Genomic DNA, 55,173 nt, shown 5'->3' with positions numbered 1-55,173 from the left:
GCTGCAAGTCCGACAGGCCCTGCGATTCGGGGCCGCTCTGTACGCTGAGGAATGCGCCGGTGCGCTCGCCGCGATGGATGTACAGGCCGGAGATGCTGCCGATCCCGTAGGGCCTCAGGAATTCCTGGTAGAACACGCTGTGCGCGCGCTGCGGGCTGGACAGTTGCTTGATGTCCTCGAACCAGCGCCCTGCAGGCCAGTTGCCGGCGACCGGTACGACCGGGTCGTACAAATAGAACTCGGTGTTGTATGTGCGGTGGCATTCGGCAACCCACGGCTCGTCGTCGCCGGCAGCCCGCTCGATGGCCGGCACTCTCGCCACATCGTCGAACGACAGCAGCGTGGCCATGCGCACGCCGACCGACGATCTCAATCCGTCGAGCACGGTTTCCCATCTCTGATCGCCCAGTGCTGCAGCGTAGATGTCATCGATCAATGTCGATGGAATCAATTCGTTCCGTTGCATCTGGCTACCCCGCGTTACGCGTTCTTGTCGACCGCCTTTCACGCATCTTACTCATTCCCGCTCGAGGTTCAACATGCGTGCGAGTTTTCGGCCCGGAACGTGTGGCTTTTGGGGTGTTTCTCATCAGCCGTAATGGCAATTCTCAACATTCTTGCGGCGTTTTCCGCATATCGGACAAAGACGGCGGCATCGCGGGCCAGCAAGGATACGGAGAGTACGTTGACGATCGACGATGTCGTCGCGAGTGCGGAGCGGGCCGATAGCCGACTACAAGCCGGGACTGTTGATGGTCGCTTGCGACCTGTACTTGAAGCTTGCTCGGCGTGTCGTCGGCCACGATCTGGTTGCCACCGTGCTCGCCAGATCGCATGAACGCAGCCCAGAAAGGGCCTGGTTATCCGGCAGCTTCCACTGTACAAAGTTGGCGCCGTTCGGTACCCGGCCTGTAACGAGAGGGCGACGCGACACGCAGGGTGGCTGGCTGGATTGCAGAGGCGAGCTCTAATTATTTCATGAAAATTACAATAAGCCTTCTATGCGACTAAGTTAGTCAGAAAACAGAAGGATTGACTGCACCAACCCGACGCCCCGCATCGGTGCGCGCCAACGTAATCATCAGCTTATTGATTTAAATAGATCGAACCCTATAAAACAAGAACACCGCACGCCGCCCACCCGAAAATCGCCGTAGGCCTTATACGTCAAGCAACCATCCCGCCAATCCACCAAAAATAGCAACCTGATTGCACCCACCGCAAACGTCACCACCCCCGACAAGTTGCTCCCTAAGCGCCACCGAGCCACCGGTGAGTTTCTCCGTGTTTTCCCTCATACCCCCGCCATTTTTGACAGACGTTTTAAAAACCCCCATATAATTTCGGCTGCCTTGCCAACAGCTGTCGGACCATCCCTCCGACCAAGCGGTTGGCAAGCGGGGCAGGCGAAACGCTTGCGCAATGCAAGACGCATCACGATGTCTTTCCGAACCAGACGTCCCCTTTTGGGGACTGCAAGAGCCGGGCCCCGCTACGCAACATCTATCCGCAGGTCCGTCTTCATGTGTCTCGGGCGTGTCCTATGTCCTCGCCCCGGGTGCTGTTCGATTGCGCAAGTCATGCCGCCTTTGCCCGTATGACTAACAACATCGAGGAGCTCCTGATGACGCTTTCCCGTCTTACGTCCATTTCCGTCGCCGCCGTGCTGTTCGCCGCCGGCGCCGCCGCCGCGCAAGCGGAAACCGTGAAGATCGCCATCGCCGGTCCGATGAGCGGCTCGGTCGCCCAATACGGCGACATGGTGAAGGCCGGCGCGCTGACCGCGATCGAACAGATCAACGCGGCAGGCGGTGCGGGCGGCAACAAGTTTGAAGTCGTGCTGATGGACGACGCGTGCGAACCGAAGCAGGCCGTCGCCGTCGCCAACAAGATCGTCAGCCAGAAGATCAAGTACGTGATCGGCCATGTGTGCTCGGGTTCGACGATCCCCGCCTCCGACATCTACGAGAACGAAGGCATCGTGATGGTCACGCCGTCGGCCACCGCGCCGCAGCTGACGGAAGGCAAGAAGCGCCACTTCATCTTCCGCACGATCGGTCGTGACGACCAGCAAGGCCCGGCCGCCGCGCACTACATCATCAACAACGTGAAGCCGAAGAAGGTCGCGATCCTGCACGACAAGCAGTCGTACGGCCAGGGCATCGCGTCGTCGGTGAAGAAGGACCTCGAAGCCGCGAAGATCCCGGTCGTGCTGTTCGAAGGCATCAACGCCGGCGATTCGGACTACTCCGCGATCATCACGAAGCTGAAGTCGCAAGGCGTCGATTTCGTGTACTTCGGCGGCTACCACCCGGAAATGGGCCTGCTGATGCGCCAGGCGCGCGAGCAGGGCGTGAAGGCCACGTTCATGGGGCCTGAAGGCGTGGGCAACAAGGACGTGACGGCGATCGCCGGCCCGGCTTCGGAAGGCATGCTGGTCACGCTGCCGGCCGACTTCTCGGCCGACCCGGCCAACGCAGGCCTCGTGAAGGCCTTCGCGGACAAGAAGCGCGACCCGAACGGCCCGTTCCAGATGCCGTCGTACGCAGCGGTGAAGATCATCGCCGACGCGATCTCGGGCGCGAAGACGACCGATCCGACGAAGGTCGCCGCGTACATGCACAAGACGACGTTCGACACGCCGATCGGCAGGGTCGCGTATGACGCACAGGGCGACCTGAAGGCGTTCAAGTTCGTCGTCTACACGTGGCACAAGGACGCGACGAAGACCGCCGCCCGGTAATACGGAGTACCCGCCCCGCGCACCCGCTCTGCCCGTCACCCGGGCAGGGCGCGTGCGCATTTGGCCGTTGCGCGGCCAAGGGGCGGCCCGAGACGACACCGTGCGTTGCGCGCGGCCGAACGCCGTGATCCGGCGACGGCATGCGACCCAGCGCCAACGGGAGCTTCCCGCACATGACTGACTTCTTTCCGCAATTCGCCCAGCAGCTGGTCAACGGCCTGACGCTGGGTGCGATCTATGCGCTGATCGCCATCGGCTATTCGATGGTCTACGGCATCATCGGCATGATCAACTTCGCCCACGGCGAGATCTACATGATCGGCGCGTACGTGGGCCTCGTGACCCTGACTGCCATCGGCATCTCCGCCGGCTATCCGCTGCCGCTCGTGCTCGGCGCCGCACTGATCGTGTCGGTGATCGTCACCGGCCTGTACGGCTTCGCGGTCGAGCGCGTCGCGTATCGCCCGCTGCGCGGCGGCCCGCGCCTGGTGCCGCTGATCTCCGCGATCGGCATGTCGATCTTCCTGCAGAACTACGTGCAGATCGGCCAGGGCGCGCGCGACGTGTCCGTGCCGGTGCTGATCTCCGGCGCGTTCGACATCCATCTCGGCGGCGATTTCGACGTGACGGTTCCGTATGCGCGTCTGTTGATCGTCTGCGTGACGATCGTGCTGATGATCGCGCTCACGCTGTTCATCTCGCATTCGCGGATGGGCCGTGCGTGCCGCGCGTGCGCCGAGGACATGAAGATGGCGAACCTGCTCGGCATCGACACGAACCGCGTGATCTCGTTCACGTTCGTGCTCGGCGCGATGCTGGCGGCCGTCGGCGGCGTGCTGATCGGGCTGACGATCGGCAAGCTGAATCCGTATATCGGCTTCGTCGCGGGCATCAAGGCGTTCACCGCCGCGGTGCTGGGCGGGATCGGCAGCATTCCGGGCGCGATGCTCGGCGGCGTGCTGCTGGGCCTCGCCGAAACCTTCGCCGCAGGCTACATGCCGGCCGAGTACAAGGACGTCGTTGCGTTCGGCCTGCTCGTGCTGATCCTGCTCTTCCGCCCGACCGGCCTGCTCGGCAAGTCGGACATCGAAAAGGTCTGAGGGAGACGCAGATGAGTCAAGTCATTTCCGTTCGCCGCCCGGTCGCCGACGCATCGGTCGGCCAGGCGCTGAAGAACGCCGTGGCCGCCGCGCTCCTGACGGCGATTCTCACGATTCCGGTGCTCGGCCTGCAGCTGAAGCTCGACGGCTATCAGGTCGTGCTCACGCCGCACTGGCGCCCGGTGTGGATCGCGGTCGCGGCCGTGTTCCTGTTCCAGCTGTTCAAGCCGTGGCTCGTGCGCGCGAAATCGGCGGTGAAGCTGCCGGCGATGCCCGCGATGGGCGCGCAGCAGCAGCGCGCGATCATCTGGGTGCTGCTCGCGGTCGGGCTGGTGTGGCCGTTCTTCGGCTCGCGCGGCGCCGTCGACGTCGCGACGCTGGCGCTGATCTACGTGATCCTCGGCCTCGGGCTGAACATCGTGGTCGGTTTCGCGGGGCTGCTGGATCTCGGCTATGTCGGGTTCTACGCGGTCGGCGGCTATACGTACGCGATGCTGAACCAGTATTTCGGGCTGTCGTTCTGGGAGTGCCTGCCGATCGCGGCGATCGCGGCGGCGACGTTCGGCTTCCTGCTCGGCTTCCCGGTGCTGCGCCTGCGCGGCGACTATCTCGCGATCGTCACGCTCGGCTTCGGCGAAATCATCCGCCTGCTCGCAAACAACCTGACGAGCCTCACCGGCGGCCCGGACGGCATCTCGAGCATTCCGAAACCGACGGTGTTCGGCTTCGAGATGGCGCGCTCGGCGAGCGTCGAAGGCGCGAAGACCTTCCATGAGCTGATCGGGCTGGAATACAGCGGCGAGCACATGGTGATCTTCCTGTACCTGATCGCACTGGTGCTGGTCGGCTTCACGCTGTTCGTCACGAGCCGCCTGATCCGCATGCCGATGGGCCGCGCGTGGGAAGCGCTGCGCGACGACGAGATCGCGTGCCGTTCGCTCGGTCTGAACCCGACGCGCATCAAGCTGTCGGCGTTCACGCTCGGCGCGGCGTTCGCGGGCATCGGCGGCGCGTTCTTCGCGGCGCGTCAGGGCCTCGTGAATCCTGAATCGTTCACCTTCATCGAATCGGCGCTGATCCTCGCGATCGTCGTGCTCGGCGGGATGGGCTCGCAGCTCGGCGTGATTCTCGCGGCGATCCTGCTGACCGTGCTGCCGGAAGTCGCGCGCGGGTTCGCCGAGTACCGGATGCTGATCTTCGGTCTGGTGATGGTGTTGATGATGATGTGGCGTCCGCAGGGCCTGCTGCCCGCGAGCCGTCCCCACGTGGAGCTGCCGCAATGAGCGCGAATGCAGAACTGTTGAAGGTCGCCGGGCTGCAGATGCGCTTCGGCGGGTTGCTCGCGGTGGACGGCATCGATTTCGACGTGCGCCGCAACGAGGTGTTCGCGATCATCGGGCCGAACGGCGCGGGCAAGACCACGGTGTTCAACTGCGTCGGCGGCTTCTACAAGCCGAGCGGTGGCGACGTCGTGCTCGACGGCCACGCGATCGGCGGGCTGCCGAGCCACAAGATCGCATTGAAGGGCCTCGTGCGGACGTTCCAGAACATCCGCCTGTTCAAGTCGCTGACGGTCGTCGAGAACCTGCTCGTCGCGCAGCATCGCAAGGTGAAGTCCGGGCTGCTGCCGGGCCTCTTCTCGACGCCTGCGTATCGCCGCGCCGAGCAGGAAGCGCTCGAACGCGCGGCGGTGTGGCTCGACCGGATGGGGCTGACGTCGGTCGCCAACCGGCCGGCCGGCACGCTGTCGTACGGGCACCAGCGGCGTCTGGAGATCGCGCGCTGCATGATCACCGAGCCGCGTCTCTTGATGCTCGACGAGCCGGCGGCCGGTCTCAACCCGCAGGAAAAGATCGAGCTGCAGCACCTGATCGACAAGCTGCGCCGCGAGTTCGGCGTATCGGTGTTGCTGATCGAACACGACATGAGCCTCGTGATGGGCGTGTCGGACCGCATCCTCGTGATGGAGCACGGCCGGCCGATCGTGATCGGCACGCCGGAAGCGGTGCGCAACGACCCGCGCGTGATCAAGGCGTATCTGGGGGAAGAGTGATGCTGAAGCTGGAACAGGTCCATACGCACTACGGCGCGGTCGAGGCGCTCGCGGGCGTGTCGATCGAGGTGAACAAGGGCGAGATCGTCACGCTGATCGGCAGCAACGGCGCCGGCAAGACGACGCTGATGATGACCGTGTGCGGCACGCCGCGCGCGTCGTCGGGCCGCGTGCTGTTCGAGGGCAAGGACATCACCGCGATGTCGACGCACCAGATCATGCGGCAGGGGATGGCGATCTCGCCGGAAGGGCGGCGCGTGTTTCCGAGTCTGACGGTGCTCGAGAACCTGAAGATGGGCGGCTTCTTCGCGAGCCGTCACGAGATCGACGACGGCATCGAGCACGTGTTCAAGCTGTTTCCGCGCCTGAAGGAGCGCGCGTCGCAGCGGGCCGGCACGATGTCGGGCGGCGAGCAGCAGATGCTGGCGATCGGCCGCGCGCTGATGAGCAAGCCGCGTCTGTTGCTGCTCGACGAACCGACGCTCGGTCTCGCGCCGCTCGTGATCGCGCAGATCTTCGACATCATCCGGACGATTCGCGACGAAGGCGTCACGGTGTTCCTGGTCGAGCAGAACGCGAACAAGGCGCTGGGCGTGGCCGATCGCGGCTACGTGCTCGAAACGGGACGCGTGGTGCTCGCCGATACGGGCGCGAACCTGCTCGCGAACGACCGGATCAAGCAGGCGTATCTCGGCGGTTGACCGTTGCTCGCGCGCAGGCACGCACGTTGACGGGCACCACGGACCGATGCGGCATGAGCGTTTCAGTATGTCGCGCTCGGCACGGAAAAACGCCGGGTGGGCTGCTGCTCGACGTCTTCCCGTCGGCCGTGCATGGTCGCACCATCACGACCCCCACCCGATACACGGGCGACCATGCCGAGCCGGACCCCCACTGCTACTGGCCGCCGCCGTACAGCTCGTTGATACGCTGGAGTTCCCCAGACTTCTGCATACGCAGGAGTTCCTCCTTGACTTGCGCGCGCGTGATTCCGATCCGCGCCCCCGCCTGCGAACCTGCGCTGGGCATGCTGCCCATCGATGTCGCGCTGATCGCCGAGTCGGACGGCTTGTTCGACGCCGCCGCGGTGCCTTCGTCCTGTGCTTGGGCGAGACTCGACGCACCCAGCACACAGATGACGGCCAGTGCCGCCTTGTACATGCTCTTCATCGTGGCACCTCACATGAAAAAGCGCTGCAACAACAGCGCGACCGACGCGGATTCCGCATCGTCCGCATATTTCGACACTCCGCATGCGTGAGGCTGCTTCCGGCGTGCTCACCTGCATCGTGATGCGCGACGTGCCAGCATCCACGGTCGACAGACCTGCGTCTGTCCACGCCCACATTCGTAACGTCGATTCCCCCGGCGATTCCCCAAGGTTTTCCCGTGACTGGCGCATCGGCATGCGCGGCTTCGCGCCGCGGCCTGGTCGTGCGTGTCGAGTCGTCTTGCTCAGGCGTTATGTCGTATCGCGAATCGGATACTTCAGCCGCAATTGCATTGCGTCGGACAAATTCCGGATGCCGAACGCGGCAATGGGTTCGTCACGCACCTGCAACCGGAATGGCGGAATGATAGAACCCGCGTGCCGGATTGACGCCCTCTTGAAAGGGGGTAATTGCCGTAGTTGTCATGTGGAATGTCTAAGCTGGATGGATATCGCGGAACGTGTGAATGAATCCGGCGTACGCGCGAGGAGCGCATTCATGTCTGACAAGCACGTCGCGCTGACCAGTCATATTCGTCGGCTCTGTTCGCTCACCGTCGAGCCGCATCTCGTCATTCCTCATGTGATTGAGGCGGCCCGGCACATCGTCGGTGCCGATTGGGGCATGTTCTTCTATGCCGACGAGCACTACGCAGTGTCGGACGTGTGCAGCGAAAACGATACGGTCTACACGTTATTGCCGACGTATTTCGCGAATATCCACAACACCTCCCGGCAGGAGGTGCTGGGCGTCACGTTTTCCGATGCCATGCGCCGTGGGCGCGGTTTCGAGAACAGCGCGCACTACGACGATAAACTGCTGTCGAGCGAGATGTATGCGGATCTGTGGCGGCCGGTTTCGATGCGTCATTGTCTCGAGCTGACCGCGACAGACGGCACACGCGGCTGGGGCAGCCTGCTGCTGTCTCGCGCATCAGGCTGTCGTCCGTTCTCGGAACAGAATCACCGCGACATCGAACCCGTGGCGCGGCATCTCGCTCACGCGCTATCGCGGCCCGTGCAGCCGTCGCTGCACGAATCGGAATGCAGCCTGTCCGCGATCGTGGTGGTCGACGACGATGGCCGGCTCCTGCTGTACAACGCAGACAGCATCCGGATGCTGTCGCTCGCGGCCGGCGAGCCGCTCGCGTTCTACCGTCACGAACGCTTGCCGGACTGGCTCACGCCGCTTCGGTCGAACATCAACCGGATCTGGCGCGGCTATCCGGCGCAGCCCCCGACGTTCGAGCGTCGCAACAATGCGGGCCGCTTCCGGTTCATGGCCTATCGATGTACCGACACGGCCGTGTTGCAACGCGATTTCGCGATCGTGATCTATATCGAGCACTTTCCGCCGCTCAAGCTGACGATCGAACGGCTCGGCTTCGCGTTCGGCCTGACCGAACGGCAGCGCGAACTCTGCGAGCAACTCGTGCTGGGCCGATCGCACAGCGAGATTGCGCGTGGCTTCGCGCTGCGCGACAGCACGGTCGTCGATCATGTTCGCAAGATCTATCGCAGGCTCAACGTACACAATCACGACGAGTTGCGCAGCGTGTTTCGGATCGGAAGGCATGGCTAGGTTACGAGGCGTGCGGCGCGGCACGCCTCGTCCTGCTCGAATCTTCCCGCCCGCTGTTTGCGTGCGGCGTTGCGCTTGTCGTTCTGTTACAGCGCGCGTGTGATCGCCTGTTCCAGCAGCGACAGCCCGAGATCGATTTCCGCTTCGCTGACGGTCAGCGGCGGCGCGATCCGGAACACGCCGCCCATGCCGGGCACCTGCACGATGTTCATGCTGAGCCCGAGGTTCATGCATTCGCGCGTGATCTTCGCGCCGAGGCCGTCCGCCGGTTCCTTCGTCCGGCGATCCTTGACGATCTCGACGCCGAGCAACAGTCCGCGCCCGCGCACGTCGCCGATGCAGTCGAAGCGCTCCATCAGGTCGAGCAGCCCGCGCCGCAGCCGGTCGCCCATCACGTTCGCGCGCTGGACGAGGCCGTCGCGCTGCACCACGTCGAGCACGCGCAGGCCGACCGCGGCCGGCAGCGGGTCCGACACGTGCGTCGTATAGAACAGGTAGCCGAGTTCGTGCGCGCGCTCCTCGATCTGCGCCGACGTGACGACGGCCGCAAGCGGCAGCCCGGCGCCGAGCGTCTTCGACAGCGTGAGGATGTCGGGCGTCACGCCGTCGTGCTGGCACGCGAACATCGTGCCCGTGCGTCCGATGCCGGTTTGCGCTTCGTCGAGGATCAGCAGCATCCCGCGTTCCTCGCACTTGCGCTTGAGCGCCGCCATGTAGCCGTCCGGCAGTTCGATGATGCCGCCCGAGCTGAGGATCGGCTCCGCGATGAACGCCGCGAGGTTGCCGCTCGACTGGCGATCGATCAGGTCGAATGCGTAGTCGAGTTCGGCGAGGGTGTCGTAGGTGCCGTTGCGCTCGAAGCGCGGCCGGTACGTGAACGGCGCCGGAATCGCGAACGAGCCGACGGCGGCCGGGCCGACGCCCTTGCGGCCGGCGCTATACGTGGCGGACGCCGCCGCGCCCGTCATGCCATGCCACGACTGCGCGAAGCCGACGATCTCGTACTTGCCGGTGACGAGCTTCGCCATCCGGATCGCCGCTTCGTTCGATTCCGCGCCGGTGCTCAGCAGCAGCGCGCGATCGAGCCCCGGCGGCGTGATGTCGGCGAGGCGCGTCGCGAGATCGACGACCGGGCGCGACAGCATTCCGCTGAACAGGTGATCGAGCCTGCCCGCGTATTCGGTGATGACGGAGACGATTTCCGGGTGGCTGTGTCCGAGCACCGCGCTCATCTGCCCCGACGTGAAATCGAGGATCGCGCGGCCGTTGGCGTCGTAGACGAAGCTGCCTTGCGCGCGCTCGATGATCATCGGCTCGAACGTGCCGCCGTAGCGGATCAGGTGCTGCCTGGCGTTGTGCCAGAAGGTTGCGTCGTCGTTCAGGGACATCGGGCTTCTCCGGACAAGGGCAGGGATCGCTTGCAGTCTAGGCGGCGGTCTGGTTTTATGGAAACGAATAGTTCTTATGCAAGGTAGAAAAGGAGCTAATACCTTGGGACGCTCGCTTGAAATCGACCTGCTGCGCTCGTTCGTCGTCATCGCCGAAGTGCGTTCGTTGAGCCGTGCGGCGGCGCGGGTCGGCCGCACGCAGTCCGCGCTCAGCCAGCAGATGCGGCGGCTCGAGGAGAGCGTCGACCAGCCGCTGTTCCAGCGCACCGGCCGCGGCGTGCTGCTGACGCATCCCGGTGAGCGGTTGCTCCTGCATGCGCAGCGCATCCTGCGGCAGCACGACGAGGCGATGGCCGATCTGTGCGGCACCGGGTTGTCGGGCACCATCCGGTTCGGCTGCCCGGACGATTACGCGGCGGTGTTCCTGCCGTCGCTGCTGCGGCAGTTCTCGAGCCAGCATCCGCAGGCGATCGTCGAGGTCGTGTGCGGGCCGACGCCGCGGTTGCTTGAGCAACTCGACAAGCGGGCGGTCGATCTCGCGATGATTTCATTGCCGGACGATGGGGCGACCGACGATTTCATCCGCCGCGAGCAACTGGTCTGGATCGGCTATCCGGGGCTGGACGCCGCGCAGTTCGATCCGTTGCCGCTCGCGCTGTCCGATCCCGATACGCTCGATCACATCGCGGCCTGCGATGCGTTGCAGCGTGCGGGCCGCGATTATCGCGTTGCGTATGCGAGCAGCAGCCTGGCGGGGCTGACCGCGCTGGTGCGTTCAGGGCAGGCGTTCGCGGTGATGACGCAGACGGCGGTGCCTGCGGATCTGGCGATTCTCGCCGGCGATCGCGGGCTGCCGCCGCTGCCGGCGGTGGGTATTACGCTGAGGTTCGACCGGAAGCGGCCGTCGCATCTGACGGCGGCGTTTGCGGAGCATATTCGGGCGGTGTTGCCGGTGCTGTGAAGACGGGGGAGGGCTATTGCGTGATCGCTGGAGAAGCCGGCAACTCGGTAGTCCAACCTGATCAGCGGACAGTCTCTCGTGTCGAGATACCCTGTGTATTCCCGAATTCGAATGACATCGCGGTGAACACTGCACAAACAAAAAAACCGCGAAGCGTTGCGCTGTCGCGGTTTTTTGCACTTGCACGAAACACGAAGAAACCGTGTCTGGTGCCGACGGCGAGACTCGAACTCGCACAGCTTTCGCCACTACCCCCTCAAGATAGCGTGTCTACCAATTTCACCACGTCGGCACTGCAGGGCCGCAATTCTAGCGTCACCTTGCGCGTTTGTGAAGGGGGCGTGACACGGTGGTGAGGGAGGCGGAAGCGATCCCGGTAAAATTCGTCGGATCGATCCGACGATCATCGCAACCGCAACCCGTTTTCTCCCCGTGACGACGACCCTCGAACAACTGCAGTCCGGCCAGCTGTCGGGCGCCCGGCAACTCAAGCTCGCGTGCGGGCTGACCGAATTTCCGCGCGAGATCTTCGATCTGGCGGACACGCTCGAAGTACTCGACCTGTCCGGCAATGCGCTGTCCGCGCTGCCGGACGACCTGTCGCGGCTGCAGCGCCTGCGCATCCTGTTCGCGTCCGGCAATCGCTTTACCGAATTCCCGGAAGTCCTCGGCACGTGTGAGCAGCTCGACATGATCGGCTTCAAGGCGAACCGGATTCGTACCGTGCCACGCCATTCGCTGCCGCGCGCGCTGCGCTGGCTGATCCTCACCGACAACGACATCGACGCACTGCCGGCCGAGATCGGCGACTGTTCGCGCTTGCAGAAGCTGATGCTCGCGGGCAACCGGCTGCGTGCGCTGCCCGCCGAAATGGCAGCCTGCGGTGCACTCGAACTGGTCCGGCTGTCGGCGAACCGGCTCGACGCGCTGCCGGAGTGGCTGCTGCGCCTGCCGCGCCTCGCGTGGCTCGCGTCCGCCGGCAATCCGTTCGGCGCCGCGCCGGAGGCAGCGGCTTCGGCCGAGCCGGGCGTTGCCGACATCGACTGGACGTCGCTCACCTGCGACCAGAAGCTCGGCGAAGGCGCATCGGGCGTCATCTACCGCGCGCAGTGGCGCACGGACGGCCCCGCGCCGCGAGCGGTCGCGGTCAAGTTGTTCAAGGGCGCGGTCACGAGCGACGGCCTGCCCGATTGCGAAATGGCCGCTTGCCTGCACGCCGGGCGCCACCCGAACATGATTCCGGTGATCGGCAAGGTGCGCGGTCATCCGGACGGCACGCACGGCCTCGTGATGGAACTGGTCGATCCGGCGCTGACGAACCTCGCCGGGCCGCCGAGCTTCGCGTCCTGTACGCGCGACGTGTATGCGGCCGACGCGCGATTCGAGCCGGCCGCGGCATCGCGAATCGCGCTCGGCATCGCGTCGGTCGCGGCGCATCTGCACGCGCGCGGCATCATGCATGGCGACCTGTACGCGCACAACATCCTGCACGACGGCGAGGGCGGTGCGCTGCTCGGCGATTTCGGCGCGGCGTCGGTCTACGACGTGAACGACCACGTGCGCGCAGCGCGGCTCGAACGGCTCGAAGTCAGGGCGTTCGGTTATCTGCTCGGCGAATTGCTGGCGCGATGCGAGCCGCGTGCGCGGGAAGGTTCGCACGCACTCGATGCGCTGGCGGCTGCGTGTCTGAACGAGGATGTCGACGCGCGGCCGTCGTTCGGCGAGGTATCGGCCGTATTGGCGGCGTCGAAGGCGTGACGGCGTTCCGTCGCGGCGCGGGCGCTCGCCGTGCGGACCGTTACGCTTGCCGCGCGGTCAGCAGCCTGATCCCGAGCCCGACGAACAGCAGCCCGCTGGCGCGCTTGGCCGCACGAACCCACGGGCTGACGCCGAAGCCGCGATGAAGCCGGCGCACGCCGAACGAATAGACGCTGTGCACGACGATGACGGTGCATGCGATCGTCGCGTACATCACGACGAACTGCATCGCGAGCGGGCGATCGTGCGCGATGAACTGCGGCATGAACGCCGACAGAAAGATCATCGTCTTCGGATTGCTGCCCGACACGAACAGCGCTTCGCGGAACAGCTTCCTGCGATCGGGCACGGCGATCTGCGCTGCGCCGGTCGACGTAGCGGCCTTCCGGTCGCCGCGCAGTTGCCGGATGCCCAGAAAGATCAGATACGCGGCGCCGACGATCTTCATCGCGATGAACAGCGGCGGCATCGCGGCGAGCACCGCGCCGACGCCGAGCGCGACGAGCATCACGACCACGGCCTGCGCGACGAGATTGCCCGCGATCGTCGCGGCGGTGCCGTGCGTGCCGTAGCGCACGGTGTTGCGAATCACGAGCAATACGTTGGGCCCGGGCGACAGCGTCGTCGCGAGATAGGCTGCGGCAAACAGCATCCAGGTCTGAATGGCCATGCGTCGCTCCGAGAGGCGGTTCCGGCGGTCGGGATGAAGTGATGATGCCACGCCAAAACGGCGCAGGCATCCGCCGGAACCGTGGCGGCGCGTCAGTTCGCGTCGCGCACGCAGTAGGTCGCGATCGACGACGGCGTATCGATCGCGGCCGGCCGCGTCATCCAGGCGATCCACGCCGCCCATAACCCGCAGACGATCAACGCGGCGACATTCAGCGGCGTCCGGTAGCGGACGATCAGATCGGCCAGCGGCAGGCGTTCCTTGTTCATGTTCGTCTCCATCGGTCGGTGCGGTTGCGGCATTACAGGCCGGTATGGGAAGGCGCCTTCGCGTCGCAGCTCACGGACACCGTCGAGCCGTCGGCGAAATGCAGCCGGAACGGCACCTTCGCGCCGGGCGCGACCGGCTGGCGCGGCTCCTCCAGCATCACGTGATAGCGCTTCGGCTTGAACGTCAACGTGCCGTGCGCAGGCACGGTGACCGCATCGACGTGAACCATCTTCGCAGTGCTGCCGGCCGTCTGCGTTTCGTGGATCATCGCCATCCCGAACGCGGGCGTATCGATGCCCGTGAGCGTGGCAGGCTTGTCGCCGTCGTTCTTCAGCGTGAAGTAGCCGGACGACGGCACCGTCGCCGGCATCGCGCGGATCCAGCACGCATTGGCCTGTACGGTCGACGCGGCGAACGTGACCGGTGCCTGCAGCGCGAGCAGGGCAAACAGCAGGCTGGTTGGAATCGAGCGTTTCATCGAGTGTGTTCCTGGTCGGAAGGAAGATTGCCGCGTGGGTATCGTGCGGGTTACTTCAGCGTGAACGTATAGCGGCCTTGCGTGCGATGGCCGTCGCTCGCCACTGCAACCCATGTGACCGTGTACGCACCGGGTGCCAGGTTCGCCAGCGCGACGTGCATCCGTTTCCGGTTGCCGGCGTCGACGACGGATTTCGCGTCGACGACCGACTGGCCGTTGCTGTCGGTGACGGCAATGGAACTGAATGCAGGTTCGAGCGTTTCGCTGAAGTCGATCGTGACCGCGTGCGGTGCGCTCGACAACGTGGCGTTGGCGGCGGGTTCGAGGGTTTTCGGATGCGCGTGTGCGTGAGCGGCCTGTGCGACGACGAAGCCGAGTGCGACGAGTGCGCCGCGGAGGAAAGCAGTGGTTTTCATGACGGGATGATCCGGTTGTGAATGACAAGGAGCACGATGCATTCGACACGCGGCCATGCATTCGCGTGCGCGCGATTGCCTGAAGCGGGCGAGCACACGCACGGCATGGAGCCGCGAGCAATACGGTCGAACATGATCGTCCTTCGAAACGTGACACGGCATGCACGCGCAGCGCGCATGCGGACGGCGCGATGCGCTACGGCATCACGCACAGTGACGACGAATCAGGACGCGAACGGCGGGGCGCGCGGTTGCGCGGCCGTGAGCGGCAGCGTGCGGCGCAGGCTTTCGAAACGGGTTGCTTCGCGATGCTGGAGGGGATGAATGTTGGCCGCGAACGTGAGTTCGGGCGCGGGCAGGGCAGGTGTATGGGCAAGCAGGCTGCAATAACCGCAAGCCTGCAGATGGGCCTGCAGGCTCTTCGACGACGAATCGCCGGCATGGTCGCTGCCAGCCGGCGCAGCCGTGCAGTAACCGGCAAGCAGCGCGTCGACGCGGTCTTGCGTCGTCAGCGCCTGCGAGATCGTCGGCGCGAGCGCCGTCATCAGGATGGCAAGCATCCCGATCAGACTGACGATCTTCCGGAGGCGGCGACTCAGCATGCGATACGCGGCGGCGTGTGGACGGCAATGGGGCGGATTATGCCATGCGCGTCAATGCGCATGTCGGCTGGGGCGTGCGGCGTTGCAGCGCGCTATGCGTGCTTCGCCAGATATTTCGTGATCAACATCATCTGCGCGGCCCAGCCCTGATCGTTCATCTCGCGCGCCTTCGCGCGGCGTGCTTCGATCAACTGGTCGAAACCCGTCTCGGTGACCGTCAGCAGCGTGCCGCCGTTGGTTTCCGCAAGCGTGAAGGTGACGAGCGTCATCGGCTCGGACGCGTAATCGAAGTTCGGATCGATCGCGAACGGGTGCCAGCGAAAGGAGAACAGTTGCTTCGGCTCGACGCGATCGACGACGATTTCGAACACAGTGCCCGCATACGGCTCCTGTGCCTTGGCGACGTCGTCGTCGACGCGCGTCGGCGTGATGCGGCCGAACAGCGGCTGGTCGGCCACGAACGGCCCGTCGAACGTCACGCCGAACCAGGTGCCGAATTCCCCGGCATTGCTGACGGCTTCCCAGACGCGCGCGAGCGGCGCGGCGAGCAAGGCTTGTTTCTCGATGGGATCGGTTGGCTGGGTCATGACGTTCTCCAGGCAGGCATCATCGTTGCAGGACGGCGCGCGGTCGCACGCCGCGATCAGTCTTCAGTCGATCATCTCCGCGTCGGGCACGTCGAGCACGATATCCGAGGTCGCGACGGCCACGCACGGCAGCGTGTAGCCGTCGGCCTTTTCCTCGCGGCTCAGCCCCGGCCATTCGATCGTGTAGCGTACGCTTCCGCTGACGATCCTGCACAGACAGCTTCGGCACGTGCCGTTGCGGCACGAGCGCGGCAGCCTGACGTGCGCGAACGCGGCGGCCTCGAGCAGTGTCAGCGAATCGGGGGCGTCGAACGTCGCGCCGAGCGGCTCGATGCGCACGAGGGGCGGGTGGTCGGAATCGGTCATGGGTCGAAACGGGCGGCGAAACGGGCGGCGAAGCGGCGGCAAGGCGAGCGCCAAGCATACCCGAAGCCGCCTGCGGCCGGCGCCCGCCGGGCGGCCGGCCCGGCGGTCAGTGTCGCCGCAGGTAGCGGTACACGGTGTTGCGCGCGAGCCCGAGCTCACGCGCGGCGGCCGATACGTTGCCGCCGTGCCGCGCGAGCACCGCATCGATCACCGCGGCCTGGTGACTCTGCAGCGTCGTCGCTTCGCGCGTGTCGGCCGGTGCGGCTTGCGCTGAAGTCGCGTCGTCGCAGTCGAGCCAGAAATCGTCGGGCAGGTGCGCGAGCGTGATCTCGGCTTCGTCTTCGGCGAGCATGCCGGCCGTACGCAGCATGTTGGTCATTTGCCGCAGGTTGCCGGGCCAGCGGTGTCGCATGAACGCGTCGAGCACGTCGGCCGCGAGGCGGGTCGGCATCGGTTCGCTGCGCGCGAGCCGCGCGAGGATCCGCTCGACGAGCGCGGGCAGGTCGGTACGCGCGGCGAGCGCCGGCAGCGTGACCGCGAGTCCGTTGATCCGGTAGAACAGGTCTTCGCGGAACGTGCCTTCGGCGATCATCGCGCGCAGGTCGCGATGGGTCGCGCAGACCACGCGCACGTCGACCGGCACCGCGCGCGCGCCGCCGAGCGGCATCACCGCGCGCTCCTGCAGCACGCGCATCAGTCGGACCTGCTGCGCGAGCGGCATGTCGCCGATTTCGTCGAGAAACAGCGTACCGCCGTCGGCCTGCGCGATCTTGCCGGGGCTGCCGCGCTTGCGTGCGCCGGTGAAGGCGCCGTCTTCATAGCCGAACAGTTCGGCTTCGATCAGCGAATCCGGCAGCGCCGCGCAGTTGACCGCGACGAACGGGCCGTCCGCGCGCGGCGAAGCCTGGTGGAGCGCACGCGCGAGCCATTCCTTGCCGGTGCCGGTCTGGCCGAGGATCAGCAGCGGCAGGTCGCGTCCACGGATCTTCGCGACGCGTTCGAGCACGGCGGCCATTCGCGCATCGCCGGTATCGAGCGTTGCGAACGTGATCGCGTCGGGGTCCGGCGCCCGCGTGTGCACGGCAGGGGCAGGCGGCGTGACGGCGACGGCCGTCTTGTGCGTTTCCGCGAATTCGCAGCGCGCGAGCACGCGCACGCCAGTCGACAGCGTGAGGCGAAACGGTGCGCCGGGCGCGCGGGCCGCCTGCTGTGCGAGTTGGCCGAAGTGCATCCCGAACAGCGCATCGCAGCCTTGATGCTGCAATGCATCGAACGTCGCGCCGAGCTGGAATTGCGCGCTGCGGTTCGCGGCGATCAGCCCGCCGTCGGGGCCGAACGCGACGAGCCCCGCGAACAGCGAGTCGACGCAATCCTCGTGTGCGTGAAAGCGCAGCCGCAGCGCTTCCGCGCACTGGTTCGCGAACAGATGATTCTCGATCAGCTGCGCGGACATCCGCACGAGCGCGAGCGTATGGGGGCTGAAGCCGCGCGGGTCGCCGCTCACGTCGAGCGTGCCGAGCGTGCGGCCGAACGGGTCGATGATCGGCGCGCACGAGCAGGTGAGGATATGGTTCGCGCGCAGGAAATGTTCGGACCCGTGCACGGCGACCGCCTGGCCCGATGCGAGGGCGGTGCCGATCGCGTTCGTGCCGCGTGCGCCTTCGGCCCACGATACGCCGGTGCACAGTGCGACGCGGTTGGCTTTCTCGATGAAGTCCGCGTCGCCGATGCTGTGCAGGATCACGCCATCGGCATCGGTGAGCAGCACGAGGCTTTGCGTGTCGGCGATCTGCGCGTGGAGGTTCTCCATCACGGGGCGTGCGTGCGCGAACAGTGCGTGGTTCGTGTCGAGCAGTTCGCGCAGCGCGAGTCGCGATAGCGGCGAGAAATCGGGGCGCTCGTTTGCGCGCAGGCCGACCGCGGTCGAACGGGCATGCGCCTGCGCGAGCAGGTCGTTGCGGCCCGCGGTGGCGGGCAGCACGAAAGATTGAGGCATGTCTTGTCTCCTGTCGGCCCCAGTTAGCGCTTTAGCGCTTACTGGGGCCCCATGCTTCGCGGTCGGCCCGAGTTGGCGCTTTAGCGCTTACTGGGACCCCATGCTTCGCGGCCGGTTCAATTAGCGCTTTAGCACTAGGTTGGACCCCATGCACCGCGGTCGCCCCACCTAAACGCCTTGCACCGCACCATCCGCCACCCGAGCCGCCACGATCGATATCGCCTCATCATACAAGCGCGGCGCGCGTTGTGCGACCGCGTACAAAAACCCCTTGCTTTTAAGCGCCCGCCTGCAATGATGGAAATGGAGCACGCACGCGCCGTGTTCCGCATCGCAACATGCATGCGACGTGACATGCATCCGTTCGGGAGAAGCATCATGGTTCGGACGGAACTGAGAGTCGTGCTGGCGGCCATCGCCACCTTCATCATGCTGGGCGGCATTGCCGTGGCGATCCACGGTCTGCTGTTCGACCTGACCGACGCGGTGCAATACGGGGCAGCCGCGATTGCGGTGGGCGCCACGACCGCCGCGATCTCGCTGAATATCTGGCCCACCGATCCTCATTGACGCCATTCGCCAAACGGTGCCGGATGTCGTTCTGGTCAGAGGAAATGCGCGTCGGAACGACGCACATCGCAAATTTTGCCTCCTGCGCGAAACCGTCTAAAGTGGAATGCAACCGGCATGCATTGTCCGCGCCATACCCCCGTGGATCGTGCCTCTGCCGGCGAGCCCGCGTACACATTCGTTCGGCCGGTAGCGGACGACGAACGCGGTCATTTGCTTTCTACCGGACGATAGGCGGCTCCCATGCAGATCCATTTCACGAACGAGAAGCCTGAATATTCGGGGCGCGACTTGATGCTTGGATTCACGGCGCTGGTCAATGGCGAGCGCGTCCAATGTCAGATTACCGCCGAGGCGCTGGAGGACCATTTCGGTGCGGCGTCGCCGCGCTTCGAGGACATGGTCGGTGCGTACGATCAGCACCGCGAGCGCATCGAGGCGGCCGCGCGGCGGCTGTTGTCCGAGACTCGCGCGCAATGCGTGACGCTGCGCAGCGGCTACGTGCGCTTCTACGAGGCGAACTGGCGCTGAGCCGGACGACCGGGCAGCGACGGAGCGGGCGCCGAATACCGGCGCCCGTGTCGTGTCGGCGCATGCTCGTCCGGTGCTCCGCTCGCGCGGGGGATGATGCGCGGCACGATTCGAGCATCGTGCGGCGCGATGGCGTGCCGGTGTTCCGTTTCCCTTAATCTGCCCCGATGAGTGCATAGGCGCCGCCGGTTACGCCGTTCGCGCGCGCGATGCGGGCGAAACCCGTGTCGGCGAGGTGCATGCCCGCAATCAACACGTTGTCCGAAGCGACTTCGGCGAGCGTGGCCGTGCGTGTCGCACACGCTTGCGACGGATCGTGGTCGAACGCGATCGACACGTCGGGGCGGGCGACCTGGATCGGCGCGAAATGCACGAGATCGCCCCAGATCAGCAGGCGCTCGCCCTGCGATTCGACGCGATAGCCGGTGTGTCCTGGCGTGTGCCCCGGCAGCGGCACCGCGACGATGCCGGGCAGCACGTTGCCTGCCTCAATGGTTCGCAGTTGTGCCTGATAAACGTCGAAGGTGCGCCGTGCGATCCGGAAATTGGCACGGGCTCGTTCGGTCGCTCGTGCGTACGCGTCGTCGTCCAGCCAGAACGCGCGTTCCCGTTCATGAATGAGCACCTGCGCTTGCGGAAAGACCGGCTGCCCGTCCGTGTCGAGCAGGCCGCCGATGTGGTCGGGATGCGCGTGCGTCAGCAGGATCGTGTCGATGTCGCGCGTATCGATGCCGGCGTGCGCCAGCGACGGACGCAGCCGGCCGCCCCAGTTCCGGATGCCGCCGGCCCCGGTGTCGACGAGCACGATGCGGCCGTTCCCGCGAATCACGTAGCAGTTGATGTTGACGTCCGACGGTGCATGTACGCCGGCGCGGCGCATGATGCCGGTCGCGTCGTCGATCTCGATGTTCGACAGGAGGTCGAGGCCGGCGGTCAGCGTGCCGTCGCTGACCGCGGTCACCGAGAAATCGCCGATCTGACGGTGTGGAAACGAAAGGCTGGGAATGGGGGCGTTCATGGGTCAATGTCGGGCGTGAAGGTGTGCGGTGTCGTAGCCGAAGCAGCGGATGCGTGCGACGCATCCGGTGTGGCGGAGAATCTCTCGATCCAGCGCGGCCATGAACCGATCCATCAATTCAGTCATGCGAAATGATGCGATGCGAAAGCGGATTTCCGCGCTGACCGGATGTCCGCAGCCGTGCCGGACCGGAACGTAAATGACGTGAACCGTGCCGGGTGCGGCTCTCAGCACATCGGTGCAGAGCGTCTCGCAGGCCGACGACAGCGCATCGAGCGCCGCGTTCGCCGGCATGCTCGCCTCGGGGATGAAAATCGTGACGCTGGGCATGACCGGGCTCCTGTCAGCGTGCGGCCGCCGCTGCCGGCGTGCTGACGAGTTGGGCGCCCATCGGCGCGTAGAGCCGGATGGCGGCGCCGGACGCGAGCCGCGCCTGAGCCCGATCCAGGACGGCCAGCCAGCGAGCCGCGGGCAGGCAATCCAGCGCGATCGCATACATGGCCGTGGCAGCGATTCCCGCTCGCGCGAACGGGGCAGCGTCGTCGCAAACGGCCAGCCATTGATCGCCGGAGACAGCCGGCGCCGGTGCGGCGCTGTCGTACACGTTGCGGCGCCACTCGACGATATGCGGCTGCCAGCGCGCGAAATTGCCGCCGCCCTTGTCGCGGTACTTGGCCGACGTCAGCACGTCGGGACTGTCGATCGTATGCAGCGCAAGGTAGACGGGGCCGTCGCCACCGACGGCGCGAAAGCGTTGCGACGTGCGGAAGCCGGACACGGAGATCAGCGCCGGCAGTTTGACGCGGCTGTAGAAGTCGTTCCACTCGGCTTCGGCGGCGGGCTCGGCGATGCTGCATTCAACGGCATAGATCATCACATCTCCACGGGATGGCAAGCGGCCTTCGGGATTGATCGCCGCTCGACGGGTTGAGTTTTTGTCATGATAATTAGCCGTTGAATGCGTGAAAAACGACGATTCGTCACCGTTCATTGATGTTTGATCAAGCTATGACCGACGCCGGTCGAACCGGGAGCAATCGTGACGCGACGCAGGATTCCGAGCAATTCGGCCTTGATGGCATTCGAGGCCGCGGCGCGCCATGGGAGCTTCGCGCGCGCCGCCGACGAACTGGCGTTGACCGAAGGCGCGATCAGCCGGCAGATCGGCCGGCTGGAGGCGTTCCTGGGCGTACCGTTGTTCGAGCGGGTCGGCAACCGCGTTCGGGTTGCGCCGAACGGCGCGCGCTACGCCGCGCAGGTTCGCGAAGTGCTGGACCGGCTCGAGCGCGACAGCCAGTACATGATGGGGCAGCCCGGCGACGGCGGCAGCGTCGATATCGCCGTGACGCCGACCTTTGCGACGCGCTGGCTGATTCCACGGCTCAAGGGTTTCCAGGCGCAGCATCCGAACATCACCGTGCATTTCGCCGATCGCGCCGAGCCGTTCGTGCTGGCCGGCAGCGGATTCGATGCGGCGATTCACTTCGAGCATCCGGCCTGGGCCGGCATGCATACGTACCGGTTGTGCGAGGAGGTGCTGGTGCCGGTCTGCCATCCGTCGCTGCTCGCGGGCGGGCATCCGGATGCGCTGCTGGGCACGCTGCCGCGCCTGCACAAGCGCCAGACGCCCGATGCGTGGTCGGCGTACGTGCAGGAAACGGGGTTGCCGGTGAGCAATCCGGCCGCCGGCGCGCGCTACGATCTTTACTCGATGCTGATCGCGGCGGCCCTGACCGGGCTGGGCGTCGCGCTGGTGCCGCGGCTCTACGTCGACGCCGAGATCGCGCAAGGGTTGCTCGCCGCGCCCTGGCCCGACGGTCGAGGCGTGGTCAAGCGCTTCTGCCTGGTGTTGCCCGAAGCGCTGGAACTAGGCGACGGCCCGCTGCAGACCTTCGCACGCTGGGTGCTTCGGCAGGCGCAGACGTGACCGAACGCTGCCCGCACCACGCGCCTGCATCAACAAAAACGCCACCCGAAGGTGGCGTTTCATCATCGTGCATCGCACCGGGGCGCGTGCGTCACTCGCTGCCGAGATAGAAGAAGCGGAACAGGAACACGGCCGCGATGACCCACACGATCGGCTTGACCGTGCGGCCCTGGCCCGTCAGCAGCTTCAGGCCGCCGTATGCGATGAAGCCGAACGCGACGCCGTTCGCGATCGAGTACGTGAACGGCATCAGCAGCGCGGTCAGCGCGGCCGGCACGGCTTCGGTCGCATCGTCCCACGGCACGTCGACCATCTCGCGCAGCATCAGGCACGACACGTACAGCAGCGCGGGGGCGGTCGCGTAGGCCGGCACGACGCCGGCGAGCGGCGCGATGAACAGGCACGCGAGGAACAGCACCGCGACGGTGATCGCCGTCACGCCCGTGCGGCCGCCGGCCTGCACGCCCGACGCGCTTTCGATATACGCGGTGGTCGACGACGTGCCGAGCACCGAGCCCGCGACGATCGCGGTGCTGTCGGCGAGCAGCGCCTTGTTCAGGCGGTTCATCTTGCCTTCGACGAGCAGGCCCGCGCGGTTCGCGACGCCCATCAGCGTGCCGGTTGCATCGAACAGCTCGACGAGGAAGAACACGAGGATCACGTTGATGATGCCGGTCGACAGCGCGGCGCCGATGTCGAGCTTGAACAGCGTCGCATCGATCGACGGCGGCGCGGAGAACACGCCGTGGAACTGGTTGTCGCCGAAGAAGAACGACAGGATCGTGACGCCGATGATGCCGATCAGGATCGCGCCGCGCACGCGCAGGTGGTCGAGCGTGACGATCGTGAAGAAGCCGATGATCGCGAGGATCGTGTCGTGCTTGTGCAGGTCGCCGAGCGTGACGAGCGTGGCCGGGTTGCCGACGATCACGCCCGACGTCTTCAGCGAGATGATGCCGAGGAACAGGCCGATGCCTGCGGTGATCGAGATGCGCAGCGATTTCGGAATGCCGTTGACGATCGCCTCGCGCACGCGGAACAGCGTGACGATCAGGAACAGGCAGCCGGAAATGAACACGGCGCCGAGCGCGGCCTGCCACGTGAAGCCCATCCCCTTGACGACCGTATAGGCGAAATACGCGTTCAGGCCCATGCCGGGCGCGCAGGCGATCGGGTAGTTCGCGTACAGCCCCATGATGATCGACGCGAGCGCCGCGACGAGGCAGGTCGCGACGAACACGGATTCCTTCGGCATGCCGGCGTCGCCGAGGATCGCGGGGTTGACGAAGATGATGTAGGCCATCGTCAGGAAGGTGGTGACGCCCGCGAGTATTTCGGTGCGGAAGTCGGTGCCGGCTTCAGCGAAGCCGAAATACCGCTTGATGGATTCCATGTAGGCGTTTCTCCGGTCGGGTTGTCGTGTTGCTTGTTGTTTGGGCCGAATTGTTGTAAAGGCAGCGCGCGGCCGGCCTACTGTAACCAGCCACTATTGCCACGCTATCGGCGGATTGTAATAGCGCGGATAGCGCCGACGATATAGTTGCGGGGCACGATCGGCTGCGTTCGCGCGAACGGTCGGACAGGCCGGCCGCGCGAGGAAGGCGCGCATTTTACCGGTTCGGACGAAGCGGGCAGGTAGAAACGATGGAAACGATTCGACGACGGGCGGGCCGTGCCGGCCGATGCGGGCGCAACGGCATGCCGGACGCGCAGCGCGCGGGCGCCACGCACGATGACATATGAATGCCGTGACGCACCCGCATGCTGGACGGGCGCCGGGCGGTTGCAGCGCGTGCGCGCATGACCGACGCCGGTGCGCAGCGGCGTGCAGCGGCCATTCGTCAGTCCAGCCGGTTGCGGATAACGGGCTATCCTGCGCCGAAGCCGTCCCGTCCGCAACTGTCATATCGCGATGCGGGCCCGACTGTGGTTTCTGTGTAAAAGATTGCAAGACGTCATCGCGTAAACCGGCAAGTCTTTCTAGGATAGATACACCGCGCGCACACGCCGGCCGGTTGTTGCCGACGCGGGGGAGTCGCAGTCCGTGCAGGGCAGGCGGTGAAGTGCGGTGACGGTCGTTGCGCATTCGGGCAGGCGCGACCGATTGCGATTGCCCGATGCGGGTTCGTCCGTAATCACGGAGGTCAGCATGTTGAACTGGATCAGCCGTTGGGCGATGCGGCACGCCCCCACGCCGGAAAAAACCGCTGCGTCGATGCTCGTGACGGCGCGCATGGAACTGTTCGCAGCCGAACAGCGCGTCATCGATGCGAAATTACAGGCGGACTACTGGCGCACACGGGTGTCATTTCTCGAGGAGGTGCAGAAGCAAGGCATCGACCCTTGGGTGACCTCGCAGGCGGCGCAACGCCCCGACCTTGATTCCATTCCCCGCAGCACGGGCCCACGTCTCGCCGCCAGCACCTGATGCATGCGATGCATGTGACGGTTGCGCACGGCGCGCGATCGCTCGCGGCACGCATATGCGTGCCGCGTCATTCGATGCGCACCTGCGACGCATTGCGCCGTGGGTGCGTCCGTTTCCGGACGCGGTGATTGCGCGCGTTCCGGTATCCCGTTGCGCGCGTCGCCGCGCATCGTCAATCCCTTCTTCGCCATCGTCCGACGAGCAAACGTTGCATGCGCGCGAGCGTGCGTCTCAGCCGTTCGCCGCGCCGCACGTAAGCCGTCGTGATCGATGCTTCGGCCGGCCGGTCGTCATCGGTGCCGAGCCAGATGCGATCGCCGCGCGCGATGCGCAGCACGTCGCCCGGTTGCACCCAGTAATCGTCGATGCTCGGTGGACGCGTGATCCACAGCGGTGCGCCGTGCGCACGAATTTCCGCATCGCTCGGCGCGCGCCAGGTCAATGTCGTGCGCGGCGCAACCGCGAAACGGATCACGACGGTCGGTAACGTGATCGCGCCGACGCGGCGCGATTCGGGACAGTCGAACAACGGGCTTGCCTGGTCCATCGTCTGCTCCATTCGTTGAGCCGGACGGATGACGCGCACCAGAACAAAAAGGCCTCATCCGTTTCCGGTGAGGCCTTGTGGGACATGCGGTACTGCTCGGATGCTAACGCACAAGCGCCTCCCGTGATCCATTCTTTCGAATGTTCACCGGGCAATGATTCGCGATGGCGATGAGCTTGAACGTAGGCATGCGAACGAGTTTGTCGATGTCGTGCGGCGTTGTCAACGACTATTTTCGAGATACGTGGCGAGTCACGCGTCGCGCTGCGCGAGGCCGTTCACGAGCAGTTCGGACAGCAGGCCCGTCATCCCGTTCGGATGCGTGGCGGAGCGTGCCTTCAGCTGTTCGACGAGTTCGGCGTTCAGCTTGCATGCGAACGGCACGAGGCCCTGTTCCTGGTCGAGCTTGCGCTGCGCGCGGCGGTCGAGCTTCGCCGCTTCCTCGGCGCCCTTGCCGAAGCGCGCGGAGCTCGACTGCTTCAGCGCGTGCGTCAGCTTCAGCGCCTTGTTCTTTTCTAGATCGGTTTTCTTCATGGCCATCGCGGCACCTCCGGGAAATGAAGCCGCGATTGTACGCATTTCGGCGGGCGCCGCCCGCCGAATCCGTCTCGAACCCGTTTGCGAACCCGCTTGTGAACCCCGTCACGCGCCCTTCGTCGTGCCCCAGTTGCCGCCGTGCGCGGCCGCCTGCGCGGCCGGCGAGCGCGCCAGATACGCGAGCGCCTGCTCGGTCGAGCCTTCGTGGTGCGGCGTATAGCCCGGCTTGAAATAGCGCAGCGCCGCGCCGATCACTTTCCAGAACGACGGCAGGTGGCCGCGCCGCGAACCCTTCCACCACGCGCGCACGAAACCCGGATAGCGGCCGGCGGCCGGGTCGCGCCGGTACATGAACCGCGCACCGCTCGTGATGAAGTAGAGCAGCAGCACGATCACGAACGCCATGTGCACGCAGCGCTCCAGATAGTTGCCGCCCATGTGGTTGTAGATGTCGAACGCGACGGTCCGGTGCTCGACTTCCTCCGCGCCGTGCCAGCGCAGCAGGTCGACCATCGTCGGGTCGGCGCGGCCTTCGTCGAGCCCGTGCGCGTTGAGCACCCAGTTGCCGAGATAGCCGAAGAAATGCTCGAGCGATGCGATCACCGCGAGTTGCTGCCGCAGCCAGAAGCGCGTGTGGCCGATCTTCAGGCCGAACGGCGCCTCGCCGAGCACGCGCGTGAACAGCCAGTTCAGCTTCTGCGTGAAGGGCTTCGTGTCGATCCCGTGCCGGTCGTAGTAATGCTTGAGCACGCCGCCGTGCGAGCGCGAATGCACGGCTTCCTGGCGCAGGAAGCCTTCGGCCTCGTCGCGCAGGCGCGCGTCGGTGATGTGCGGCAGCGCCTTGTTGTACACGCGGCAGAACCACAGCTCGCCTTCCGGGAACAGCAGGTTCAGCGTGTTGATGATGTGCGTGCTGCCCGGGTCGTTCGGCACCCAGGTGATCGGCGTGTCGCTGAAGTCGAACTTCACGTGCCGGGCCTTGATCTTGTGATAGGCGGCGGTATCGGTCATCTGTGTCTCCGTTCCTGTGCGGCGGCCTGCGCCGTCAATGCGATGCCATGCTGACGCGGGCGAGCATCCGGCCGAGCGACGGCATGAAGCGGGCGACGAAGCGCAGCGCATGCGCCTCGGTGCCGACCGCCACGATCGGCCGGTTGCGCAGCACGCCGTCGACCATCGCCTGTGCGACGGTCTCGGGCTTCAGGCCGCGCATCTGGTACAGCTTCGTCGCGCGCTTGCGCAGCCGCGCCTCGTCCTGCGCGTTGGCGCCCGCGTATTGCGTCGACGCCATGATTCCGGTTTCCGCGAAGCCCGGGCACACGGCCGTCACGCCGATGCCTTTCTCCGCGAGCTCCGCACGCATGCATTCGCTGAGCATCAGCACGGCAGCCTTCGTCGTCGCGTACGCGGGCAGGTCGCGCGACGGCCCGAACGCGGCAGCCGACGCGGTGTTGACGATATGGCCACCGGTGCCGCGCGCGGCCATCTGCTGCGCGAACAGCCGCGAGCCGTGGATCACGCCCCACAGGTTCACGTGCAGGATGCGCTCCCAGTGCCGCTCGCTCGTGTCGAGCATGCCGCCGGCCATGCCGATGCCCGCGTTGTTGATCACGACATCCGCGCCACCGAGTTCGCTGCCGACCCACGCCGCGAGCGCTTCCATCTCGTCGGCGGAGCCGACGTCCACGCGTTTCGCGTGTGCCTGCGCACCGGTGAGCCCGAGCAGCAGCGCGGTGCGCTCGGCGCTTGCGAGATCGATGTCGCACGCGACGACGGTCGCGCCTTCGCGGGCGAACGCGAGCGCCGCGCAGCGCCCGATGCCGCTGCCCGCGCCGGTGACGACCGCGACCTTGCCGCTGAAGCGGCCGCTGGTCGCGCGGCGGCGTGCGTTCGCGAGCGCGGGCGGCTCTTCGCCCGATTCGACCGCGTCGATCAGCTGCTCGGCGAGGCCCGCGAAGCGCGCGGGATCGGCGAGCGGCAGCCAGTGGCCGGCCGCGACTTCGCGGCGGTAGTACTGCGGCACCCAGCGCGACAGGTTCTCCGAGAGCGCCGGGCTCACGTACTTGTCGCCGAGCGGCACGATCGTCTGCACCGGTGCGTGCGCGTAGCGCTCGCGCGGCGCGAACAGGCAGCGGATGAAGTTCGCGCGATAGAGGCGCACACCGCGTGCGCCATCGTCGGCCTGCGTCGGGCGCGGCGCGGCGGGCGTCTTCTCGACCCGGCGCAGCAGGCCCGGCCATGCGCGGCCGAGCCACAGCCGCCAGCTCAGCTCGGGGATGAACGGCAAATGGAACAGGTACACGTACCACGAGCGCACGAGCTGGCCGCCGAGCCTGGCCAGCGACGCGGGCGTCGGATGCAGCACGCGCTCGCGCAGCCAGAAGCCGACGTGGTCGAGGCACGGCCCCGAGCACGACGTGTACGACGCGATGCGACCGGCGAGCCGCGGGTCCGTGACGAATTCCCAGCCCTGGATCGAGCCCCAGTCGTGCGCGATCAGGTGCACCGCGCGGCCGGGGCAGAGCGCGTCGATCACCGCGATGAAATCGTCGGTCAGCTTCGCGAGGTGGTAGTCGGCCGTGCGTTTCGGCACGCCGGACAGGCCCGCGCCGCGCACGTCGTAGGCAATCACGTAGTGCTTGCGCGCGAGCAGCGGCGCGACCTGCTGCCAGACGCTGCTGTCGTCGGGGTAGCCGTGCACGAGCACGACCGGCGAGCGGGCCGGGTCGCCCCAGGTCCTGACCGCGAGCGTCAGGTCGCCGGAGGCCACGGCCGTCTCGCTGTGAACCGATTCGAACAGGGCCAGCGGCGCTTCGTCGGAAAGAGGCTGCATCGTGAGTCCGTCGTTCAGGGGATTCGGGGGCGGGGAGTCGGGAGGAAGGACCGACGCGTGCGCGTCAGGCGGCGGCCGGCACGTCCGCGACGGCCTGCGCGCGTTCGGCCTGGCGGCGCTGCCAGCGGCGCACGTGCGGCAGGTCGTCGTCGAGCCAGTACGCATCGTCGTCGGTGATCACCAGCAGTTCCTCGAATTTCGCACCGACGCCGGCGAAGCCGAGATGCGGCTCGACGGCCCACAGGCCCGGCACCGGCGCATGTTCGGAGCGGCGGTCGATCGACCACAGCGGCGACCAGCCCTGCTGCTTCGCCGCGCGGCCCTGGTCGAGCAGCAGGTTGCGCGTCGCGTTCAGCCCGAAGCGCGCGACGAAGCGCGGCTTCGACAGCTTGTGGATCTTCGCGACGCGATGCGCGAGCACCTTGAACGGATAGGCCTTGTGGCGCGGCTCGACGCCCTGGCGGCGGCACAGCGCGTCGACCGCCTGCGCGACCTCGGCCATCGGGCGGCGCTCCTTCACGAGCCGCACGATCATGGCGCGATGGTCCATCAGGTCGTCCTGCAGCTGTTCGAGGATCGGGTTGTGGCCGAGGCAGTGCGCGTAGCCGACGTCCGCGACGATTCCGTCGAGCACGGGCGCGACGTCGAGGATCACGGGCATGTCGGTCTCGAGCTGGCGGTTGCTCGGGAAGAACGCGAGGTTGAAACCGCCCATGTGCTTCACGCCGGAGAAGCCTTCGAACGCGGTGCGCTCGCCGAACCACGCGAACGGCTTGTGCAGCCAGTCGTGCACGCCGTTGTCCTGCAGCCATTCGGTCAGGAGGCGAGCGGCTTCCTTTTCGGTAATGCCGGGGTAGAGCATCGCGCCGACGGTCTCGACGCAGCGGTAGGCAAGCTGCTGGACCGCGCGGAATTGCGGCAGTTCGTCGAGGTGGACTTCCGGCAGCGGGTGGTCGGTCATGATGCGTCTCCAATGTCGGCCGGAGTTAGCGCTTTAGCGCTTACTCCGGCCCCACGCTTCGCGGGGGCGCTGATCCGGAACGTGCCCGCCGACGTCGCCGTCACGGGTTATTCAGTCAGCATTTAATGTGTCATTGATCAATGTAATTATCATAGACGGTTCCGCGTACCGGGAGGTGAGGACTTGTCCTAATAGAAGCGGGAAATGGAGGAGGGGCTCTAGAGCGGGGGATGTGGCGACCAATGCGCCAATCCCCAGGGTATGGGCCAGAATATCCGCGGCTGGCGGGGGCGCCGGATTTCCGAACCGGTGATTCGGAAATTTCGCACGACGGCGATCGGCGCGACCGTCACTGTCCGGGTTTGGCCCCCAGCCGCTCCAGCAACGCCCCCAGCAGATCGATCGGCAGCGGAAACACGATCGTCGAATTCTTGTCCGCCGCGATCGTCGTCAGCGTCTGCAGGTAGCGCAGCTGCATCGCCTGCGGCTGCTGCGCGAGCCGCTGCGCGGCCTGCAGCAGCTTCTCCGACGCTTGCAGTTCGCCTTCCGCGTGAATCACCTTCGCGCGTCGCTCGCGCTCGGCCTCGGCCTGCCGCGCGATCGCGCGGATCATCGTTTCGTTCAGGTCGACGTGCTTGATCTCGACCGTCGACACCTTGATCCCCCACGCATCGGTCTGCGCGTCGAGCGTCTTCTGGATGTCGGCGTTCAACTGTTCGCGCTCGGCGAGCAGCGCATCGAGCTCGTGCTTTCCCAGCACCGAGCGCAGCGTCGTCTGCGAGAGCTGGCTCGTCGCGTCGAAGAAGCGTGCGACCTGGATCACGGCCTTCTCCGGATCGACGACGCGGAAATACACGACGGCATTCACCTTCACCGACACGTTGTCGCGCGTGATCACGTCCTGCGGCGGCACGTCGAACACGACGGTGCGCAGGTCGATCCGCACGACCTGCTGGACGATCGGGATGATCAGCACAAGCCCCGGCCCCTTCACTTTCCAGAACCGGCCGAGCATGAACACCACACCGCGCTCGTACTCGCGGAAGATGCGTATCGACGATGCGACGAGCACCACGACGAAGACGATTAGGACGCTGCTGAAGCCGAACGTGTAACCCATCATGTTGGTTCTCCCTGCTGTTGTTGTTCCTGCGTCGGCACGTCGTAGAGCGGCGCGACGGTGAGCAGCAGTCCGTGGCGACCGGTGACACGCACGCGGCAGCCGGCGGCGAGCGGCTCGCTGCTCGCCACGCGCCAGCGCTCGCCGTGCACGAGCGCCCAGCCGGCGGCCGACGGCGCGGCGCTGGCGGCGCCATGCGGCTGGTCCGGATGCAGGCCGTCGTCGAGCACTTCGCCGATGCTGCCGAGCATCGCCTCGGCGCCCGTCACGACCGGCCGCCGCCGCGCGCGCAGCGCGACACTCGACACGCCGCCGACGAGCAGCGCGCCACCGAACGCGAGGCCCGCGATCACCGGCCACGGAATCCCGTAGCCGGGCACGTCGGTGTCGATCAGCATCAGCGCGCCGATCGTGAACGAGACGATCCCGCCGAAACCGAGCACGCCGAAGGTCGGCAGGAACGCCTCGGCGACGAGGCAGCCGAGACCGAGCAGCACGAGCCCGAGGCCCGCATAGCTGATCGGCAGCAACTGCATCGCGAACAGCCCGACCAGCAGGCAGATGGTGCCGGCGACACCCGGCAGCACGAAGCCGGGATTCGCGAATTCGAAGAACAGCCCGTAGATGCCGATGGTCAGCAGGATCAGCGCGACGTTCGGATCGGCGATGATCGCCAGGAAGCGGCTGCGCCAGTCGGGCGTGAGCACGACGAGCGGCGCATGCGCGGTCGCGAGGTGCAGCGTGCCGGCGCTCGTCGTTACGGTGCGGCCGTCGAGCTGGCGCGCGAGGTCGGCCGGGTCCTGCGCGATCAGGTCGACGACATGCTGCGCGCGCGCCTCGTTTGCCGACAGGCTCACGGCTTCGCGCACCGCGCGCTCGGCCCATTCGGCATTGCGTCCGCGCAGCTGCGCGAGGCCGCGGATGTACGCGGCGGCGTCCTGGGTCGCCTTGCGGATCTCGGTCGACTGCGTGTCGTTGGGCAGTTCGGCGGGCGTCGCGGATGCGCCGGCCGCCCCCGATGCCCCGGCCGGCGACGGCTTCGTCGCGCCCGGCATACCCGGCGCGCCGCCGCCGATACCGAACTGCACCGGCGACGCCGCGCCGAGATTGGTGCCCGGCGCCATCGCGGCGATGTGGCTCGCGTAGACGATATAGGTGCCCGCGCTCGCGGCCCGTGCGCCGCCGGGCGCGACGAACGCGGCGACCGGCACCGGCGAGCCGAGGATCGCCTTGATGATCTGCCGCATCGACGTGTCGAGCCCGCCGGGCGTATCGAGCTGCAGGATCGCGAGCGGCGCGTGCTCGCGCGCCGCGCGGTCGAGCGAACGGACGATGAAGTCGGCGCTGGCCGGCCCGATCGCGCCATTGACCGGAATCACGACGACCGGCGGCACGGCGGCCGGCGCAGCGGCGGGAGGCGGGGCGGCAACCGCCGCGCATACGACGAGCAGCGCCGCGAACAGCGCGGCGCGCGCGACCCGCGCGGACAGCGGGTGACGGGGGCGGCCGTCGAGCGATGCAGATGTCGACGTCGGCCCATGACGGTGAATACGCATCGAGGCGTCCGGGCGGCGCGCGGCCGCACGCCGTCCGGCTCGCGGAAAGGGCGTTGGCCCGATGCTTGAAGATTAGGCGGTTTCGGCGGAAAGCGCGAAGGCGGGGCCGCCGGCCGCGCGTTCAGCCGGCGCCGCCGCCCCGCGCGAGCGCTTCTTCCCGGTACTCGGCCGGGCTGCGCCCGCTCCATTTGCGAAACGCGCGATAGAACGCGCTGGGTTCCGCGAAACCGGTGGCGGCCGCGACGTCGGCGATCGTGCGCGACGGATCGGCCAGCGCCTCGAACGCGAGGTCGCGCCGCAGCGTGTCCTTGATCGACTGGTATGCGTGGCCTTCCTGGTGCAGCTTGCGGCGCAGCGTCGCCTCGGCCACGTGCAGTCGAGCGGCCATCCCGCCCGCGCCCGGCCACGTGGCGGGCGGCATCCCGCGCAGCACCGTGCGCACGCGCTGCGCGAGCGCGTTCGGGTTGCGGTACTTGACGATGAAGCTGGCCGGCGCGTTGCGCAGGAACGTCTTCAGCGTCTTCGCGTTCTGTACGACCGGCAGCGTCGCGAATTCGGGATCGAAATCGACATACGAATCGGGCTGGTTGAACCGCATGTCGTCGCACAGCATTGACGGATATTCGTGATCGGTCGGCGGCGTGTCGCAGCGGAAGCTCGCGTGCAGCACCGGGATGCGCCGCCCGATCAGCCAGCAGGTGAGCCCGTACACGATGATGAAATAGGTCGCGTACGTGAACATCGCGGGCGCGGCGGCGCTGTTGCGGTGCACGAAGCGCAGCCGCACGCGCTGCGGATTGGCGTCGAGCTCCGCGTGCAGGTCGTCGAGCACGCAGTGCATGAAATTCACCGCGCGCGCCATCGCGTGCAGTCCGTCCTGCGCGGACAGCGCGGCCTGGCTCATCGCGATGAAGCTGCCGCTGCGCATCGGGTGGCGATCCTGCCCGAAAAACTCGTCGTCGAGCGCGCGCGCGATCGCGTTCCACAACGCGCCGTATTGCTGTGCGGAAACCCGCGCTCGCGGCTGCGCGAGCAGCGCGGGCGCGATGCCGGCCTGCGCGAGCAGCGGCTCGGCCGCCACGCCGCGCCGGGTGGCGAGCGCGACGCTGTAAGCGACGAGGCTGATCGCGACGGTGCCCTTGTCTTCCTGCTTCATCGAAGCCGCCGGTATGGCAAAAACGCTCAGTGTAAATGAGCGGCGCGAGCATCGAACAGTCGCGCGCGCTTGCCTACACTTGTTGCATCGAAACAGAAGGTCGGTCGCGGCACGCGGCCGCGGGAGACAGCAGCGCCATGGACGAGCTTTACACCGAAGACCAGCGGATGATCCGCGACGCCGCGCGCGCTTTTGCCACCGAAGTGCTGGCACCGAACGCCGCGCAGTGGGACCACGACGCGCACCTGCCCGACGCCGTCGTCGCGCAGCTCGGCGAACTCGGCCTGCTCGGGATGATCGTGCCGCAGGAGCTGGGCGGCGCGTATACGGATTACGTCGCCTATGCGCTGGCGATGGAGGAGATCGCCGCCGGCGACGCCGCGTGCGCGACGATGATGAGCGTGCACAACTCCGTCGGCTGCGGGCCGATCCTCGGTTTCGGCACGCCCGCGCAGAAGGATCGCTGGCTGGCCGAGATGGCGGCGGGCCGCATCATCGGCGCGTTCTGCCTGACCGAGCCGCAGGCGGGCTCCGAGGCGAACAACCTGCGCACGCGGGCGGAACTGCGCGACGGCAAGTGGGTGCTGAACGGCGCGAAGCAGTTCGTGACCAACGGCCAGCGTGCCGGGGTCGCGATCGTTTTTGCCATGACCGACCCGGAAGCCGGCAAGCGCGGCATTTCCGCGTTCCTGGTGCCGACCGATACGCCGGGCTTCATCGTCGGCAAGCCCGAGAAGAAGATGGGCATCCGCGCATCCGACACGTGCGCGATCACGTTCGAGAACTGCGCGATTCCGGAAGAGAACCTGCTCGGCAATCGCGGCGAAGGGCTGAAGATCGCGCTGTCGAACCTCGAAGGCGGGCGCATCGGCATCGCCGCGCAGGCGCTCGGCATCGCGCGCGCCGCATTCGACAAGGCGCGCCGCTACGCGAGCGAGCGCGTGCAGTTCGGCAAGCCGATCGCCGAGCATCAGGCGATCCAGCAAAAGCTCGCCGACATGGCCACGCAGATCAACGCGGCGCGCCTGCTCGTGCATCACGCGGCGAAGCTGCGCACGGCCGGGCTGCCGTGCCTGTCGGAGGCGTCGCAGGCGAAGCTGTTCGCGTCCGAGATGGCCGAGCGCGTGTGTTCGGACGCGATCCAGATTCATGGCGGCTACGGCTACCTCGCCGATTACGAAGTCGAGCGTCATTATCGCGACGCGCGCATCACGCAGATCTACGAGGGCACCAGCGAAGTGCAGCGAATGGTGATCGCGCGGCAGCTTTGAGTCGTCGCGCTCGCTCCATCGGAAATCACGCAAACAGACCAGCAGGTAAGCAAGCATGGCACGAGGGCAGCGCGGCGAACGCGGCACGCAACGACGTGACCGTGCGCCGTGCAACAGGGAACCGGGCATGCGCTGCAGCACATGCGCCGGTCGACCGCAGGGCATGGAGACTGGAGACGGAGACGACACGATGACGGTACAGGCATTCCTGGACGCACGCGACTTCCTGCTGCGCCATCGCACCGACTACGAAACCGCTTACCGCGATTTCGAATGGCCGGTGCTCGATGCGTTCAACTGGGCGCTCGACTACTTCGACCCGATGGCGCGCGGCAACGACAAGCCCGCGCTGTGGATCGTCGACGCGGCAACCGGTACGGGCGACCCGTATTCGTTCGCGCAGATGTCCGAGCGCTCGTCGCGGATCGCGAACTGGCTGCGCGGCATCGGCGTCGTGCGCGGCGACCGGATCCTGCTGATGCTGCCGAACCGTGTCGAGCTGTGGGACGCGATGCTCGCCGCGATGAAACTCGGCGCGATCGTGCTGCCCGCGACCACGCAGCTATCGGCCGACGACGTGCGCGATCGCGTGCAGATCGGCGGCGCGAAATATGCGATCGTCGATGAGAACGAAACCGCGAAGTTCGAACAGGCCGATCTCGGTCTCAAGCAGAAAATCGTCGCCGGTGCGCCGCGCGACGGCTGGCTCGCGATGAACGACGGCTACGCGGCGAGTGCCGAATTCAATCCCGACGCCGTCACGCAGTCGAACGAATCGATGCTGCTGTACTTCACGTCGGGCACGACGTCGAAGCCGAAGCTCGTCGAGCATACGCACCGCACCTATCCGGTCGGGCACCTGTCGACGATGTACTGGGTCGGCCTGCAGCCGGGCGATATCCACTGGAACATCAGCTCGCCGGGCTGGGCGAAGCATGCGTGGAGCTGCTTCTTCGCGCCATGGAATGCGCAGGCGTGCGTGTTCGTATTCAACTACGCGCGCTTCGAGCCGAAGGCGGTGCTCGACGCGCTCGTCAAATACCAGGTGACCACGCTGTGCGCGCCGCCGACCGTGTGGCGCATGCTCGTGCAGCAGCCGCTCGCGTCGTTCGACGTGAAGCTGCGCGAGATCGTCGGCGCGGGCGAGCCGCTGAATCCCGAGATCATCGAGCGCGTGAAGAAGGCGTGGGGCATCACGATTCGTGACGGCTACGGCCAGACCGAGACGACCTGCCTGATCGGCAACACGCCGGGCCAGCCGGTCGTCGCGGGCTCGATGGGGCGGCCGTTGCCCGGCTACCGGATCGCGCTGCTCGACCCGGACGGCATGCCCGTCGGCGAAGGCGAAGTCGCGCTGCCGATCGGCGCCGACGTGACGCGCCCGGTCGGGCTGATGACCGGCTATGCGAACAATCCCGACGCGACGGCCCACGCGATGCGCGACGGCCATTACCGCACGTCGGACATCGCAATGCGCGGCGACGATGGCTACTACGTGTACATCGGCCGCGCGGACGACGTGTTCAAGTCGTCCGATTACCGGCTGAGCCCGTTCGAACTGGAAAGCGTGCTGATCGAGCATCCGGCGATCGCGGAAGCGGCCGTCGTGCCGAGCCCGGACCCGGTGCGCCTGTCGGTGCCGAAGACTTTCATCACGCTGCGCCAGGGCTACGAGGAAAGCCCCGCGCTTGCGCTGGAGATTTTCCGCTTCTCGCGCGAGAGGCTCGCGCCGTACAAGCGCATCCGCCGCCTGCAGTTCGCGGAGCTGCCGAAGACCATCTCGGGGAAGATTCGCCGCGTCGAGCTGCGGCGCCGCGAGATCGAGCGCGGCGACGATGCGACGACGCGGATGCCCGGCGAATACTGGGAAGAAGATTTCGCCGCCGAACTGAAATGACCTGCCGCGGGCCGCGCGCGCCGCATGCCGCGGCCGTTGTCCGCAAGACCGATTGAACCGGCCGCGCGTCGCATGACGCTACACGGCCCACTGCAAGGAGAGAGCATCGATGAACGCGAATCCGACGCCCCGCACGGGGCAAGACGTGCCGACGGTCAAGCTGCTGATCGACGGCGCCTTCGTCGAGTCCACCACGAGCGAGTGGCGCGACCTCGTCAACCCGGCGACGCAGCAGGTCCTCGCGCGCGTGCCGTTCGCGACCGTCGCCGAAGTCGACGCGGCCGTGCAGGCCGCGCACGCCGCGTATGCGACGTGGAAGAACACGCCGATCGCCGCGCGCATGCGCATCATGCTGAAGTTCCAGGATCTCGTGCGCGCGAACCAGCAGCGCATCGCGAAGACGCTGACGGCCGAGCAGGGCAAGACGCTGCCCGACGCCGAAGGCGACATCTTCCGCGGCCTCGAAGTGGTCGAGCACGCGTGCTCGATCGGTTCGCTGCAGCTCGGCGAGTTCGCGGAGAACGTCGCGGGCGGCGTCGATACCTACACGCTGCGCCAGCCGCTCGGCGTGTGCGCGGGCATCACGCCGTTCAACTTCCCCGCGATGATCCCGCTGTGGATGTTCCCGATGGCGATCGTGTGCGGCAATACGTTCGTGCTGAAGCCGTCCGAGCAGGACCCGATGTCGACGATGGAACTCGTCGAGCTCGCGATCGAGGCCGGCGTGCCGAAGGGCGTGCTGAACGTCGTGCACGGCGGCAAGGAAGTCGTCGACGCGATCTGCACGCATCCGCTCGTGAAGGCGATCTCGTTCGTCGGCTCGACGGCCGTCGGCACGCACGTGTACAACCTCGGCAGCCAGCACGGCAAGCGCGTGCAGGCGATGATGGGCGCGAAGAATCACGCGCTCCTGCTGCCCGACGCGAACCGCGAGCAGGCGATCAACGCACTCGTTGGCGCGGGCTTCGGCGCGGCCGGCCAGCGCTGCATGGCGACCTCGGTCGCGGTGCTGGTCGGCCGCGCACGCGACTGGCTGCCGGACATCGTCGCGAAGGCGAAGACGCTGAAGGTCAACGCGGGCTCCGAAGCCGGCACCGACGTCGGGCCGGTCGTGTCGCGCGGCGCGAAGGCGCGCATCCTGTCGCTGATCGACGCGGGCATCAAGGAAGGCGCGAAGCTCGAACTCGACGGGCGCGACGTGAAGGTCGCCGGCTTCGAGCAGGGCAACTTCATCGGCCCGACGATCTTCTCGGGCGTGACGCCCGACATGACGGTCTACACACATGAAATCTTCGGGCCGGTGCTGGTCGTGATGGAAGTCGACACGCTCGACGAGGCAATCGCGCTCGTCAACGCGAACCCGATGGGCAACGGCGTGGGCATCTTCACGCAGAGCGGTGCGGCCGCGCGCAAGTTCCAGAGCGAGATCGACGTCGGCCAGGTCGGCATCAACATCCCGATTCCGGTGCCGGTGCCGTTCTTCAGCTTCACGGGCTCGCGCGGCTCGAAGCTTGGCGATCTCGGCCCGTACGGCAAGCAGGTCGTGCAGTTCTACACGCAGACCAAGACGGTCACCGCGCGCTGGTTCGACGACGACACGACGGCCGGCCCGGTGAACACGACGATCCGGCTGCATTGACGACGACACATGCGATCGGCGCGGCGTGCCGATCGTGAGCGAAGCATGAGATGGGAGACACGCAATGAAGATCGGTTTTATCGGACTCGGCCACATGGGTGCGCCGATGGCGCTGAACCTCTTGAAGGCCGGCCATGAAGTGCATGCGTTCGACCTGAGCGCCGATGCATTGCGCGCGCTGCAGGACGCCGGCGCGCAGGTGGCCGGCTCGCCGCGCGACGCGGCGTCGGGCGCGACGTTCGTGATCACGATGCTGCCGGCCGCGCCGCACGTGCGCTCGGTGCTCGCCGGCGAGAACGGCGTGCTGGCCGGCCTCGGCGCCGGCGCGACCGTGATCGATTCGAGCACGATCGATCCGGCGAGCGCGCAGGCGTTCGGCGCGCTCGTGCGCGAGCACGGCGGCGCGTTCGTCGATGCGCCCGTGTCGGGCGGCACCGGCGGCGCGGCAGCCGGCACGCTGACCTTCATGGTCGGTGGCAGCGATGCCGATTTCGAGCGCGTGAAGCCCGTGCTCGCCGGCATGGGCAAGAACATCGTCCACTGCGGCGCGACGGGGATGGGCCAGGTCGCGAAGGTGTGCAACAACCTCGTGCTCGGCATCTCGATGGCGGCGGTGTCGGAGGCGATGTCGCTCGGCGTCGCGCTCGGCATCGACCCGAAGGTGCTGGCCGGCATCGTCAACACGTCGACGGGCCGCTGCTGGAGTTCGGACACCTACAACCCGTATCCGGGCGTGATCGACACCGCGCCGTCGTCGCGCGGCTACAGCGGCGGCTTCGGCACCGACCTGATGCTGAAGGATCTCGGCCTCGCGAACGACGCCGCGAAGCAGGCGCGCCAGCCCGTCTATCTCGGCGCGCTCGCGCAGCAGCTGTACCAGACGATGAGCAGCCGCGGCGACGGGCAACTCGATTTCTCGGCGGTGATCCGCCTGTACCAACCGGCCACGAAGAAGGACGCCTCATGATCGAACTGGACTACGTCGACGATGGCGCGATCGCGTGCGCGACGCTCAAGCGTCCGCCCGCGAACGCCTTTACCGCCGACGGGCTGCAGCAGCTGCAGGAAACCGTCGCCGCCTTGAATGCGAACCCGCGCGTGCGCGCGCTCGTGATCACCGGCGACGGCCCGAAGTTCTTCAGCGCGGGCGCCGACCTGAACACGTTCGCCGACGGCGACCGCGCGGTTGCGCGTGCGATGGCCGCGCGTTTCGGCGCGGCGTTCGAGGCGCTGCACGACGCGCGCGTCGCGACGATCGCGGCGATCAACGGCTACGCGATGGGCGGCGGCCTCGAATGCGCGCTCGCATGTGACCTGCGGATCGCCGAGACGCACGCGCAGATGGCGCTGCCCGAACCGTCGGTCGGGCTGCTGCCGTGCGGGCTCGGCACGCAGACGCTGCCCTGGCTCGTTGGCGAAGGCTGGGCGAAGAAGATCATCCTGGCCGGCACGCGCGTCGACGCGGCGACGGCGCTCAGGATCGGCCTTGTCGAGGACGTGGTCGAACGCGGCGCGGCGCGCGATGCGGCGCTGGCGCTCGCGCGCAACGTCGCGCGGCAGAGCCCGCATGCGGTGGCATACAGCAAGGAGCTGATCGGCCTCGCGCGCCGCGGCGTGCCGCGCAGCGCGGCGCTCGCGGTCGAGCGCGAGCGCTTCGTCGACCTGTTCGACACGAACGATCCGCGCGAAGGCGTGGCCGCGTTTCTCGGCAAGCGTGCGCCGCAATGGCACACCGATGGGGAGCCGCAACGATGAGCACGCCGGTGACGACTCATGACAGCTTCACGCAACCCGCGCCGGAGGTGCTGTTCCGCGTGGTGAACCGCGTGGCGCTCATTACGCTGAATCGGCCGGCAGCGCTCAATGCGTTGTCCTATTCGATGATCGGCGGGCTGGCCACGCTCCTCGAGCGTTGCCGCACCGACGACCAGATCGTCGCGGTCGTGCTGCGCGGCGCGGGCGAGAAGGGTTTCTGCGCGGGCGGCGACGTGCGCGCGCTGCACCGGATGGTCGCGCAGCGCGAGACCTGGCTGCCGTTCTTCGTCGACGAATACCGGCTCGACTACGCGATCCATACGTTCCCGAAGCCGGTGGTCGCGCTGATGGACGGCGTGACGATGGGCGGCGGGATGGGGCTCGCGCAAGGCGCGGCGCTGCGCGTCGCGACCGAGCGCAGCAAGATCGCGATGCCCGAGACGCGCATCGGCCTCGTGCCCGACGTCGGCGCGACGCATTTCCTGTCGTGCATGCCGGTCGAGCTCGAGCTGTACGTGGGGCTGACGGGCGCGATGCTGTCGGGCGCCGATGCGCTGAGCGCGAAGCTCGCGGACCTGTGCGTGCCGTCGTCGTGGCTCGATACGTTCGAGACGCGCATCGAGAGCGCCAAGTGGGACGGCGACGTGCTGCTGGCGCTGCGCAAGGTGTTCGAGCCGCCGTGCAACGTCGTGCCGCATGCGGCGCTCGATACGCAGATGGCGTGGATCGTCCGTCACTTCGACAGGCGCTCGACCGTCGAGCGGATCGTCGCGACGCTCAAGCAGGATCTCGCGCGCGACGAGCTGGCGCGCGAACATCGTCAATGGCTGCAGGCGACGCTCGATGCGCTCGGCGGCCATTCGCCGACGATGCTGTGCGTGACGCGCGAAGCGCTGCTGCGCGGCCGGCAGATGACGCTGGCCGAGTCGTTCCGGATGGAACTCGGCATCGTGGCGCGCGCGATCGAGGAGGGCGACTTCCGCGAAGGCGTGCGCGCGCATCTCGTCGACAAGGATCGCAAGCCGCGCTGGGCACCGGCGTCGCTCGTCGAGCTGCGTGCCGAGCGCGTGCGGCATTTCCTCACGTCGCCGTGGAAGCTGTTCGCGCATCCGCTTGCGGATCTCGGCACGGCATGATCGCGTCGTGACGACCCGACGCGCCCGTGCGGCGCGTCGGTTTCAACCCACCTTCTTTATGCTCGGGTGCTCTTGGCGGTCGATCATCGGCGGCACCGCCTGCACGAGCGCGTCGATCACGCAGCGCGTCTTGCGCGGCAGGTAGCGCGTTTTCGGCCAGATCGCGTGGATGTCGCCTTCGCAGACGAAGCAGCGATCGAGCACGACGACCATCTCGCCGCGCTTCACGTAATGATCGAGCAGCCAGCTCGGCAGCCACGCGATCCCGAACCCCGATGCGCCGGCCGCCGCGATGGCCTGCACGTCGTCGAAGCTGAGCTGGTGCTGCATGTCGACGCGCACCGTCGAGCCGTCCGGCGCGCGCAGGTCCCAGGGCTGCGCGACGCCCGAGCGCGAATACGCGATCGTCCGGTGGTTCCTCAGGTCGTCGAGCGATTGCGGCATCCCGTAGCGCGCGAGATACGACGGCGCCGCGCCGAGGCTCCCGTATTGCGTGCCGAGCCGCCGCACCGCGAGGCTCGTGCTGTCCGCGAGCGGGCCGATCCGCACCGCGAGATCGATCCCTTCCTCGACCAGGTCGACGAATCGGTCGGTGATCGACACGTCGATCCGCAGATGCGGATAGTTGCGCGCGAGATCGAGCACGATCGGCGTCACGCACTGGTGTCCGAACGCGAGCGGCACGCTCAGCCGCAGCTTGCCGCGCGCTTCGTTGCGGCCGCAATCGAGATCGGCTTCCGCCGCTTCGAGTTCCGACAGCGCGCGCACGCAGCGATCGTAGTACGCCTGGCCGTCGTCGGTCAGGCTCTGGCTGCGGGTCGTGCGCTGCAGCAGCCGCGCACCGAGCCGCTTCTCGAGCCGCGCGATCGCCTTGCCGACCGCCGAGCGCGTCATGTCGAGCCGTTCCGCGGCGAGCGCGAAGCTGCCGGATTCCACTACCTGCACGAAGGTCGTCACGCCGTCGAGTCTGTCGGTCATAGCGGGTTGCGCCGATTGCGTCCTGTGATTCCCCAGTTCGGAGAAATGGATGCGTCAATGGGGAGAGGGATTCTCACTATAGTACCGACTCCCGCCCAGCGTGCGTCGCCGGCCGCACGCGGCGAATCCTTCTCACCTGGAGGCGCGCGGCCCGATGCGGCCCGTCGCGCAATACGCATGACGCTATCCGACCCCCGCAGGAATGCGGTCGCGCTCGCGGCCGTCTGTCTCACATCGCTGATGTTCGGCCTCGAGATCTCGAGCGTGCCGGTGATCCTGCCGACGCTCGAACACGTGCTGCACGGCGACTTCAACGGCATGCAGTGGATCATGAACGCGTACACGATCGCATGCACGACCGTACTGATGGCGGCCGGCACGCTCGCCGACCGGTTCGGCCGCAAGCGCGTGTACGTGATCGGCACCGTGCTGTTCGGCGCGACGTCGCTGCTGTGCGGGCTCGCGCCGAACGTGCCGGTGCTGGTCGCGGGCCGGCTGCTGCAGGGGGCGAGCGGTGGCGCGATGCTGATCTGCCAGATCGCGGTGCTGTCGCACCAGTTCCGCGAAGGGCGCGAGCGCGGTCGCGCGTTCGGGATCTGGGGGATCGTGTTCGGGATCGGTCTCGGCTTCGGGCCGATCGTCGGCGGCGCGATCGTCGCGTTGGCGAGCTGGCCGTGGGTGTTCCTCGTCCACGCGCCGCTCGCGGCCGTCGCGCTCGTGCTGATCGGCGGCGCGGTGCAGGAGTCGCGCGATCCGCATGCGGGCACGCTCGACGTCGCGGGCATCGTCACGCTGTCGCTCGCCGTACTCGGGCTCGCGTTCTACATCACGCAAAGCGCGGAGTTGGGGCTCGCGAGCACGGTCGGCCTTGGCGTGCTCGGCGCGACCGTGCTCGCGGCGGCCGGCTTCGTCGTCGCGGAGCGCGTGAGCGCGCGGCCGATGTTCGACTTCTCCGTGTTCCGGATTCGCGCGTTCACCGGTGCGATCTTCGGCTCGATGGGGATGAACTTCAGCTTCTGGCCGTTCATGATCTATCTGCCGATCTGGTTCCAGGTCGCACTTGGTTACGACAGCGTGACGGCCGGCCTCGCACTGCTCGCGTACACCCTGCCGACGCTCGTCGCGCCGCCGTTCGGCGAACGGCTCGCGCTGCGCTACGGGCCGGGCGTCGTGATTCCGGGCGGGCTGTTCACGATCGCGGCCGGTTTTGCGCTGATGCGGATCGGCAGTGGCCTCGACGACGCGAGCTGGCTCACGATGCTGCCCGGCTGCGTGATCGCCGGCATCGGGCTCGGGCTCACCAACACGCCGGTCACGAACACGACGACGGGCGCGGTGCCGAACTCGCGGGCCGGGATGGCGTCGGGCATCGACATGAGCGCGCGAATGATCTCGCTCGCGCTGAACATCGCGACGATGGGCTTCGTGCTCGTTGCGGGGATCGTCGCGAGTCTGAAGGCCGGGGTCGCGGGGGCGGTTGATGCGGAGGCGCTGCGCATGCTGGCGCAGGAGATCGCATCCGGCCGCACCGACGCTCCGCAGGCGATCGCACCGGGGCTCGCCAAGGCAGACCCGAGCGGTGCGGCGCTGCACGCGGCGCTGGTGCACGGGTTTGGTTGGGTGATGGTGTATGGCGCGGTTGGCGTGGCCGTGCTCGCGACCGCGAGCGCGGTGGCGTTCGCGCCGGCGCGGCGCAGGGCGACGGTGTGTGAATGATGCGTGCGCCGTGCGATGCGTCGTTGCCGCTGCGCGGCAACGATCGCCATCATCGACCGGTCGCGTTCCTCGTCGAGTGCGGGCATCGCGTCGATCCCGATTTGTTCATGGGTGTGAGCGTGTCCTGTGCGATCGGCGCGCGCGGTGCCGCGCGGTCGGTTTCGCGAGCTTACGCGCCGTCGCCGCGCGCATCGATTCTGCGTTGCGTGTCCGCGTCGACGATCGCGCGGATCGCGCCGAACAGCGGCGCCGAGTCCGTGTAGCGCCGGCCGTAGCCGAGATTGAACGCGTAGTCGAAGTCGGGCGGATTGCTGCCCTGGTTGTGCTGCAGGATCGTCTCGAGCTTGTCGAGCGCCTTCGCGGCGCGTGCTTCCGGCGATGCCGCCGCTTCGTATTCGTCCCACAGTGCAACGATCTCGTCGCGCAGCGCGCGATCGAGCCCGGCCGTCAGCGTCAGCAGGTCGTCGCGTTCGTGCGTGCTCTTGTCCGGATGCGAGGCCTGCTCGATCGCGGGGATATCGCCGTGCAGCGCTTCGCCGAGATCGTGGACGACGCACAGTTTCAGCAGCTTCGTCGTGTCGACGCCGGGCAGCGCATCGGCGAACACGAGCGCCATCAGGCACAGCCGCCAGCTGTGTTCGGCCGTGCTTTCGGCGCGGCCCGTCGACGTGTGGCCGCTGCGCAGCACGTCTTTCAGGCGTTCGGCTTCGCGCAGGAAATCGAGCCTTGCGTGAATCGTGTCGAGGTTCATGGTCAACGGGATTGCTTGAATCGAGCCGTCAAGCGTACGCCGTGCGCACGCGCTGCGTCCACGCATGAAATATGCGTGCCGCGTCCGGGCCCGGCGACGGTCGCGCGTGCTACAGCGTTTCGACGAGCCGCGCGGCGGAGCCGTCCGACAGCGTCATCCGCGTCCACCGGCAAGTGCTGCCGCGGATCGGCACGACGCGCGACGCATTGGCGCCAGTCGCGAATTCGACGCTCGGCGGGCCGGCGCGATCGTGCCAGCCGAGCGGGTCGAGCGCGGCTTCCATGCGGACGATCTCCGGCGACGCATAGCGCCACAGCGACGTGCCGAGCAACGCCGGCAGCGGTCGCGAGAACTCGGCCGCGCGCGACGGCGAGCACGCGAGCAGGCGATGCGTGAGGTCGCACACGAGATGCATGCGCGCCGTGCTGCTCGCGATCAGCCGCGCGAGCGCATGGTCGCCGGCCGAATCGAGGCGCGCGGCAAGCAGCCGTTCGGCGGTCGTGCGCTCGTCGGGCGACATCTGCTGGATGCCGGTTTCCCAGCGCGAGATCGTCGATTGCGCGACGCCGAACAGTTCGGCCGCATGGCTCTGCTTCACGCGATGCAACGTGCGCCAGCGCTTCAGCTGCGGGCCGAGCGGCGGGGTGTGAAGCGGCGAGGGCGTCATGTCGATGCTCCGGTTTGCGTTCGTGATGCGAATGCGGGCATGGCGGGCGACCGTCACCGTCGGCAGCGGCCGTTACATGATCCGCAGGCCGCCGTTCGCCTTGATCCCGGCGACCGCGATCGGCACGAGCACGATGCCGCCCAGCACGAGCACGCCGTCGGCGGCGACCGTGACCGGCGTCGCGAGGAGCCGCAAGCCCATGCCGACCGTGGACGGCGATTCTCGCGTATCCGGCACGCGTTGTCGAACGGGAAATCTGCCGCGGCAGTGGCGTGTTTGCGTACCGGATCCGGTGGCAGGCCCGGGCGCCGGCGGCCGTCGGCGCCGTGCGCGAGTGGTTTTCGCGAGGCTTTCAACTGGCTTCGTCATATCTTATTATTCGGCCAGAGCGGCGCGCGCCGGCTGCCATCGGTCATGTCGACGCATGACGCGCCGGTCAGCATTACCGCCTTCCGACTGCCGCATCGCACGATGCGCGGTCGGCACGATATAAGGAGACGCGTGACTCGCGCGTATCCCGAAAAAACGATGCGAGGGCGCAATGGTACGACTGGTCTTGCTGCTGCTGGGTATCGAATATCTGCGAACGCGCTGGCGCGGGCTGACCGTGCTGGGCTGGCTATGGGTCGCCGCGGGCGTCGGCATCTTCATCGATGCGCTCGACGGCGCGCTGCATTTTCCGATCGAAGTATTCGCGTGGCTGTTCCTGGTCGAGGGGCTCGCGACGCTCGCGGTGGCCGGCAGCGGCGTCGGCGGTCAGCGTATCCTGCGCTACGTGAAGGGCATCGCGGTCGTGGTGGCCGCCGGGCTCGTGTTCGCGGGCCATCATCACGGCCACTTCCTGCTGTCGATGATCTTCGGCACGCTGTTCCTCGTCGATGGGCTGCTGCAGTGCACGTCCGCATGGATGGTGCGTTACCGGCGCTGGAACGTCGCGTTCGCGTGGGGCGTCGTCGAGATCCTGCTCGCGGTCTTCTTCTATCAGCCGTACCCGACCCACTATGCGGGCACCGTGCCGTACTGCCTCGGCCTGCTGCTGATGTTCGGCGGGATGCACATGCTGAGCCTCGCCGCGCGTGTGCGGCGGTTGACGCGCAACCCCGCATTCGTCACGTCGCCGGCGCCGGCGATCGTGCCCGACGTCGACGCGGCGCCCGACATCCCACGCTTCACGCAATCCGAATGGGACGGCCCGCCAGCCGACCACGAGCATGCGCTCACCGTGCACGTGTGGACGCCGACCGGCACGTCGAAGGCCGAAGCGCAGCGCTATCCGGTGATCGACCGCTACATCGCCGCGGTGGACGTCAACGGTGTGATCTCGACCGGCCATGCGGCGCTGGAGTCGCCCGAGGGTATCTATATCAGCCTGTATCCGGCCGTCGAGATCGATCGTTCTCCGGACGAATTCACGCGGATCCTGCGTGCGACGCGCGAGAACGACGTGCCGGGCCTGTTCCAGCCCGACTATGCGACCGAGTCGAAAGCGTGGTGTCCGTCGACCGTGCGCGTGCGGATCCGCAACTACGATCCGGCGAAGCTGGAGGCATTCTGGTCGTCGTATCGGCAGACGGTCACGTACAACCTCACGCACCGCAACTGCTCGAGCACCGTGTCGAACGCCCTCGAAGCGACACTCGACGGCGCGGTGTGGCGGCTCAAGGGCACGCGGGCCGGGTGGGGCGCATTCGTCCGGCTGTTGCTCACGCCCGAGCTGTGGGTAGCCGCGCAGATTCGCAAGCGCGCGGTGACGATGGCGTGGACGCCCGGGCTCACGCTCGACTATGCACGCGCGCTCAGCATGCTCGCCGATCCACGGCCGTTCGCGTGGTGGAAGGTCGCGCGCTCGGCCGTGAGGGCGATCATGGCGTCGCGGCGGGCGTGGCGCGAGCAGGACAGCGCGGCGCTGTCGCCGGGGGGATCGGAAGCCGCATCGGTGAAATAGTCGCGTGGCGCCTGACGCCGTGTCGGCGTTCCGCAACGACGGGCTGCGGAACGCCGGTTATATTTCGTTAGCCTTCATAGTTATGCCACGTTGCGCCGGCAACAATCGCGGGCAGACATTCGACAATCTTGCGGCGCGCCCCGCGACCGCAAGCCTTTTCCGAGGAAACGCCATGCTCAAGACGCTCGCTCGCGCCGCGGCCGCACTCGCCGTCGCATCCGCCTCGCTGCACGCCGTCGCACAGACCAGCTACGACTACCTGTTGCTCGCGGCTTCGTGGGAACCCGGCTTCTGCGCGTCGCACGACACGCCGGAGTGCACGAACCTCGCCGGCACGTATGCGGCGACGAGCCTGTCGCTGCACGGCCTGTGGCCGAACCGGTACGACGGCAACCAGCCGTTCTACTGCGGCGTGGCGCGGAGCGACGTCGATCTCGACAACGCGCACCAGTGGTGCAGCATGGATGCGTATCCGGTCAGCACCGCGACCCGCAATACGCTGTCGACGTACATGCCGGGCGTGGCGTCGTGCCTCGACAAGCACGAATGGTTCAAGCACGGCACCTGCTCGAATTCGGCATCGCCCGACACGTACTGGAACCAGGCGACCGGCATGATCAACCGCCTCGGCAATACGTCGTTCAACGCATTCCTGCAGGCGAACGTGGGCAAGACGGTGACGCGCAACCAGCTGCTGTCCGCGTTCGAAGGGGCGTTCGGCAGCAATACGCGCAGCGCGGTGTCGCTGAAGTGCACGAAGACCAACGGCGTCAGCTATTTCACGGAAGCGTGGATCGCGGTGAAGACGAATGCGACGTCGCAGTTTCCGAGTGCGGCGTCGCTCGTGACGGACGGCAATACGCAGGGGACGTGCCCGACGTCGGGCGTGTATATCGCGAGGTAACGCGCGAAGTCGTGCAGGAGATCGCGCAGGAGATCGCGCAGGAGATCGCGCAGGAGATCGCGCAAGAGATCGCGCAGGATGCGCGGGCCGGGAGTGTTCCGGCTCGCGCGGCGTGCACGTTGCGCGTCTATGCGAGCAAGTGCAGCGCGTCCGCGAGCGACAGCACCGTCGTGCGTGTCTCGAACGCCGTCGCGAACAGATGCTCGTGCACGACCTGATCCGGGTCGTAGCAGCAGTCCTTCACCGTATACAGCCGGAAATCCGCGTCGCTGGCGTGCGCAACCGATGACAGCACGACGCCAGTTGAGGCAATTCCGACCAGGATCAACGTATCGATACCCTGCGCGACGAGCCGCGCCTCCAGGCCGGTGCCGAAGAACACGCTCGCGCGATGCGCGGCGATCAGCGATTCGGTGTCCAGCCGCCCGAGCTCGGGGCACGGGCCGTCGTCGACGAACAGGCCAAGCTGCTTGATCCCTTGTCCGTTCTTGTTGCGCGGACTGACTTCCGGATAGCCGGGGCTGAAATGGAGATTGGCGAAGCAGACGTGAATGCCGCCGGCACGCGCCGCGTCGCACAGCCTGCGCGTGTTGGCGAGCAGGGCGGGGGCGACCGACGGAAAGAGCCCGAGGATGTCGGTCTGATAGTGCATCACGACCAGCGCGGTTTGCGCCGGCACGATTGGTGGAATCGGCGCGTGCGGGCGGGTGTCCGCGCCTGTGTGGTGAGTCGTTGCGAGATTTGAAGCGTGTTCCGGTTGCATGACTGATGCGCTCCCATGAGTCACTTCGGCGTGTTCAGAAAATCGACCGCTCCGTATACGTCGCCAACCACTCGAATGCCAACGTGCTGGTACTCCGTCAATATAAACTGACATGTAATCCCTCCGGCACTGACCGCGCGGGAAAGTGCCACGCCGCCTTCGGCGGCTGGGTTCGGCTGCGGATTCAACCGGTTAACGCAACAGCGTGATGGAATGCGGTCGAACGTCGATCAATTCCCCCGGTGTCGCCCGTGGCATTGCCATAACCGTATCCCAGTGTCAGGTTGCGTCACTCAGATCGTCCGGCGCGCGAGCATGGTACGAATCTCCCCGATTGCCTTGGCCGGATTCAGGCCTTTGGGGCAGACGTCCGTGCAGTTCAGTATCGTCCGACACCGGAAGAGGCGATACGGATCGTCAAGATTGTCCAGCCGCTCACCCGTACCCTCGTCGCGGGAATCGACCAGAAAGCGATAGGCCTGCAGGAGCCCGGCAGGACCGACATATTTATCGGGATTCCACCAGTACGAGGGACATGCGCTGGAACAGCACGCGCACAAGATGCACTCGTACAGACCGTCCAGCTGATCGCGTTCCTCGGGCGTCTGGCGCCTTTCCCGCTCAGGCGGGGGCGTGTCGTTGATCAGGTAGGGCTTGATCGAGTGGTATTGCTTGAAGAACGCGGTCATGTCCACGATCAGGTCGCGAACGACCGGCAACCCGGGCAGCGGACGCAGGACCGTGTGGCGGGGAAGGTCGTTGAGGTTGGCGATGCAGGCGAGCCCGTTCTTGCGGTTAATGTTCATTGCATCCGAGCCGCACACGCCTTCACGGCACGAACGCCGAAAGCTGAGCGTCTCGTCCCGTGCCTTGAGCCGGACAAGGACATCCAGCAACATCCTGTCAGTAGAGGGCACCTCGATCTCGTACGTTTGCATGTACGGCTTGGGATCCCGGTCTGGATCGTAGCGGAATATTTCAAACGTCCTTGTTTCACTCACGATGTTCCTCCTTTGTGGAACGGATCGCGTATCAGGCGCGCGCTCGCCATCTCCCCGTCACTTCGTTCCTGTCGATTGAAGACCGACGGCATTCCAGACGGAGCATCCGGTCACCCGCGCGCCCCATTCATTGTTCGTCTTGGTCGGGCGCCCCCAACACTAGCAACCATGGCCGTTCTGCGAAAAATTGGGCGCAATGTGGAAAACGGGGCGGATCTATTTCGCCGGAGGTGCCGCGGCAGTCACATCGCGTCATAGATCACTCGCTCTCGCTGTATCGAGAGGAAATCGGAGGGATTTGCTACACGTCGACATACTCATATATATCACGTCATGATATAAATAGATACTTGCGATGATGGCTTGGAGCCCGCTGGGCCGTGCTCCTTGAATCTTTGAGTAGTCGACGGGTGCGGTAATGGCGTCGTTGCGAGTTTGTACCGGCTCGATACGGAAAAAGCAGGCGTAATGGTGCGCCCCGCATGACATTCACGAGGAGGACACGTGACATCACCGGAAAATTCCTCGCTTGCGAGTCCTTTAAGAACCGACGTGCTGATTGTCGGTGCAGGTCCCGTGGGCCTTTTCGCCGCGTTCGAGGCAGGCGTGATCGGCCTCTCGTGCCGGATCGTTGACGGGATCGAGCACCCCGGTGGCCAGTGCATCGCACTATATCCGGACAAGCCGATCTACGATATCCCCGGCATACCATCGTGCACTGCACGCGATCTTGTCGATCGCCTCGTCGAGCAATGCCGGCCCTTCGATCCTCCGATGCATCTCGGTCAGCGTATTGAGACGCTGGATCCGCTCGAGGGCGGTCGATGGCTTGCTCGCACCGACAAAGGGTATGCGTTTGACACCGCGGCGATCTTGATTGCTGCAGGCAACGGAGCGTTTGTGCCGCAACGGTTGGCACTCGATGAGGCGGCATTCCTTGAAGGCCGGTACATCCATTACAGCGTTTCCGACGTGAACGGCTTTGCCGGAAAAACCGTCGTGGTCGCGGGCGGTGGCGACTCGGCGCTCGACTGGGCGCTGGCGCTGCGCTCGGTCGCGCGGCGCGTCACGCTCGTTCATCGACGGAACGGCTTCAGCGCGACGGACTCGAGCATCGCCCGGTTACAGCAGGCGGTCGCGGCGGGCGAGATGGATTTCGTGGTTGGCACGATTACTGGGCTGAATGCGCCCGGGGGGACACTCGAATCGATCGAGGTTCGCAAGATTGGTGGCTCGGTGTGCCTCGACGCAGATCAATTGCTCGTGCTCTACGGACTTGTCGCGGATCTCGGTCCGATCGCCAACTGGGGGATCGCCGTACAGGCCGGACGGATCGTCGTTGATACGTCGTACTACGAAAGCTCACGGCCAGGCATCTTCGCGGCAGGCGACATCGCCAGCTACCCGAACAAGCAGAAGTTGATCCTGTCCGGGTTTCATGAGGCATCGCTCGCGCTGCGCAAAGCATACGTCTATGCGTTTCCCGACAAGAAGCGTGTGCATGTGCACTCGAGCTACGATGCCAAGCTCGCCGAGCGTGTGGCCGCCGTTTATCCCTCGCGGGGCGCCCGGGATTTCACCGCGCTTTAGAGACATGGATCGACCTGGGCGCGACGGGGAAGGCGACGAATCAAGCATCGTGTCGGCGGTGTTAAACGCGTCGTCACTCGTCCAATGCAGGACGCAATAGGCCTCGAGTGACAACAACGGTGCGAAGCCGCCGCGGCTGTTTTGCTTGATTGCGCGAGAGGCCGGAGTACCTTGGAAGCTGCCGTTGAGGTTTCGCCGGGTCGAGGGGCTGAAATGGGTCGTTGTGAGCCGGTAACGGACCATTCAGCCCTTATGAGCAATTCACCACCAGCGCCCACATTGGCGCTTAAGTGCCGGCGTGACGCTCGCGTCGATACGCTCGAAACTTATTCTGCGATCTGCCGCGCCCGGTTGTTTCCATCGCTGTACTTGCAGTGCAGCAAAATGAGTGTCCTGTCGCCCGAGCGGCCCCGATGAGCGGCGCACTCGAACGCGTGAACCTCACAATCACGATGCCTTTGCACGGGCCAAACGTCGGCGCCAGGCGCCGTGCTGCACCGTCCGAATTCGCGGCACCTGCCCGGGCGCGGCCCATGCGATGATGTGCCATGACCAACATGAGAAATGGAATGACGACTACATTCGACGAGGCGACAACGGCGGCGATCGCCGCGTTTGCCCAATTGGATTTCTACACGGCTGTGCAAGCGATGCGCGCCGAGGCCGATTACGACCGCGAACGAGATCAGTGGATCTCGCGCTATATCGACGAGCACGGCGGCGACGCGGACGATGCAGCATACGACGCCTTGCACGCGCAGGCCGAGGCAACCCCGGAATACGCGCAGTTCGTCGATGCGGTTCGCCGGGAAATCCTGGAATACTTCGGCGTGACCGACAATCAACTGGACTGGATGGTCCTGCTGCGCGATGACGACAGCGATGAGCTTTGGGCGGAGGTCAACCGGCAGCGGAGCGCGCTGGGAACCGGTGAAGTGCGCGGAGATCTCTGACCATTGCTTGCCATTGGGGTCTCAAGTCGTGCTGGGTGCGGGGCTAGAGTCAGGTCAGTCGCGTGGTGCGCCGGGCGCTCAGTTGCTGAAACGCTGAAACCGATCCGCTAAGGGAGGACAAGCTTTCGGATCTTCGAAACGAGTGACCGTTGTGCTCTGCGGATTCAACCCGTCGATTGCAGCCGAATGACGAATTCTCCATCGAGCGTGCCGATATTCCCCCGCCGCCGTTGCGCCAGATCGAGGCACGCTTGACTTCGCCGCTTCAAAAGATCGACCGCTCCGAATAAGTCGTCAACCATTCGAGCGCCAACGTCCCCGCCAGCGAGTTCCCGTTCGCGTCGAGCCCCGGCGCCCACACGCATACGGCCATCTCCCCCGGCAGCACCGCGACGATCCCGCCGCCGACGCCGCTTTTCGCGGGCAGGCCGACGCGATAGACGAAATCGCCTGCCGCGTCATAGGTGCCGCAGGTCAGCATCAGCGCCGACAGCCGCTTGGCTGAACTCGCGTCGACGATCCGCTCGCCGGTGACGGGCGCGACGCCGCCGTTCGCAAGAAACAGCGCGGCCTGCGCCAGTTCGACGCAGTTCATCTCGATCGCGCACTGGCGGCAGTACGCGTCGACCACGGTGTCGGGCGGCATCTGCATGTTGCCGAAGCTCGCCATGAAATGCGCCATCGCGCGGTTGCGTTCCGCGTGCTGGAGCTCCGACAGCGCGACGCGCGAATCGTAGTCGACGTCGATCGCGCCGATCAGCCGCCGCACGAATTCGACGAGCGCGGTCTCGGCTCTCACGAAACGGCGGCACAGCACGTCGGTGACGACCAGCGCGCCGGCGTTGATGAACGGATTGCGCGGCTTGCCGCGCTCGCTTTCGAGCTGAACCAGCGAGTTGAACGCGTTGCCGGACGGTTCGCGGCCGACGCGGTCCCACAGCGCGTCGCCGAGCAACTGGAACGCGAGCGTGCACGCGAACAGCTTCGAGATGCTCTGGATCGAGAAGCGCTCATGCGCGTCGCCGACCGTGTAAACGTTTCCATCAAGCGTCACGACGGCCATCCCGAACTTGTCGGCGGGCACCTTCGCGAGCTCGGGAATGTAGTCGGCGACGCGTCCCTGGCCGATCCAGGGGGCGAGTTCGGTGTGGATTCGTTCGAGGATCGGCTGATAGTTCATCACGTGAGGCAGGGCGGGCGCGCGGCCCGGATTCCGGGGAGCCCGTATGGAACCGTTTTGGCGCCGGTTCGTCAAGCACGGCGGCCATCGCACCCTTATTTTCTAGATCGGCAAACAGGCAATCGGCGGGCGCAGTATCATGCGGTACGTTTCGGCCGATGGCCGGCAGCCGGCGCAAGCCTGCCGCCGCCGCGGCGGCCTCCCCGTATGATCCGACCGTTGCCCATGTCTTTTCGCATCCTGCTCGTCGAAGACGATACCCGCCTGTCCACGCTGATCGCCGGCTACCTGCGCAAGAACGACTATGAAGTCGACACTGTGCTGCATGGTGACGCCGCCGTGCCGGCGATCCTGTCCATGCGCCCGGATCTCGTCATTCTCGACGTGAACCTGCCGGGCAAGGACGGCTTCGAGATCTGCCGCGAGGCACGCAAGGCGTACGACGGCGTGATCATCATGGTGACGGCGCGCGACGAGCCGTTCGACGAGCTGCTCGGCCTCGAATTCGGCGCCGACGACTACGTGCACAAGCCGGTCGAGCCGCGCATCCTGCTCGCGCGGATCAAGGCGCAGTTGCGGCGCGCGCCCGCGCGCGCGGCCGAAGGCGCCGCGTCGCAGCCGGAGCGCTACACGTTCGGCCAGTTCTCGATCGACCGCACCGACCGCTCGGTCGTACTGCCCGGCGGCGGCTCGCCCGATCTCACGTCGGCGGAGTTCGACCTGCTGTGGGTGCTGGTGTGCCATGCAGGGGAGGTGGTCAGCCGCGACGACCTGATGCTGCAGCTGCGCGGCGTCGAATTCGACGGCCTCGACCGCACGATCGATGGGCGCATCTCGAAGCTGCGCCGCAAGCTGCACGACGATGCGGGCAACCCGCAGCGGATCAAGACGATCCGCAGCAAGGGTTACCAGTTCAGCAAGCATGCGTGGGAATGACGCCGCCTCGGCGCGACGCCGTCGGCCGCTGGATCCCCGCATCGAACGATAGCCGGAAGCCGCGATGATCCGACGTACCCCTTCGCACCCCGATGCACCGCCGCTCTCGCCGCCGCGCTACGTAAAATGGCGCTGGCTGCATTTCCGCCGCGCGTGGACCGACACGCGCGCCGACCGCATTCCGAGCTGGTCGCGCCTGTACGTGCGTACCTACCTGCACCTGCTCGGCCTCGTACTGTTGACCGCGCTCGTGCCGGCGCTCGCGCTGTGCGTCGTGTTGTCGCCGGAAGTCGTGTGGCACGCGTTCGACGCGCTGCCGGGCGATATCTGGATCGTGCTCGCGTTCGTGTTCACCGCGCCCGCGCTCGCCGCATATCGATGGATGCGGCCGGTCTGGTCCGATCTCGTGATGGTGCGCGAGCGCGCGATCGACTTCACCGGCGGGCGCTTCAACACGCGTGCGCGGGAGTCGCACAGCGTGATCATCGGCCCGCTCGCGCGCACGCTGAATGCGCTCGCGATGCGCATGGAGCGGCTGATCGCCGCGCAGCGCGACCTGACGAACGGGATCTCGCACGAGCTGCGCACGCCGCTTGCGCGCGTGCGCTTCGCGCTCGAGATGCTGCGTGAACCGGGCTCGGCCGCCGAATATCACGGTGCGCTGGAGAGCATCGCGCAGGACGTGACCGAGCTCGAGGAGCTGATCGACATGAGCCTTACGTATGCG

The 55,173-nt window shown here is 66.5% G+C and carries 56 protein-coding genes and 1 tRNA gene (2 of these 57 running past the window's edge); 25 read left to right on the top strand and 32 right to left on the bottom strand.

What is annotated here, in order from left to right; translation table 11 throughout:
- A protein-coding gene (locus DIE15_RS26360; protein ID WP_124834726.1) for a helix-turn-helix transcriptional regulator crosses the window boundary here: on the bottom strand, positions 1-466 show its start. Its footprint begins 626 nt before the window's first position; the window shows 466 of its 1,092 coding nt (coding positions 1-466); the start codon lies at positions 464-466; its stop codon lies off the left edge, out of view.
- A 142-nt stretch (positions 467-608) separates the two neighbouring features.
- A complete protein-coding gene (locus tag DIE15_RS38200) occupies positions 609-836 on the bottom strand; it encodes a type VI secretion system Vgr family protein (RefSeq protein ID WP_409364315.1) in 228 nt (75 codons plus the stop codon).
- A gap of 788 nt (positions 837-1,624) precedes the next feature.
- On the opposite strand from DIE15_RS38200, the gene DIE15_RS26350 reads away from it, so the two are divergent.
- From DIE15_RS26350 to DIE15_RS26330, 5 genes are all read left to right on the top strand, one after another.
- Positions 1,625-2,743, top strand: coding sequence for a branched-chain amino acid ABC transporter substrate-binding protein (locus DIE15_RS26350; protein ID WP_124834725.1), 1,119 nt, complete (start codon positions 1,625-1,627; stop codon positions 2,741-2,743).
- Positions 2,744-2,916: 173 nt separating this feature from the next.
- Positions 2,917-3,843, top strand: a complete 927-nt coding sequence (gene livH / locus DIE15_RS26345) for a high-affinity branched-chain amino acid ABC transporter permease LivH (RefSeq protein WP_069260533.1) — start codon at positions 2,917-2,919, stop codon at positions 3,841-3,843.
- A gap of 11 nt (positions 3,844-3,854) precedes the next feature.
- On the top strand, positions 3,855-5,126 hold the full coding sequence (locus DIE15_RS26340; protein WP_124834724.1) for a high-affinity branched-chain amino acid ABC transporter permease LivM: 1,272 nt from the start codon (positions 3,855-3,857) through the stop codon (positions 5,124-5,126).
- The gene (gene livG, locus DIE15_RS26335; RefSeq protein WP_124834723.1) at positions 5,123-5,896 is read left to right on the top strand and encodes a high-affinity branched-chain amino acid ABC transporter ATP-binding protein LivG; all 774 of its coding nucleotides are present in this window, start codon (positions 5,123-5,125) and stop codon (positions 5,894-5,896) included. Before DIE15_RS26340 ends, livG begins: the two co-directional genes overlap by 4 nt.
- Positions 5,896-6,597 carry an ABC transporter ATP-binding protein gene (locus DIE15_RS26330; RefSeq protein WP_124834722.1) on the top strand — a complete coding sequence of 234 codons (702 nt, stop codon included), beginning with the start codon at positions 5,896-5,898 and terminating at the stop codon, positions 6,595-6,597. Before livG ends, DIE15_RS26330 begins: the two co-directional genes overlap by 1 nt.
- 196 nt (positions 6,598-6,793) lie before the next feature.
- Here DIE15_RS26330 and DIE15_RS26325 read toward each other — a convergent pair whose 3' ends face one another.
- Positions 6,794-7,066, bottom strand: a complete 273-nt coding sequence (locus DIE15_RS26325; RefSeq protein ID WP_124834721.1) for a DUF4148 domain-containing protein — start codon at positions 7,064-7,066, stop codon at positions 6,794-6,796.
- A gap of 122 nt (positions 7,067-7,188) precedes the next feature.
- Here DIE15_RS26325 and DIE15_RS26320 point away from each other — a divergent pair, with 122 nt between their 5' ends.
- A complete protein-coding gene (locus DIE15_RS26320; RefSeq protein WP_260428344.1) occupies positions 7,189-8,688 on the top strand; it encodes a helix-turn-helix transcriptional regulator in 1,500 nt (499 codons plus the stop codon).
- An 86-nt stretch (positions 8,689-8,774) separates the two neighbouring features.
- On the opposite strand, the gene DIE15_RS26315 is transcribed toward DIE15_RS26320, so the two are convergent.
- Positions 8,775-10,076, bottom strand: a complete 1,302-nt coding sequence (locus tag DIE15_RS26315; RefSeq protein ID WP_124834720.1) for an aspartate aminotransferase family protein — start codon at positions 10,074-10,076, stop codon at positions 8,775-8,777.
- 76 nt (positions 10,077-10,152) lie between these two features.
- Here DIE15_RS26315 and DIE15_RS26310 point away from each other — a divergent pair, with 76 nt between their 5' ends.
- Complete coding sequence (locus DIE15_RS26310) at positions 10,153-11,037, top strand: LysR family transcriptional regulator (protein WP_185734553.1); 885 nt, start codon at positions 10,153-10,155, stop codon at positions 11,035-11,037.
- Positions 11,038-11,244: 207 nt separating this feature from the next.
- Here DIE15_RS26310 and DIE15_RS26305 read toward each other — a convergent pair.
- Positions 11,245-11,329, bottom strand: a tRNA-Leu gene (locus DIE15_RS26305).
- A 140-nt stretch (positions 11,330-11,469) separates the two neighbouring features.
- Between DIE15_RS26305 and DIE15_RS26300 the strand changes: the two genes are divergently transcribed.
- Positions 11,470-12,795 carry a leucine-rich repeat-containing protein kinase family protein gene (locus DIE15_RS26300; RefSeq protein ID WP_057927472.1) on the top strand — a complete coding sequence of 442 codons (1,326 nt, stop codon included), beginning with the start codon at positions 11,470-11,472 and terminating at the stop codon, positions 12,793-12,795.
- Positions 12,796-12,835: 40 nt separating this feature from the next.
- Here DIE15_RS26300 and DIE15_RS26295 read toward each other — a convergent pair whose 3' ends face one another.
- The 8 genes from DIE15_RS26295 to DIE15_RS26265 all read right to left on the bottom strand — a co-directional run bounded on the left by DIE15_RS26295 (position 12,836) and on the right by DIE15_RS26265 (position 18,180).
- A complete protein-coding gene (locus DIE15_RS26295; protein ID WP_057927471.1) occupies positions 12,836-13,465 on the bottom strand; it encodes a LysE family translocator in 630 nt (209 codons plus the stop codon).
- Positions 13,466-13,557: 92 nt separating this feature from the next.
- Positions 13,558-13,734, bottom strand: a complete 177-nt coding sequence (locus tag DIE15_RS37175) for a hypothetical protein (RefSeq protein WP_185734551.1) — start codon at positions 13,732-13,734, stop codon at positions 13,558-13,560.
- 32 nt (positions 13,735-13,766) lie between these two features.
- On the bottom strand, positions 13,767-14,213 hold the full coding sequence (locus tag DIE15_RS26290) for a copper chaperone PCu(A)C (protein WP_124834718.1): 447 nt from the start codon (positions 14,211-14,213) through the stop codon (positions 13,767-13,769).
- Between the two features lie 50 nt (positions 14,214-14,263).
- Positions 14,264-14,629: a copper homeostasis periplasmic binding protein CopC gene (gene copC / locus DIE15_RS26285; RefSeq protein WP_124834717.1), complete on the bottom strand. Its 366-nt coding sequence runs from the start codon at positions 14,627-14,629 to the stop codon at positions 14,264-14,266.
- Between the two features lie 224 nt (positions 14,630-14,853).
- On the bottom strand, positions 14,854-15,231 hold the full coding sequence (locus tag DIE15_RS26280) for a DUF2946 domain-containing protein (RefSeq protein WP_124834716.1): 378 nt from the start codon (positions 15,229-15,231) through the stop codon (positions 14,854-14,856).
- Between the two features lie 92 nt (positions 15,232-15,323).
- Positions 15,324-15,818 (bottom strand): SRPBCC family protein, encoded by a 495-nt coding sequence (locus DIE15_RS26275; RefSeq protein ID WP_057927466.1) that lies wholly within the window; start codon positions 15,816-15,818, stop codon positions 15,324-15,326.
- Between the two features lie 63 nt (positions 15,819-15,881).
- Positions 15,882-16,184 (bottom strand): 2Fe-2S iron-sulfur cluster-binding protein, encoded by a 303-nt coding sequence (locus DIE15_RS26270; RefSeq protein ID WP_057927465.1) that lies wholly within the window; start codon positions 16,182-16,184, stop codon positions 15,882-15,884.
- Between the two features lie 106 nt (positions 16,185-16,290).
- Positions 16,291-18,180: a sigma-54-dependent Fis family transcriptional regulator gene (locus DIE15_RS26265; RefSeq protein WP_124834715.1), complete on the bottom strand. Its 1,890-nt coding sequence runs from the start codon at positions 18,178-18,180 to the stop codon at positions 16,291-16,293.
- Positions 18,181-18,558: 378 nt separating this feature from the next.
- On the opposite strand from DIE15_RS26265, the gene DIE15_RS26260 reads away from it, so the two are divergent.
- On the top strand, positions 18,559-18,750 hold the full coding sequence (locus tag DIE15_RS26260) for a DUF2964 family protein (RefSeq protein ID WP_057927619.1): 192 nt from the start codon (positions 18,559-18,561) through the stop codon (positions 18,748-18,750).
- Between the two features lie 243 nt (positions 18,751-18,993).
- Complete coding sequence (locus DIE15_RS26255) at positions 18,994-19,281, top strand: DUF1488 domain-containing protein (RefSeq protein ID WP_014898618.1); 288 nt, start codon at positions 18,994-18,996, stop codon at positions 19,279-19,281.
- 154 nt (positions 19,282-19,435) lie between these two features.
- Here DIE15_RS26255 and DIE15_RS26250 read toward each other — a convergent pair whose 3' ends face one another.
- Genes DIE15_RS26250 through DIE15_RS26240 form a run of 3 tightly spaced genes read right to left on the bottom strand, consistent with a single transcriptional unit; the run spans position 19,436 to position 21,173 of the window.
- A complete protein-coding gene (locus tag DIE15_RS26250; protein WP_124834714.1) occupies positions 19,436-20,299 on the bottom strand; it encodes an MBL fold metallo-hydrolase in 864 nt (287 codons plus the stop codon).
- A gap of 3 nt (positions 20,300-20,302) precedes the next feature.
- Positions 20,303-20,629, bottom strand: coding sequence for a hypothetical protein (locus DIE15_RS26245; RefSeq protein ID WP_057927462.1), 327 nt, complete (start codon positions 20,627-20,629; stop codon positions 20,303-20,305).
- 13 nt (positions 20,630-20,642) lie between these two features.
- On the bottom strand, positions 20,643-21,173 hold the full coding sequence (locus DIE15_RS26240; RefSeq protein ID WP_124834730.1) for a sugar ABC transporter: 531 nt from the start codon (positions 21,171-21,173) through the stop codon (positions 20,643-20,645).
- Between the two features lie 201 nt (positions 21,174-21,374).
- Between DIE15_RS26240 and DIE15_RS26235 the strand changes: the two genes are divergently transcribed.
- Positions 21,375-22,226, top strand: a complete 852-nt coding sequence (locus DIE15_RS26235; protein ID WP_124834713.1) for a LysR substrate-binding domain-containing protein — start codon at positions 21,375-21,377, stop codon at positions 22,224-22,226.
- A 91-nt stretch (positions 22,227-22,317) separates the two neighbouring features.
- Here the strand turns inward: DIE15_RS26235 and DIE15_RS26230 are convergent, their stop codons facing one another.
- A complete protein-coding gene (locus DIE15_RS26230; protein WP_057927459.1) occupies positions 22,318-23,619 on the bottom strand; it encodes an NCS2 family permease in 1,302 nt (433 codons plus the stop codon).
- A gap of 756 nt (positions 23,620-24,375) precedes the next feature.
- Here DIE15_RS26230 and DIE15_RS26215 point away from each other — a divergent pair.
- On the top strand, positions 24,376-24,654 hold the full coding sequence (locus DIE15_RS26215; RefSeq protein WP_057927458.1) for a hypothetical protein: 279 nt from the start codon (positions 24,376-24,378) through the stop codon (positions 24,652-24,654).
- A gap of 172 nt (positions 24,655-24,826) precedes the next feature.
- Here DIE15_RS26215 and DIE15_RS26210 read toward each other — a convergent pair whose 3' ends face one another.
- From DIE15_RS26210 to DIE15_RS26175, 8 genes are all read right to left on the bottom strand, one after another.
- Positions 24,827-25,201, bottom strand: coding sequence for a DUF2917 domain-containing protein (locus DIE15_RS26210; RefSeq protein WP_057927618.1), 375 nt, complete (start codon positions 25,199-25,201; stop codon positions 24,827-24,829).
- A 252-nt stretch (positions 25,202-25,453) separates the two neighbouring features.
- The gene (locus tag DIE15_RS26205; protein ID WP_057927457.1) at positions 25,454-25,741 is read right to left on the bottom strand and encodes a hypothetical protein; all 288 of its coding nucleotides are present in this window, start codon (positions 25,739-25,741) and stop codon (positions 25,454-25,456) included.
- A gap of 102 nt (positions 25,742-25,843) precedes the next feature.
- Positions 25,844-26,749 carry a metal-dependent hydrolase gene (locus tag DIE15_RS26200; protein WP_057927456.1) on the bottom strand — a complete coding sequence of 302 codons (906 nt, stop codon included), beginning with the start codon at positions 26,747-26,749 and terminating at the stop codon, positions 25,844-25,846.
- A gap of 34 nt (positions 26,750-26,783) precedes the next feature.
- A complete protein-coding gene (locus DIE15_RS26195; RefSeq protein ID WP_124834712.1) occupies positions 26,784-28,571 on the bottom strand; it encodes an SDR family oxidoreductase in 1,788 nt (595 codons plus the stop codon).
- A 64-nt stretch (positions 28,572-28,635) separates the two neighbouring features.
- Positions 28,636-29,532: a M24 family metallopeptidase gene (locus DIE15_RS26190; RefSeq protein WP_057927454.1), complete on the bottom strand. Its 897-nt coding sequence runs from the start codon at positions 29,530-29,532 to the stop codon at positions 28,636-28,638.
- Between the two features lie 349 nt (positions 29,533-29,881).
- Positions 29,882-30,655 carry a slipin family protein gene (locus DIE15_RS26185; protein ID WP_057927453.1) on the bottom strand — a complete coding sequence of 258 codons (774 nt, stop codon included), beginning with the start codon at positions 30,653-30,655 and terminating at the stop codon, positions 29,882-29,884.
- Positions 30,652-32,208 carry a nodulation protein NfeD gene (locus DIE15_RS26180; RefSeq protein WP_124834711.1) on the bottom strand — a complete coding sequence of 519 codons (1,557 nt, stop codon included), beginning with the start codon at positions 32,206-32,208 and terminating at the stop codon, positions 30,652-30,654. Before DIE15_RS26180 ends, DIE15_RS26185 begins: the two co-directional genes overlap by 4 nt.
- Before the next feature lie 121 nt (positions 32,209-32,329).
- Positions 32,330-33,364: an AraC family transcriptional regulator gene (locus tag DIE15_RS26175; RefSeq protein ID WP_057927451.1), complete on the bottom strand. Its 1,035-nt coding sequence runs from the start codon at positions 33,362-33,364 to the stop codon at positions 32,330-32,332.
- Positions 33,365-33,501: 137 nt separating this feature from the next.
- Here DIE15_RS26175 and DIE15_RS26170 point away from each other — a divergent pair, with 137 nt between their 5' ends.
- The 6 genes from DIE15_RS26170 to DIE15_RS26140 all read left to right on the top strand — a co-directional run bounded on the left by DIE15_RS26170 (position 33,502) and on the right by DIE15_RS26140 (position 41,062).
- Positions 33,502-34,635 (top strand): acyl-CoA dehydrogenase family protein, encoded by a 1,134-nt coding sequence (locus DIE15_RS26170; protein WP_057927617.1) that lies wholly within the window; start codon positions 33,502-33,504, stop codon positions 34,633-34,635.
- A gap of 190 nt (positions 34,636-34,825) precedes the next feature.
- Positions 34,826-36,532, top strand: a complete 1,707-nt coding sequence (locus tag DIE15_RS26160; protein ID WP_124834709.1) for an AMP-binding protein — start codon at positions 34,826-34,828, stop codon at positions 36,530-36,532.
- A 109-nt stretch (positions 36,533-36,641) separates the two neighbouring features.
- Positions 36,642-38,171, top strand: a complete 1,530-nt coding sequence (locus tag DIE15_RS26155; protein WP_124834708.1) for a CoA-acylating methylmalonate-semialdehyde dehydrogenase — start codon at positions 36,642-36,644, stop codon at positions 38,169-38,171.
- A 64-nt stretch (positions 38,172-38,235) separates the two neighbouring features.
- On the top strand, positions 38,236-39,138 hold the full coding sequence (gene mmsB, locus DIE15_RS26150) for a 3-hydroxyisobutyrate dehydrogenase (RefSeq protein WP_124834707.1): 903 nt from the start codon (positions 38,236-38,238) through the stop codon (positions 39,136-39,138).
- On the top strand, positions 39,135-39,926 hold the full coding sequence (locus DIE15_RS26145; protein WP_124834706.1) for an enoyl-CoA hydratase: 792 nt from the start codon (positions 39,135-39,137) through the stop codon (positions 39,924-39,926). The genes mmsB and DIE15_RS26145 overlap by 4 nt, the downstream gene beginning before the upstream one ends.
- Entirely contained in the window at positions 39,923-41,062 is a 1,140-nt protein-coding gene (locus tag DIE15_RS26140) for an enoyl-CoA hydratase/isomerase family protein (RefSeq protein WP_124834705.1), read from the top strand. The genes DIE15_RS26145 and DIE15_RS26140 overlap by 4 nt, the downstream gene beginning before the upstream one ends.
- 42 nt (positions 41,063-41,104) lie before the next feature.
- Here the strand turns inward: DIE15_RS26140 and DIE15_RS26135 are convergent, their stop codons facing one another.
- On the bottom strand, positions 41,105-42,040 hold the full coding sequence (locus DIE15_RS26135; RefSeq protein ID WP_124834704.1) for a LysR family transcriptional regulator: 936 nt from the start codon (positions 42,038-42,040) through the stop codon (positions 41,105-41,107).
- A 177-nt stretch (positions 42,041-42,217) separates the two neighbouring features.
- Between DIE15_RS26135 and DIE15_RS26130 the strand changes: the two genes are divergently transcribed.
- On the top strand, positions 42,218-43,756 hold the full coding sequence (locus tag DIE15_RS26130; RefSeq protein WP_124834703.1) for an MFS transporter: 1,539 nt from the start codon (positions 42,218-42,220) through the stop codon (positions 43,754-43,756).
- A gap of 169 nt (positions 43,757-43,925) precedes the next feature.
- On the opposite strand, the gene DIE15_RS26125 is transcribed toward DIE15_RS26130, so the two are convergent.
- From DIE15_RS26125 to DIE15_RS37170, 3 genes are all read right to left on the bottom strand, one after another.
- A complete protein-coding gene (locus tag DIE15_RS26125; protein ID WP_124834702.1) occupies positions 43,926-44,507 on the bottom strand; it encodes an HD domain-containing protein in 582 nt (193 codons plus the stop codon).
- Positions 44,508-44,616: 109 nt separating this feature from the next.
- On the bottom strand, positions 44,617-45,174 hold the full coding sequence (locus tag DIE15_RS26120; RefSeq protein WP_057927616.1) for a helix-turn-helix transcriptional regulator: 558 nt from the start codon (positions 45,172-45,174) through the stop codon (positions 44,617-44,619).
- A gap of 72 nt (positions 45,175-45,246) precedes the next feature.
- Positions 45,247-45,411 carry a hypothetical protein gene (locus DIE15_RS37170; protein WP_160327466.1) on the bottom strand — a complete coding sequence of 55 codons (165 nt, stop codon included), beginning with the start codon at positions 45,409-45,411 and terminating at the stop codon, positions 45,247-45,249.
- 304 nt (positions 45,412-45,715) lie between these two features.
- Between DIE15_RS37170 and DIE15_RS26115 the strand changes: the two genes are divergently transcribed.
- Both DIE15_RS26115 and DIE15_RS26110 read left to right on the top strand, forming a co-directional pair.
- Positions 45,716-47,119, top strand: coding sequence for an HdeD family acid-resistance protein (locus DIE15_RS26115; RefSeq protein WP_057927442.1), 1,404 nt, complete (start codon positions 45,716-45,718; stop codon positions 47,117-47,119).
- A 172-nt stretch (positions 47,120-47,291) separates the two neighbouring features.
- Positions 47,292-48,023 carry a ribonuclease T2 gene (locus tag DIE15_RS26110; protein ID WP_124834701.1) on the top strand — a complete coding sequence of 244 codons (732 nt, stop codon included), beginning with the start codon at positions 47,292-47,294 and terminating at the stop codon, positions 48,021-48,023.
- Between the two features lie 127 nt (positions 48,024-48,150).
- On the opposite strand, the gene DIE15_RS26105 is transcribed toward DIE15_RS26110, so the two are convergent.
- Both DIE15_RS26105 and DIE15_RS26100 read right to left on the bottom strand, forming a co-directional pair.
- Entirely contained in the window at positions 48,151-48,786 is a 636-nt protein-coding gene (locus DIE15_RS26105; RefSeq protein WP_124834700.1) for an isochorismatase family cysteine hydrolase, read from the bottom strand.
- A gap of 293 nt (positions 48,787-49,079) precedes the next feature.
- On the bottom strand, positions 49,080-49,787 hold the full coding sequence (locus tag DIE15_RS26100; RefSeq protein WP_057929540.1) for a succinate dehydrogenase iron-sulfur subunit: 708 nt from the start codon (positions 49,785-49,787) through the stop codon (positions 49,080-49,082).
- Between the two features lie 504 nt (positions 49,788-50,291).
- Between DIE15_RS26100 and DIE15_RS26095 the strand changes: the two genes are divergently transcribed.
- Together DIE15_RS26095 and DIE15_RS26090 are read left to right on the top strand one after the other, a co-directional pair.
- Complete coding sequence (locus tag DIE15_RS26095) at positions 50,292-51,377, top strand: NAD(P)/FAD-dependent oxidoreductase (RefSeq protein ID WP_124834699.1); 1,086 nt, start codon at positions 50,292-50,294, stop codon at positions 51,375-51,377.
- A 569-nt stretch (positions 51,378-51,946) separates the two neighbouring features.
- Positions 51,947-52,330: a hypothetical protein gene (locus DIE15_RS26090; RefSeq protein ID WP_057929454.1), complete on the top strand. Its 384-nt coding sequence runs from the start codon at positions 51,947-51,949 to the stop codon at positions 52,328-52,330.
- Between the two features lie 265 nt (positions 52,331-52,595).
- Here DIE15_RS26090 and DIE15_RS26085 read toward each other — a convergent pair whose 3' ends face one another.
- Entirely contained in the window at positions 52,596-53,510 is a 915-nt protein-coding gene (locus DIE15_RS26085; RefSeq protein ID WP_057929453.1) for a glutaminase, read from the bottom strand.
- Positions 53,511-53,735: 225 nt separating this feature from the next.
- On the opposite strand from DIE15_RS26085, the gene DIE15_RS26080 reads away from it, so the two are divergent.
- Positions 53,736-54,446 carry a response regulator gene (locus DIE15_RS26080; protein ID WP_057929452.1) on the top strand — a complete coding sequence of 237 codons (711 nt, stop codon included), beginning with the start codon at positions 53,736-53,738 and terminating at the stop codon, positions 54,444-54,446.
- Positions 54,447-54,510: 64 nt separating this feature from the next.
- On the top strand, positions 54,511-55,173 hold the 5' portion of the coding sequence (locus DIE15_RS26075) for an ATP-binding protein (protein ID WP_057929451.1). 468 nt of this gene lie beyond the right edge of the window; 663 of the gene's 1,131 nt are visible here — the first part of the coding sequence; its start codon is at positions 54,511-54,513; its stop codon lies beyond the right edge, outside the window.

It is taken from the genome of Burkholderia sp. Bp9031, assembly GCF_003857965.1.
In the GTDB taxonomy this organism is placed as follows: domain Bacteria; phylum Pseudomonadota; class Gammaproteobacteria; order Burkholderiales; family Burkholderiaceae; genus Burkholderia; species Burkholderia ambifaria_A.
Note: the sequence above shows the minus strand (reverse complement) of the source record. Positions and strands in the feature narration are given on the sequence as shown.

What these genes read in the sequence shown, in the direction of transcription:
- DIE15_RS26310 (WP_185734553.1), top strand. Translation starts at nt 10,153, where the DNA reads ATGCAAGGTAGAAAAGGAGCTAATACCTTGGGACGCTCGCTTGAAATC.
- livG (WP_124834723.1), top strand. Translation starts at nt 5,123, where the DNA reads ATGAGCGCGAATGCAGAACTGTTGAAGGTCGCCGGGCTGCAGATGCGC.
- DIE15_RS26205 (WP_057927457.1), bottom strand. Translation starts at nt 25,741, where the DNA reads ATGGCCATGAAGAAAACCGATCTAGAAAAGAACAAGGCGCTGAAGCTG.
- DIE15_RS26145 (WP_124834706.1), top strand. Translation starts at nt 39,135, where the DNA reads ATGATCGAACTGGACTACGTCGACGATGGCGCGATCGCGTGCGCGACG.
- DIE15_RS26270 (WP_057927465.1), bottom strand. Translation starts at nt 16,184, where the DNA reads ATGACCGATTCCGACCACCCGCCCCTCGTGCGCATCGAGCCGCTCGGC.
- DIE15_RS26340 (WP_124834724.1), top strand. Translation starts at nt 3,855, where the DNA reads ATGAGTCAAGTCATTTCCGTTCGCCGCCCGGTCGCCGACGCATCGGTC.
- DIE15_RS26250 (WP_124834714.1), bottom strand. Translation starts at nt 20,299, where the DNA reads ATGAACGCCCCCATTCCCAGCCTTTCGTTTCCACACCGTCAGATCGGC.
- DIE15_RS26115 (WP_057927442.1), top strand. Translation starts at nt 45,716, where the DNA reads ATGGTACGACTGGTCTTGCTGCTGCTGGGTATCGAATATCTGCGAACG.
- DIE15_RS26155 (WP_124834708.1), top strand. Translation starts at nt 36,642, where the DNA reads ATGAACGCGAATCCGACGCCCCGCACGGGGCAAGACGTGCCGACGGTC.
- DIE15_RS26140 (WP_124834705.1), top strand. Translation starts at nt 39,923, where the DNA reads ATGAGCACGCCGGTGACGACTCATGACAGCTTCACGCAACCCGCGCCG.
- DIE15_RS26315 (WP_124834720.1), bottom strand. Translation starts at nt 10,076, where the DNA reads ATGTCCCTGAACGACGACGCAACCTTCTGGCACAACGCCAGGCAGCAC.
- DIE15_RS26110 (WP_124834701.1), top strand. Translation starts at nt 47,292, where the DNA reads ATGCTCAAGACGCTCGCTCGCGCCGCGGCCGCACTCGCCGTCGCATCC.
- DIE15_RS26085 (WP_057929453.1), bottom strand. Translation starts at nt 53,510, where the DNA reads ATGAACTATCAGCCGATCCTCGAACGAATCCACACCGAACTCGCCCCC.
- DIE15_RS26240 (WP_124834730.1), bottom strand. Translation starts at nt 21,173, where the DNA reads ATGATCTATGCCGTTGAATGCAGCATCGCCGAGCCCGCCGCCGAAGCC.
- DIE15_RS26185 (WP_057927453.1), bottom strand. Translation starts at nt 30,655, where the DNA reads ATGATGGGTTACACGTTCGGCTTCAGCAGCGTCCTAATCGTCTTCGTC.
- DIE15_RS38200 (WP_409364315.1), bottom strand. Translation starts at nt 836, where the DNA reads ATGCGATCTGGCGAGCACGGTGGCAACCAGATCGTGGCCGACGACACG.
- DIE15_RS26175 (WP_057927451.1), bottom strand. Translation starts at nt 33,364, where the DNA reads ATGAAGCAGGAAGACAAGGGCACCGTCGCGATCAGCCTCGTCGCTTAC.
- DIE15_RS26330 (WP_124834722.1), top strand. Translation starts at nt 5,896, where the DNA reads ATGCTGAAGCTGGAACAGGTCCATACGCACTACGGCGCGGTCGAGGCG.
- DIE15_RS26260 (WP_057927619.1), top strand. Translation starts at nt 18,559, where the DNA reads ATGGTTCGGACGGAACTGAGAGTCGTGCTGGCGGCCATCGCCACCTTC.
- DIE15_RS26350 (WP_124834725.1), top strand. Translation starts at nt 1,625, where the DNA reads ATGACGCTTTCCCGTCTTACGTCCATTTCCGTCGCCGCCGTGCTGTTC.
- DIE15_RS26130 (WP_124834703.1), top strand. Translation starts at nt 42,218, where the DNA reads ATGACGCTATCCGACCCCCGCAGGAATGCGGTCGCGCTCGCGGCCGTC.
- DIE15_RS26210 (WP_057927618.1), bottom strand. Translation starts at nt 25,201, where the DNA reads ATGGACCAGGCAAGCCCGTTGTTCGACTGTCCCGAATCGCGCCGCGTC.
- DIE15_RS26275 (WP_057927466.1), bottom strand. Translation starts at nt 15,818, where the DNA reads ATGACCCAGCCAACCGATCCCATCGAGAAACAAGCCTTGCTCGCCGCG.
- DIE15_RS37175 (WP_185734551.1), bottom strand. Translation starts at nt 13,734, where the DNA reads ATGAACAAGGAACGCCTGCCGCTGGCCGATCTGATCGTCCGCTACCGG.
- DIE15_RS26105 (WP_124834700.1), bottom strand. Translation starts at nt 48,786, where the DNA reads ATGCAACCGGAACACGCTTCAAATCTCGCAACGACTCACCACACAGGC.
- DIE15_RS26090 (WP_057929454.1), top strand. Translation starts at nt 51,947, where the DNA reads ATGACGACTACATTCGACGAGGCGACAACGGCGGCGATCGCCGCGTTT.
- DIE15_RS26170 (WP_057927617.1), top strand. Translation starts at nt 33,502, where the DNA reads ATGGACGAGCTTTACACCGAAGACCAGCGGATGATCCGCGACGCCGCG.
- DIE15_RS26265 (WP_124834715.1), bottom strand. Translation starts at nt 18,180, where the DNA reads ATGCCTCAATCTTTCGTGCTGCCCGCCACCGCGGGCCGCAACGACCTG.
- DIE15_RS26325 (WP_124834721.1), bottom strand. Translation starts at nt 7,066, where the DNA reads ATGAAGAGCATGTACAAGGCGGCACTGGCCGTCATCTGTGTGCTGGGT.
- copC (WP_124834717.1), bottom strand. Translation starts at nt 14,629, where the DNA reads ATGAAAACCACTGCTTTCCTCCGCGGCGCACTCGTCGCACTCGGCTTC.
- DIE15_RS26160 (WP_124834709.1), top strand. Translation starts at nt 34,826, where the DNA reads ATGACGGTACAGGCATTCCTGGACGCACGCGACTTCCTGCTGCGCCAT.
- DIE15_RS26200 (WP_057927456.1), bottom strand. Translation starts at nt 26,749, where the DNA reads ATGACCGATACCGCCGCCTATCACAAGATCAAGGCCCGGCACGTGAAG.
- DIE15_RS26135 (WP_124834704.1), bottom strand. Translation starts at nt 42,040, where the DNA reads ATGACCGACAGACTCGACGGCGTGACGACCTTCGTGCAGGTAGTGGAA.
- DIE15_RS26125 (WP_124834702.1), bottom strand. Translation starts at nt 44,507, where the DNA reads ATGAACCTCGACACGATTCACGCAAGGCTCGATTTCCTGCGCGAAGCC.
- DIE15_RS26245 (WP_057927462.1), bottom strand. Translation starts at nt 20,629, where the DNA reads ATGCCCAGCGTCACGATTTTCATCCCCGAGGCGAGCATGCCGGCGAAC.
- DIE15_RS26290 (WP_124834718.1), bottom strand. Translation starts at nt 14,213, where the DNA reads ATGAAACGCTCGATTCCAACCAGCCTGCTGTTTGCCCTGCTCGCGCTG.
- DIE15_RS26080 (WP_057929452.1), top strand. Translation starts at nt 53,736, where the DNA reads ATGTCTTTTCGCATCCTGCTCGTCGAAGACGATACCCGCCTGTCCACG.
- DIE15_RS26180 (WP_124834711.1), bottom strand. Translation starts at nt 32,208, where the DNA reads ATGCGTATTCACCGTCATGGGCCGACGTCGACATCTGCATCGCTCGAC.
- DIE15_RS26280 (WP_124834716.1), bottom strand. Translation starts at nt 15,231, where the DNA reads ATGCTGAGTCGCCGCCTCCGGAAGATCGTCAGTCTGATCGGGATGCTT.
- DIE15_RS26215 (WP_057927458.1), top strand. Translation starts at nt 24,376, where the DNA reads ATGTTGAACTGGATCAGCCGTTGGGCGATGCGGCACGCCCCCACGCCG.
- DIE15_RS26120 (WP_057927616.1), bottom strand. Translation starts at nt 45,174, where the DNA reads ATGACGCCCTCGCCGCTTCACACCCCGCCGCTCGGCCCGCAGCTGAAG.
- DIE15_RS26235 (WP_124834713.1), top strand. Translation starts at nt 21,375, where the DNA reads ATGGCATTCGAGGCCGCGGCGCGCCATGGGAGCTTCGCGCGCGCCGCC.
- livH (WP_069260533.1), top strand. Translation starts at nt 2,917, where the DNA reads ATGACTGACTTCTTTCCGCAATTCGCCCAGCAGCTGGTCAACGGCCTG.
- DIE15_RS26320 (WP_260428344.1), top strand. Translation starts at nt 7,189, where the DNA reads ATGCGCGACGTGCCAGCATCCACGGTCGACAGACCTGCGTCTGTCCAC.
- DIE15_RS26195 (WP_124834712.1), bottom strand. Translation starts at nt 28,571, where the DNA reads ATGCAGCCTCTTTCCGACGAAGCGCCGCTGGCCCTGTTCGAATCGGTT.
- DIE15_RS26255 (WP_014898618.1), top strand. Translation starts at nt 18,994, where the DNA reads ATGCAGATCCATTTCACGAACGAGAAGCCTGAATATTCGGGGCGCGAC.
- DIE15_RS26230 (WP_057927459.1), bottom strand. Translation starts at nt 23,619, where the DNA reads ATGGAATCCATCAAGCGGTATTTCGGCTTCGCTGAAGCCGGCACCGAC.
- DIE15_RS26190 (WP_057927454.1), bottom strand. Translation starts at nt 29,532, where the DNA reads ATGACCGACCACCCGCTGCCGGAAGTCCACCTCGACGAACTGCCGCAA.
- DIE15_RS26295 (WP_057927471.1), bottom strand. Translation starts at nt 13,465, where the DNA reads ATGGCCATTCAGACCTGGATGCTGTTTGCCGCAGCCTATCTCGCGACG.
- mmsB (WP_124834707.1), top strand. Translation starts at nt 38,236, where the DNA reads ATGAAGATCGGTTTTATCGGACTCGGCCACATGGGTGCGCCGATGGCG.